Annotated in this window: 50 protein-coding genes, 1 other RNA gene and 4 pseudogenes (1 of these 55 running past the window's edge); 32 read left to right on the top strand and 23 right to left on the bottom strand. The window is 44.5% G+C overall.

Going from position 1 to position 57,671, the window contains the following annotated elements:
- Window positions 1–291, top strand: the end of a protein-coding gene (locus N5P32_RS08575; RefSeq protein WP_265728670.1) for a TRAP transporter large permease. Its footprint begins 978 nt before the window's first position; the window shows 291 of its 1,269 coding nt (coding positions 979–1,269); its start codon lies off the left edge, out of view; it ends in the stop codon at window positions 289–291.
- A 91-nt stretch (window positions 292–382) separates the two neighbouring features.
- Here N5P32_RS08575 and N5P32_RS08570 read toward each other — a convergent pair whose 3' ends face one another.
- Window positions 383–862, bottom strand: coding sequence for a peroxiredoxin (locus N5P32_RS08570; RefSeq protein ID WP_265728669.1), 480 nt, complete (start codon window positions 860–862; stop codon window positions 383–385).
- A gap of 62 nt (window positions 863–924) precedes the next feature.
- The gene (locus tag N5P32_RS08565) at window positions 925–2,901 is read right to left on the bottom strand and encodes a methyl-accepting chemotaxis protein (protein WP_265728668.1); all 1,977 of its coding nucleotides are present in this window, start codon (window positions 2,899–2,901) and stop codon (window positions 925–927) included.
- 252 nt (window positions 2,902–3,153) lie between these two features.
- Here N5P32_RS08565 and N5P32_RS08560 point away from each other — a divergent pair, with 252 nt between their 5' ends.
- The 4 genes from N5P32_RS08560 (at window position 3,154) to N5P32_RS08550 (ending at window position 5,739) form a co-directional block, all read left to right on the top strand.
- A complete protein-coding gene (locus tag N5P32_RS08560) occupies window positions 3,154–4,566 on the top strand; it encodes an aminotransferase-like domain-containing protein (RefSeq protein ID WP_265728667.1) in 1,413 nt (470 codons plus the stop codon).
- Window positions 4,567–4,778: 212 nt separating this feature from the next.
- Entirely contained in the window at window positions 4,779–5,189 is a 411-nt protein-coding gene (locus N5P32_RS08555; protein ID WP_265728666.1) for an energy transducer TonB, read from the top strand.
- A 36-nt stretch (window positions 5,190–5,225) separates the two neighbouring features.
- The gene (locus N5P32_RS18020; protein ID WP_322783849.1) at window positions 5,226–5,399 is read left to right on the top strand and encodes a DUF501 domain-containing protein; all 174 of its coding nucleotides are present in this window, start codon (window positions 5,226–5,228) and stop codon (window positions 5,397–5,399) included.
- Window positions 5,359–5,739 carry a DUF501 domain-containing protein gene (locus tag N5P32_RS08550; protein WP_322783848.1) on the top strand — a complete coding sequence of 127 codons (381 nt, stop codon included), beginning with the start codon at window positions 5,359–5,361 and terminating at the stop codon, window positions 5,737–5,739. Before N5P32_RS18020 ends, N5P32_RS08550 begins: the two co-directional genes overlap by 41 nt.
- 108 nt (window positions 5,740–5,847) lie before the next feature.
- On the opposite strand, the gene N5P32_RS08545 is transcribed toward N5P32_RS08550, so the two are convergent.
- Window positions 5,848–6,138: a hypothetical protein gene (locus N5P32_RS08545; protein ID WP_265728665.1), complete on the bottom strand. Its 291-nt coding sequence runs from the start codon at window positions 6,136–6,138 to the stop codon at window positions 5,848–5,850.
- Between the two features lie 92 nt (window positions 6,139–6,230).
- Window positions 6,231–7,715, bottom strand: coding sequence for a glycerol kinase GlpK (gene glpK, locus N5P32_RS08540; protein WP_265728664.1), 1,485 nt, complete (start codon window positions 7,713–7,715; stop codon window positions 6,231–6,233).
- A 170-nt stretch (window positions 7,716–7,885) separates the two neighbouring features.
- On the opposite strand from glpK, the gene N5P32_RS08535 reads away from it, so the two are divergent.
- The 3 genes from N5P32_RS08535 to N5P32_RS08525 all read left to right on the top strand — a co-directional run bounded on the left by N5P32_RS08535 (window position 7,886) and on the right by N5P32_RS08525 (window position 11,236).
- Window positions 7,886–8,656: a DeoR/GlpR family transcriptional regulator gene (locus N5P32_RS08535; RefSeq protein ID WP_265728663.1), complete on the top strand. Its 771-nt coding sequence runs from the start codon at window positions 7,886–7,888 to the stop codon at window positions 8,654–8,656.
- A gap of 184 nt (window positions 8,657–8,840) precedes the next feature.
- Complete coding sequence (glpD, locus tag N5P32_RS08530) at window positions 8,841–10,340, top strand: glycerol-3-phosphate dehydrogenase (RefSeq protein ID WP_265728662.1); 1,500 nt, start codon at window positions 8,841–8,843, stop codon at window positions 10,338–10,340.
- 125 nt (window positions 10,341–10,465) lie between these two features.
- Window positions 10,466–11,236, top strand: a complete 771-nt coding sequence (locus tag N5P32_RS08525) for a TSUP family transporter (RefSeq protein ID WP_265728661.1) — start codon at window positions 10,466–10,468, stop codon at window positions 11,234–11,236.
- Here the strand turns inward: N5P32_RS08525 and gcvA are convergent, their stop codons facing one another.
- The 4 genes from gcvA to N5P32_RS08505 all read right to left on the bottom strand — a co-directional run bounded on the left by gcvA (window position 11,237) and on the right by N5P32_RS08505 (window position 15,283).
- Window positions 11,237–12,175: a transcriptional regulator GcvA gene (gcvA, locus tag N5P32_RS08520; RefSeq protein ID WP_265728660.1), complete on the bottom strand. Its 939-nt coding sequence runs from the start codon at window positions 12,173–12,175 to the stop codon at window positions 11,237–11,239.
- Between the two features lie 550 nt (window positions 12,176–12,725).
- Entirely contained in the window at window positions 12,726–14,099 is a 1,374-nt protein-coding gene (locus N5P32_RS08515) for a glyceraldehyde-3-phosphate dehydrogenase (RefSeq protein WP_265728659.1), read from the bottom strand.
- A gap of 281 nt (window positions 14,100–14,380) precedes the next feature.
- On the bottom strand, window positions 14,381–14,692 hold the full coding sequence (locus N5P32_RS08510) for a DUF3392 family protein (RefSeq protein ID WP_265728658.1): 312 nt from the start codon (window positions 14,690–14,692) through the stop codon (window positions 14,381–14,383).
- 33 nt (window positions 14,693–14,725) lie between these two features.
- Entirely contained in the window at window positions 14,726–15,283 is a 558-nt protein-coding gene (locus N5P32_RS08505) for a uridine kinase (protein ID WP_265728657.1), read from the bottom strand.
- Between the two features lie 128 nt (window positions 15,284–15,411).
- Between N5P32_RS08505 and N5P32_RS08500 the strand changes: the two genes are divergently transcribed.
- Window positions 15,412–16,023 carry a uridine kinase family protein gene (locus N5P32_RS08500; RefSeq protein WP_265728656.1) on the top strand — a complete coding sequence of 204 codons (612 nt, stop codon included), beginning with the start codon at window positions 15,412–15,414 and terminating at the stop codon, window positions 16,021–16,023.
- A 39-nt stretch (window positions 16,024–16,062) separates the two neighbouring features.
- On the opposite strand, the gene dnaJ is transcribed toward N5P32_RS08500, so the two are convergent.
- The 3 genes from dnaJ to grpE form a co-directional block, all read right to left on the bottom strand.
- The gene (dnaJ, locus tag N5P32_RS08495; protein WP_265728655.1) at window positions 16,063–17,193 is read right to left on the bottom strand and encodes a molecular chaperone DnaJ; all 1,131 of its coding nucleotides are present in this window, start codon (window positions 17,191–17,193) and stop codon (window positions 16,063–16,065) included.
- Between the two features lie 196 nt (window positions 17,194–17,389).
- On the bottom strand, window positions 17,390–19,303 hold the full coding sequence (dnaK, locus tag N5P32_RS08490) for a molecular chaperone DnaK (protein ID WP_265728654.1): 1,914 nt from the start codon (window positions 19,301–19,303) through the stop codon (window positions 17,390–17,392).
- A 102-nt stretch (window positions 19,304–19,405) separates the two neighbouring features.
- The gene (gene grpE, locus N5P32_RS08485) at window positions 19,406–19,984 is read right to left on the bottom strand and encodes a nucleotide exchange factor GrpE (RefSeq protein ID WP_265728653.1); all 579 of its coding nucleotides are present in this window, start codon (window positions 19,982–19,984) and stop codon (window positions 19,406–19,408) included.
- A 185-nt stretch (window positions 19,985–20,169) separates the two neighbouring features.
- Between grpE and recN the strand changes: the two genes are divergently transcribed.
- A complete protein-coding gene (recN, locus tag N5P32_RS08480; RefSeq protein ID WP_265728652.1) occupies window positions 20,170–21,840 on the top strand; it encodes a DNA repair protein RecN in 1,671 nt (556 codons plus the stop codon).
- Between the two features lie 77 nt (window positions 21,841–21,917).
- Here the strand turns inward: recN and fur are convergent, their stop codons facing one another.
- Window positions 21,918–22,328 (bottom strand): ferric iron uptake transcriptional regulator, encoded by a 411-nt coding sequence (gene fur, locus N5P32_RS08475; RefSeq protein WP_265728651.1) that lies wholly within the window; start codon window positions 22,326–22,328, stop codon window positions 21,918–21,920.
- Window positions 22,329–22,397: 69 nt separating this feature from the next.
- Between fur and N5P32_RS08470 the strand changes: the two genes are divergently transcribed.
- Entirely contained in the window at window positions 22,398–22,715 is a 318-nt protein-coding gene (locus tag N5P32_RS08470; protein ID WP_265728650.1) for an outer membrane protein assembly factor BamE, read from the top strand.
- On the opposite strand, the gene N5P32_RS08465 is transcribed toward N5P32_RS08470, so the two are convergent.
- From N5P32_RS08465 to N5P32_RS18215, 4 genes are read right to left on the bottom strand one after another with little or no spacing between them, the layout of a single operon-like run.
- Window positions 22,712–22,990, bottom strand: coding sequence for an RnfH family protein (locus N5P32_RS08465; RefSeq protein WP_265728679.1), 279 nt, complete (start codon window positions 22,988–22,990; stop codon window positions 22,712–22,714). The genes N5P32_RS08470 and N5P32_RS08465 overlap by 4 nt on opposite strands.
- Window position 22,991: 1 nt before the next feature.
- The gene (locus tag N5P32_RS08460; protein ID WP_265728649.1) at window positions 22,992–23,423 is read right to left on the bottom strand and encodes a type II toxin-antitoxin system RatA family toxin; all 432 of its coding nucleotides are present in this window, start codon (window positions 23,421–23,423) and stop codon (window positions 22,992–22,994) included.
- 1 nt (window position 23,424) lies between these two features.
- The gene (locus tag N5P32_RS08455) at window positions 23,425–24,597 is read right to left on the bottom strand and encodes a sodium-dependent transporter (protein WP_409371093.1); all 1,173 of its coding nucleotides are present in this window, start codon (window positions 24,595–24,597) and stop codon (window positions 23,425–23,427) included.
- Window positions 24,551–24,784, bottom strand: a complete 234-nt coding sequence (locus N5P32_RS18215; RefSeq protein WP_409371090.1) for a hypothetical protein — start codon at window positions 24,782–24,784, stop codon at window positions 24,551–24,553. Before N5P32_RS18215 ends, N5P32_RS08455 begins: the two co-directional genes overlap by 47 nt.
- Before the next feature lie 181 nt (window positions 24,785–24,965).
- Here N5P32_RS18215 and smpB point away from each other — a divergent pair, with 181 nt between their 5' ends.
- The 14 genes and pseudogenes from smpB to N5P32_RS08380 all read left to right on the top strand — a co-directional run bounded on the left by smpB (window position 24,966) and on the right by N5P32_RS08380 (window position 38,006).
- Complete coding sequence (smpB, locus tag N5P32_RS08445) at window positions 24,966–25,445, top strand: SsrA-binding protein SmpB (protein WP_265728647.1); 480 nt, start codon at window positions 24,966–24,968, stop codon at window positions 25,443–25,445.
- Between the two features lie 111 nt (window positions 25,446–25,556).
- Window positions 25,557–25,916, top strand: a transfer-messenger RNA (tmRNA) gene (gene ssrA, locus N5P32_RS08440).
- 388 nt (window positions 25,917–26,304) lie between these two features.
- Window positions 26,305–27,129, top strand: coding sequence for a hypothetical protein (locus N5P32_RS08435; RefSeq protein ID WP_265728646.1), 825 nt, complete (start codon window positions 26,305–26,307; stop codon window positions 27,127–27,129).
- Window positions 27,129–27,785, top strand: coding sequence for a tyrosine-type recombinase/integrase (locus tag N5P32_RS08430; RefSeq protein ID WP_265728645.1), 657 nt, complete (start codon window positions 27,129–27,131; stop codon window positions 27,783–27,785). Before N5P32_RS08435 ends, N5P32_RS08430 begins: the two co-directional genes overlap by 1 nt.
- 1,268 nt (window positions 27,786–29,053) lie before the next feature.
- Window positions 29,054–29,701 (top strand): putative periplasmic lipoprotein, encoded by a 648-nt coding sequence (locus N5P32_RS08425; protein ID WP_265728644.1) that lies wholly within the window; start codon window positions 29,054–29,056, stop codon window positions 29,699–29,701.
- Between the two features lie 236 nt (window positions 29,702–29,937).
- Window positions 29,938–30,549, top strand: coding sequence for a Yip1 family protein (locus tag N5P32_RS08420; RefSeq protein ID WP_265728643.1), 612 nt, complete (start codon window positions 29,938–29,940; stop codon window positions 30,547–30,549).
- A gap of 220 nt (window positions 30,550–30,769) precedes the next feature.
- A pseudogene (locus tag N5P32_RS18210) lies at window positions 30,770–31,432 on the top strand (methyl-accepting chemotaxis protein); the annotation flags it as partial.
- Window positions 31,412–31,858 carry a CZB domain-containing protein gene (locus tag N5P32_RS18205; protein ID WP_409371092.1) on the top strand — a complete coding sequence of 149 codons (447 nt, stop codon included), beginning with the start codon at window positions 31,412–31,414 and terminating at the stop codon, window positions 31,856–31,858. The pseudogene N5P32_RS18210 and the gene N5P32_RS18205, both read left to right, overlap by 21 nt.
- Before the next feature lie 345 nt (window positions 31,859–32,203).
- Window positions 32,204–34,999, top strand: a pseudogene (locus tag N5P32_RS08405) (monovalent cation/H+ antiporter subunit A).
- Entirely contained in the window at window positions 34,999–35,376 is a 378-nt protein-coding gene (locus N5P32_RS08400; RefSeq protein ID WP_265728642.1) for a Na+/H+ antiporter subunit C, read from the top strand. Before N5P32_RS08405 ends, N5P32_RS08400 begins: the two are co-directional and overlap by 1 nt.
- On the top strand, window positions 35,364–36,875 hold the full coding sequence (locus tag N5P32_RS08395; RefSeq protein ID WP_265728641.1) for a monovalent cation/H+ antiporter subunit D: 1,512 nt from the start codon (window positions 35,364–35,366) through the stop codon (window positions 36,873–36,875). The genes N5P32_RS08400 and N5P32_RS08395 overlap by 13 nt, the downstream gene beginning before the upstream one ends.
- Window positions 36,872–37,357 (top strand): Na+/H+ antiporter subunit E, encoded by a 486-nt coding sequence (locus N5P32_RS08390; protein WP_265728640.1) that lies wholly within the window; start codon window positions 36,872–36,874, stop codon window positions 37,355–37,357. The genes N5P32_RS08395 and N5P32_RS08390 overlap by 4 nt, the downstream gene beginning before the upstream one ends.
- On the top strand, window positions 37,351–37,620 hold the full coding sequence (locus N5P32_RS08385; RefSeq protein WP_265728639.1) for a K+/H+ antiporter subunit F: 270 nt from the start codon (window positions 37,351–37,353) through the stop codon (window positions 37,618–37,620). The genes N5P32_RS08390 and N5P32_RS08385 overlap by 7 nt, the downstream gene beginning before the upstream one ends.
- Before the next feature lie 8 nt (window positions 37,621–37,628).
- Window positions 37,629–38,006 (top strand): Na+/H+ antiporter subunit G, encoded by a 378-nt coding sequence (locus tag N5P32_RS08380; RefSeq protein WP_265728638.1) that lies wholly within the window; start codon window positions 37,629–37,631, stop codon window positions 38,004–38,006.
- Here N5P32_RS08380 and N5P32_RS18200 read toward each other — a convergent pair.
- The 3 genes and pseudogenes from N5P32_RS18200 to N5P32_RS08365 all read right to left on the bottom strand — a co-directional run bounded on the left by N5P32_RS18200 (window position 37,981) and on the right by N5P32_RS08365 (window position 43,321).
- Window positions 37,981–39,225 (bottom strand): putative bifunctional diguanylate cyclase/phosphodiesterase, encoded by a 1,245-nt coding sequence (locus N5P32_RS18200; protein ID WP_409371091.1) that lies wholly within the window; start codon window positions 39,223–39,225, stop codon window positions 37,981–37,983. The genes N5P32_RS08380 and N5P32_RS18200 overlap by 26 nt on opposite strands.
- Before the next feature lie 114 nt (window positions 39,226–39,339).
- Window positions 39,340–40,985, bottom strand: a pseudogene (amt, locus tag N5P32_RS08370) (ammonium transporter); the annotation flags it as partial.
- Window positions 40,986–41,293: 308 nt separating this feature from the next.
- Window positions 41,294–43,321, bottom strand: a complete 2,028-nt coding sequence (locus N5P32_RS08365) for a hypothetical protein (RefSeq protein ID WP_265728637.1) — start codon at window positions 43,319–43,321, stop codon at window positions 41,294–41,296.
- A gap of 377 nt (window positions 43,322–43,698) precedes the next feature.
- Between N5P32_RS08365 and N5P32_RS08360 the strand changes: the two genes are divergently transcribed.
- Entirely contained in the window at window positions 43,699–43,992 is a 294-nt protein-coding gene (locus tag N5P32_RS08360; protein ID WP_265728636.1) for a hypothetical protein, read from the top strand.
- A 35-nt stretch (window positions 43,993–44,027) separates the two neighbouring features.
- Here the strand turns inward: N5P32_RS08360 and N5P32_RS08355 are convergent, their stop codons facing one another.
- Window positions 44,028–45,545, bottom strand: a complete 1,518-nt coding sequence (locus tag N5P32_RS08355) for a Ppx/GppA phosphatase family protein (protein ID WP_265728635.1) — start codon at window positions 45,543–45,545, stop codon at window positions 44,028–44,030.
- A 530-nt stretch (window positions 45,546–46,075) separates the two neighbouring features.
- On the opposite strand from N5P32_RS08355, the gene rho reads away from it, so the two are divergent.
- Window positions 46,076–47,341, top strand: a complete 1,266-nt coding sequence (gene rho, locus N5P32_RS08350) for a transcription termination factor Rho (RefSeq protein ID WP_110576109.1) — start codon at window positions 46,076–46,078, stop codon at window positions 47,339–47,341.
- A gap of 147 nt (window positions 47,342–47,488) precedes the next feature.
- On the top strand, window positions 47,489–48,217 hold the full coding sequence (locus tag N5P32_RS08345) for an NAD(P)H-flavin reductase (RefSeq protein ID WP_265728634.1): 729 nt from the start codon (window positions 47,489–47,491) through the stop codon (window positions 48,215–48,217).
- A gap of 61 nt (window positions 48,218–48,278) precedes the next feature.
- On the opposite strand, the gene N5P32_RS08340 is transcribed toward N5P32_RS08345, so the two are convergent.
- Both N5P32_RS08340 and mqo read right to left on the bottom strand, forming a co-directional pair.
- Window positions 48,279–48,548 carry a hypothetical protein gene (locus N5P32_RS08340; RefSeq protein WP_265728633.1) on the bottom strand — a complete coding sequence of 90 codons (270 nt, stop codon included), beginning with the start codon at window positions 48,546–48,548 and terminating at the stop codon, window positions 48,279–48,281.
- A gap of 92 nt (window positions 48,549–48,640) precedes the next feature.
- Window positions 48,641–50,143 (bottom strand): malate dehydrogenase (quinone), encoded by a 1,503-nt coding sequence (mqo, locus tag N5P32_RS08335; RefSeq protein ID WP_265728677.1) that lies wholly within the window; start codon window positions 50,141–50,143, stop codon window positions 48,641–48,643.
- Window positions 50,144–50,531: 388 nt separating this feature from the next.
- On the opposite strand from mqo, the gene N5P32_RS08330 reads away from it, so the two are divergent.
- Entirely contained in the window at window positions 50,532–50,939 is a 408-nt protein-coding gene (locus tag N5P32_RS08330) for a CBS domain-containing protein (protein ID WP_265728632.1), read from the top strand.
- Here N5P32_RS08330 and hslO read toward each other — a convergent pair.
- Window positions 50,936–51,811: an Hsp33 family molecular chaperone HslO gene (gene hslO / locus N5P32_RS08325; protein ID WP_265728631.1), complete on the bottom strand. Its 876-nt coding sequence runs from the start codon at window positions 51,809–51,811 to the stop codon at window positions 50,936–50,938. The two genes, N5P32_RS08330 and hslO, sit on opposite strands and share 4 nt — an antisense overlap.
- 252 nt (window positions 51,812–52,063) lie before the next feature.
- Between hslO and N5P32_RS18195 the strand changes: the two are divergent.
- The 3 genes and pseudogenes from N5P32_RS18195 to ppk1 all read left to right on the top strand — a co-directional run bounded on the left by N5P32_RS18195 (window position 52,064) and on the right by ppk1 (window position 57,537).
- A pseudogene (locus N5P32_RS18195) lies at window positions 52,064–54,007 on the top strand (ATP-binding cassette domain-containing protein).
- A gap of 170 nt (window positions 54,008–54,177) precedes the next feature.
- Window positions 54,178–55,167 (top strand): porphobilinogen synthase, encoded by a 990-nt coding sequence (gene hemB, locus N5P32_RS08315; protein WP_265728630.1) that lies wholly within the window; start codon window positions 54,178–54,180, stop codon window positions 55,165–55,167.
- 150 nt (window positions 55,168–55,317) lie between these two features.
- The gene (gene ppk1, locus N5P32_RS08310) at window positions 55,318–57,537 is read left to right on the top strand and encodes a polyphosphate kinase 1 (protein ID WP_265728629.1); all 2,220 of its coding nucleotides are present in this window, start codon (window positions 55,318–55,320) and stop codon (window positions 57,535–57,537) included.
- Window positions 57,538–57,671 lie beyond the last annotated feature (134 nt).

Raw genomic sequence — 57,671 nt, 5'->3', positions numbered from 1 at the left:
GAAGGGATCGCTGCCATGTTGATCTTATTGCCGATCCTTCATCCTATTGCGATGAGCCTTGGCATTGATCCGGTGCACTTTGGTATTGTGGTTATTTTCAACCTAATGATTGGTTTGGTGACACCACCTATGGGGATTTGTTTGTTCGTATCCAACTCGATTGCCAATGTTGGCATCGCGGCCATTTCTAAGCAAATCATGCCACTCTTTTTAGTAGAGCTTGCGGTTTTGATCTTAATTACCTTTGTACCAAGTACGGTCACTTTCTTGCCGACCTTATTTGGTTATTAACACCACACCATGTCAAAACAATCGGTTGAACTGTACTAGACAAAAAAACGACGCCAAGTGCGTCGTTTTTTTTAGGCCCTGTAAAAAAATTTTATAGCTGAGACAATACGTATTCCGCAGAGCTGACTTTGTATTCGCCCGGCTCGTCCAACCAAAGTTGCTGAACAATACCGTTAGTTACCAACATGGCATATCGACGGCTACGGATGCCCATTTTGGCAGCAGAAATATCCAACTCTAACCCCATTGAACACGTAAACTCGGCCAAGCCATCAGCTGCCATCACTAGGTTTTCGGCATTATTTGCCTTGTCCCACGCGTTCATGACGAACACGTCATTCACAGAAAGACAGACAATGTCGTCTATTCCTTTTTCTTTCAAAGCATCAAAATGCACCACAAAACCAGGTAAATGACTGGCACTGCACGTCGGCGTGAAAGCCCCAGGAACGGCGAACATCAGCACCGTTTTCCCTGCAAAAAATTCAGTAACATCGACAGTCTCTGGTCCTTCTTCCCCCATGACTTGAAACGTACCATGGGGCAACATATCACCAACAAGAATCGACATAGACAATATCTCCTGAGAATTAAGTTGCACTCATAGTAACGCAACCCAAGTTAGAAAAACCATCAAACAATCTTAAATTGACTAAGTAACTGCTTCTGGTGAGACGCTAATTTTGACAAACCTTCGCTGTCTTTCTCACTTTGGTCAGACCCCAACGCAGCCTGTTCCGACATTTCAGATATTTCGAAAACATTTTGCTTAATTTCTTGCGCTACCGCTGATTGTTCTTCTGCAGCCGTTGCTATCTGTGTACTCAGGTCTCGGATTTCCGCCATGCTGTTTTGCAGCTCGACCAAAGACAAGCCAACAACGCGCGCCTCTTCCGCGCTGGAAGTGGCACTTTGTCTGCTCACCTCCATACTTCCCACCGTTTTTGTCACGCCTTGTTGCAACTGCACAATGACATGTTGAATCTCTTCTGTAGAACTGTGAGTTCTCGTCGCCAGAGTACGTACTTCGTCTGCCACTACCGCAAAACCACGACCTTGCTCACCCGCTCGCGCCGCTTCTATCGCAGCATTTAGTGCCAACAAATTCGTTTGTTCAGCGATGTCCTGAATCACGTCCAGAATACGATCGATGCTTTTCGAATGCTCGTCCAGCTGATTTACCACCACTGTTGAGGCTTCAATTTGCTCTAGCAATTGCTCAATTTTGTGAATGTTCGCGTCCATTTGTTCACGGTTTTCACTTGCTCGTTGATCAACAGACTGAATCTGATGCAAAATCACTTCCGAGCTTTTCGCTACTTGATCAACGGTTGACACCATTTCCGACATCGAAGACGCAACTTCTGTGGTTCTTTCATTTTGCGCGGCCATTAGTCGCTTAGAATCGCTGGCCAAACGCACATTACTCCCCGCGGAAGCGGCCACTTTATTGGAAGCCTGATCGATTTCTGACATCACGGTTTGCAGCTTAGTAACTAGGTCATTGACCCAATTAGACAGTTCTCCAAACTCATCCTTGGTTTTTACAGCACTTCGTTGAGTGAAATCCCCATCCGCAATTTTACCCAATACAGACATCACTTCTTTTAGCGGCTGTCGAATACTACGACTCACCCAAAGCGCCACCAACACCGCTATGATAATAGAAACCACCAGCACCACTTCAATAATAAGAGTCGACAAATCCGCCGCATCGCTGGCTTCTTTTTTCGCCTTTACCCCCATTAATGAAGCTTCAGACAACAACTCTTGTACCGATGTGGTCACACTGGCCATACTGCCAGACAGTTCTTTGGCCAGTACTTCAGACTCCTGTAAAAGACGGGTGTTTTCATATTGCTTCGCGACCACACCATCATCTGACACAACACTGTTTTCAATTTCGCTGACCAAATCATTGATATTGTCGTCGTTCACATAAGACTGCTTGTCTTTTAAGCTCGTAATAATGGACGCCATGCTGTCACGAAGGTCCTGCATCTTTTCCAAGCTACGCACATCAAAGTAATCATTTACTGACACTTGTAGGCTTTCGACTTGGCTGTGCATATAGGAAGCCGCAAACTGAATTTCTGACGTATCACCGTCGGTGACTAATATGCCCAAGTCTTCCGCGGCAAAAGTAATGGCGTCTTTTAAATCCAGCTTTTCATCCGGCACCATCGCCTGAAGCTCTAACATGGTTTTGTGGTTAGAAAAGGCCACATCGGTGTAATTAAAAAAGCGTCCCACTTCATCGTTTATTCGGCTTAACGCTTGGCTCATCTCTGGTAGCCCCTGCAGCTGCACAGACAACTGATTCGAGACATCATCAAACTCTTGTTTATAGTTCAAAAAACGACCGGACAATTCTTCTAAGGCATCGGGGGACTTACTTAACAAATACTGCAATACCGACGCATTCGCCAAGCTCAAATCTTCTTTTAACGCGGTACTGGTAGACGAGATAGTGGCGACCTTCCCAGTGACCACGTTTAACCTGTCCTCAATTTTGTTGATGCCCACAAATCCGGATGCAGCAATCATCAACAAAAGCAGTAACAAAACACCAAAGCCAAATAAAATTCTTTGGATGACGGACAACGACATAATCGACCTCTACATTAACATCTGCTTCACATTTATCATGCGCCTACTCTAGACACCCACTCTTTTTCTATACCTGACCAATGATACAGGAATACCATAACATTTTACTTACGATTAAGAACGCCCCAGAAACGTCCGATTACTCAAAAAACCGCCCCATCCACGCCAACAGTCGTCCAGTCACATAGATTTCATTCACCCTTGCGATCTGATAAATTAGCCTTTCTTTCTTCTGAAACTGACTCGCACCTTATGGAACTCCCTCTCTACGAAAAAATCGCCAACCTGATTGAACAACAAATTCAGGAAGGTATTTTTTTACCAGGCTCCAAAATCCCATCGGTTCGCAAATCCAGCAAACAAATGGAAGTCAGTGTTGCCACGGTTCTGCAAGCTTACAGCTTATTAGAGGACAGAGGCGCCATCAAAGCACGCCCACAAAAAGGCTACTTTGTTCAAGAGCATCGGCTACAACCTTCTGACCCTGCAAAAATTGCACCGACTCAGAACGACGGCACCATACATACTTTATTGCGCCGCTTGCTGCACGCCTCGCAAAATAACGACATCATTCAATTTGGGGCGGCCATTCCCAAAAGCCAATTCCTTCCCATCAGACAACTACAACGCTCCGTAGGCCGTTTAATGCGCCTAGAACCTGAGATATGTGCCGCTTACGAATTTACCCCCGGTTCATTGAGTTTGCGTCGCCAAATTGCGATTCGCATGCTAGACAATGGCTGCCAACTGCAACCCGACGACATCACCATTACCCTTGGTTGCCAAAACGCCCTCATGCTGTCGCTGCAAGCCGTTGCCAAAGCCGGCGACACCATTGCCATCGAAAGCCCTGCTTATCACGGAGTTTTGCAAGTCATAGAAGTATTGAACTTGAAAGCGGTAGAAATCCCCTGCTGTACAGAAACCGGTATTAACCTAGACCTGTTAGAAGAGGCGGCAGAAGAGTGGGACATAAAAGCCTGCATCGTCACTCCCAATAATCAAAACCCCATTGGGGCAACCTTAAATTATCAAGCCAGAAAACGGCTCATTAAACAGTCCGTGACCTTTGGCTTCACCTTGATTGAAGACGATGTGTACGGCGAGCTTAGCTACAAAGACAAACGTGAACGCTCATTAAAAGCGGACGACACGCACAATACTGTGATCTATTGCAGCTCCTTCTCAAAAAGCATCGCCCCGGGATTTCGAATTGGCTGGGTTGTGGGCGGGCCTTTTCAGGCAAAAATAGAACATTATGCCTACGTTCAATCTTTAGCCATTCCTACCTTAACTCAAACAGCGATCGCCAATTTCCTCGAGAATGGCGCTTACGACCGACACTTACGAAAAACAAGACAAACGTACCAAGACAACCTCGCGCGATGCCAAGCACTGATCGCTGAGCATTTCCCATTAGGGACCACCACTTCACAGCCGAAAGGGGGTTTTTTGCTGTGGGTCACTTTACCCGGCACGGTAAATGCAATGACATTACATGCTCAGGCGCTTGAGAAAAACATTGGATTCTTACCCGGCCTAGCATTCAGCTTAACAGCACAATTTAACCATCATTTCAGGTTAAATTACGCCCTAATCTGGGACAATAAAACAGACGCTGCACTAAAAGAATTAGGCAAACTTTGCCAACAGCTAGTAAGCTGACCAAAGTGAATGATACATATGAGACAACCCCAGACAGAGTGCTGGATACGGGGCGATCTCATATATAAGTAAAAGTTATGTTTTTGCTCTAACACATCTTAAAATTCATCTGTACAGACAGAGCAAAAAGCGTACAATTCGCATTCTTTTTTAAACACTCTGCCTCCTTGGCCGATAACATAAATATCTGAAACAGTAGCTGGCTTGTTGCGATGGAATTTGTTGCACATCCGAGAGACCTTCCTTTAGACATTACGCTAATTGAAGATCAACCCTTTCCTCCAATGAACGAAGAAAGAGTTGGGTTTGTCGGTATCACATATGTTGCCCTTCGTCCGTTTGATAATGGACGATCTGTAAGAATTACATTGGAAGAGATTGACCCAAATTTTTGCGTCTCTGGCCGTGTAGCGTGGTGCAACAAAGAAGACGACGGCTACCACATTGCCATCGAATTTCCGACCAAGGAAGAGTGCTACTGCGTTCGCATGATCGAGCAGCTTTCTCAGATAGAACATTATCGACGCCAAGCAAAAGTCCAAGGGCGACGACTCAATTACAATGAAGCCGCCGCAGAGTGGATTCAGAAATTCGCCGCAAGCTTTCCTGCGTTTACTATTTAATTCTTCCGCCAAGAAGACACAACTCAATAAGACATTATGACCACTCTTTCTCAGCATGATATTGATATCATCACGGCCCAACTTGGGCGCACGCCTAGCGGCATCAGCGCCATCGCGCACTACTCGCCCAATGGCATTCCTCAAGTATTAGAAATGGAAACTTGGGTATTTGAACAACCTTTCCCAACGCCTCTACTGGCTGTCCAGTAAAGCCATCGACAAAGCATTGGCAAAAATCGAAAGCCAAGGTGTCGTAAAAGAACTAGAACAACGCATAAAAGAAGATGAAACACTCAGAGAAGCACACCATGCGTCACACCGTGACTACATTGCTAGACGCTGGGAAGTAATGAGTGATGAACACAAAGCGATCATAGAAGAAAAAGGCTTTAAGCCTTTATTTGATAAACTGGGGATCGGTGGCATAGCCAACTGGGACCAAGTTCGTTGCCTTCACATGCAATACGCTCACCATCTGGCAGGCAACAACGTCATTGGTCGTATCTTAGATAAAGAATATGGCATGAAAGCCATCGCTGACGCCGAGTAAAGACGGCAGTCCAAAAGATGGATGCCGCGAAACACGGACAAAAATAAAGGGGGAGTGATTCAGCGTCACTCCCCCTTTATTTTTCAATCGCTAAATGCGCTAGAACATCTACTTCAAGCTTTTCAAGATCGCTCTTAGCTCTTCCGCAGAAGACGCTTTTGGCAATACTTCACGAATGCGATTGAACGCAGCCTGAGCCACAGCCGCTCGCTGTGCGTATGTCGTCAACGCACCGCCCGTCCAACCTGCCAATTTCACCATCTCATTTTTGAAATTGTTGCCACCGACACCATGTCCGCCTAGCTTCATTAATGCATCTTCAATTTCTAAATAGCTTGGTCGCTCCCCACCAAACTTCATAAAATCGTCTTGTTGTACTTCGGCAAACTGTTTTGACATTCTCTAAACCCTTTATAAAAAGATATCCTTGGTTAAAGTTAGCCATATTTGACTGTTCGTACAAGCCAAAGCATGTATCAAATCGTAAAAACTTATTCTCGGGTTCGCACCCGATCAACTGCTTTTTGCCAACCTTGATACAACTTATCCCCCGTACCTTTTTCCATGGTTGGCTCAAAACTCTTATCCGCCTTCCACAATGCCTCAATATCCTCCAATGAATCATAAAGCCCCACACGCAGCCCAGCCAAAAAGGCAGCGCCTAATGCGGTTGTTTCAGTCACACAAGGACGTTCAACCGTAATTTCCAATAAGTCACTAAGGAATTGCACCATTACATCGTTAATCACCATGCCGCCATCAACGCGCAAAGAGCTGAAGGTTGCGCCATCTTGTGCCATCGCACCAACCAAGTCTCGGGTTTGATAACAAACCGAACGCAGCCCCGCGCTGACGATATCGGATACGCTGGTATCGCGCGTTAAGCCTATCATGGCACCACGCGCATCCGGATCCCAATAGGGTGCGCCCAACCCCGTAAACGCCGGCACCAAATACACGGAATCGTCGTTAAGAGCTTGCTTGGCAAGGCTTTGAGTTTCCTTTGCATCCGAAAATAGCTTCAATCCATCACGCAGCCATTGAATCGCCGCGCCCGCGACAAAAATACTGCCTTCAAGTGCATAGGTGACCTGTCCATTTAAGCGATACCCTACTGTCGTCAGCAATTTATGTTCCGAATGAATGGCACTGTCACCCGTGTTCAGAATCATGAAGCAACCTGTTCCGTAGGTACTTTTCACCATACCGGGAGTAAAACAGGCTTGCCCAATCAAAGCCGCTTGCTGATCGCCCGCAATACCATTAACAGGGATCTCAGCACCCAACCAACTCGCGTCAATCACACCAAAATCCGCACTGCAATCCATGACTTCAGGGAATAAAACATCCCCTATACCAAGCAACTCGATTAGCTCTGCATCCCATTCTTGAGTGTGTATATTGAACGCCATTGTTCGAGCTGCATTAGTCGCATCGGTTTTGTGTGATTTGCCATTCGTTAAACGCCACAGCAAAAAACTGTCCACCGTACCAAATGCCAAACGACCTGCTTGCGCTTTTTCACGAGCGCCTTCCACATTGTCTAATATCCAACGGATTTTCGTCGCCGAAAAATAGGGATCTATCAACAAGCCGGTTTTTTCTTGAACTTTGACCCCCAAACCTTGATCGCTTAACGATTGGCAAAAACCACTGGTACGTCGGTCTTGCCATACAATGGCGTTATAAACCGGTTTCCCCGTCTCCGTATCCCATAGAATCGTAGTTTCACGCTGATTGGTGATGCCGATGGTTGCTATCGCTTGGGCATCGATCCCTGTATCCTTGAGAACAGACTGACAGACAGCTAAAGTAGATGACCAGATGTCTTCAGGGTCGTGTTCCACCCAACCGTCATCGGGAAATATCTGTGGGAACTCTTGCTGAGACTGGCCGACTCGCGCGCCTTTTTCATCGAATAAAATAGCCCGAGAACTAGTGGTGCCTTGATCAATAGCAAGAATATAATGGGTCATGGTGAATTCTCTTTGAAATCACAGTCACTCAAGAATAAGCGACTTAATTGTTGTTTTGTTTTTTGAACATGAATATTCAAATACGAATATTCTCTATTAAAAACCAATGCACACTCTTTTAGCAAGTCTCGTTTAACAAGTAATGTCTTTTACCAGGAGAAGAAAACAACATGGGACAGCTATCTCGCCAAGACAATATTGTCGCCATAGTAAAAGAAAAAGGGTATGTCACCATCGATGAGCTGGCGAGCCAATTTTCTGTGACGCCACAAACCATCCGCCGCGACATCAATGAATTGGCAAAGGCCGACCAGATACGTCGCCACCATGGCGGAGCAAGTTATGACTCCAGCACAACCAACGTCGCCTACGCCACTCGACAAATTTTACAGCTGCCAGCGAAGGAGCAAATAGCTCAACGCATTGCCGCTGAAATCCCGAATCACGCCTCACTATTCATTAACATTGGCACGACCACAGAAACCGTTGCACGCGCATTATTGAACCACCAAGGCTTACAGGTCATCACCAACAACCTCAATGTTGCCGCGATCTTAAGCGGAAAAGAAGACTTTACGGTAATCATTGCTGGCGGCACCGTTCGCTCGCGAGACGGCGGCGTCATGGGTGAAGCAACCATTGATTTCATCAACCAATTTCGAGTTGATTTCGGGATCATTGGCATCAGCGGCATAGACCCAAATGACGGTTCGTTACTGGATTACGACTATCAAGAAGTACGTGTCGCACAAAGCATCATCAACAATTCACGTACGGTTTTCCTTGCAGCGGACAGCGCAAAATTTGGCCGCAATGCAGTGGTTAGACTGGGTAACATTACTCAAGTCGATCGAATCTTCACAGATGAGCAACCCCCTAAAGCCATCATAAAACTCATGAAGGAACACAAAGTTCGCTTAGAACTCTGCTCGCCCAAGTAACCCTTGGGCGCAGAAATCGCGTATATTTTATACGCATAACACCCTCCTCCCCCAATGAAATAAGATCAAATATTCACCAAAACTTCACAAAGCCGTATTGTCATGAGCACAATAGAGGTTTAATATCGAAAACGAATGTTCACTTTCGAACATGTAAATTCGTTTTTTAACCGTGAGGCTTTGCATGAATCACTCCCATTTTGACCTATTTGTTGTTGGTGGCGGCATTAACGGCACAGGAATCGCAGCAGACGCAGCAGGAAGAGGCTTGAATGTTGGCCTATGTGAAATGGGAGATTTGGCACACGCAACGTCCTCCTCCAGCAGCAAGTTGATTCACGGTGGACTGCGCTACCTTGAACATTACGAATTTCGCTTGGTGAAAGAAGCGCTAACAGAACGAGAAGTGCTACTCAAAGTCGCTCCCCACCTTGTCACACCGATGCGCTTTCAAATGCCACACAGACCGCATTTGCGCCCAGCCTGGCTGATCCGCATCGGTTTATTTTTGTACGATAACCTAGGCAAGCGCGAAACGCTCTTAGGCTCAAAAGGCGTGAAATATGGCGCAGACAGCCCACTAAAAGACGACATCAAACAAGGTTTCGAATACTCAGATTGCTGGGTTGATGATGCTCGCTTGGTCGTAACCAATGCATTAAGCGCACAACAAAATGGCACGTCTATTTTTGCCAGAACACGCTGCATTTCTGCAAAACGCTTTGATAATCAATGGCACATTCAACTGGAAGACCAAACCACAAACGAAACCCTAGACATCACGGCAAAAGCGTTAGTGAACGCAGCCGGTCCATGGGTGTCTTCATTTATTGAAACAAAACTAGAACAGAAAGCCCCTTATGGCATTCGAATGATCAAAGGCAGTCATATTGTGGTACCTAAACTGTACCAACATTCAAACGCTTTCATCATGCAAAACACCGACAAACGCATTGTGTTTGCTATTCCCTATCGTGAGCATTACACCTTATTGGGCACCACTGATGTGGAGTACAAAGGCAACCCAAATGACGTTGCGATTTCGGAAGACGAAACACAGTACATATTAAAAGTGGCCAATGATCATTTCAAAAAGACACTGTCGCCAGCCGATGTGGTTTGGAGCTATTCCGGTGTTCGCCCACTTTTAGAAGACGAATCATCTGACCCATCTGCCGTCACTCGTGATTACACATTACACCTTGATGACCAAAACCAACACGCACCTTTATTGAGTATTTTTGGCGGCAAGATAACGACTTATCGAAAACTTGCGCTTTCTGCAATGACAAAACTCGCCCCTTATTTTGATAAACTTGGGGGTGAGTGGACGCACAGCAAACCGCTACCAGGTGGCGATTTAGGTATGCCGCTGGACGCGTTTTCAATGAAGTTACAAAAAGACTACCCCTTTATTGGCGCTCAGCTTGCTCGCCGTTTTGCGAACAGCTACGGCACACTGACTCATACCTTGCTAAATAAGGCCAACACCGAAAGCGATCTTGGCCAGCATTTTGGCAATCAACTGTTTCAAGTGGAGGTCGACTATTTGATCAACCACGAATGGGCGCGTACCGCAGAAGACGTATTATGGCGTCGCACCAAGCTTGGACTTGAGTTTACACCAGAGCAAGCCAGCGCTCTTGACGAGTACATAACCAGCCAAGTTAACGCTGTACACTAGCCTTTCAACTTTTTAAGAAAAGACCGAAAGCCTATCTAGATGATTGTCTAGATAGGCTTTTTTTGCTCTACTACCAAGTCATCGATCACTAAAACCACTCTGCCTGCCGGATAGGAAAAGCACTAATGGACTTTGTATTTTTTGATATCTCTTTGTGGGTGTATCTCGCACTATTTGGCGCGGCTTTTTTGGCGGGCGCGATCGATGCGATCGCCGGTGGCGGTGGGCTCATCACGGTACCAGTATTATTGGCCGCGGGTCTGTCACCAGCAGAAGCTCTAGCGACCAACAAATTGCAAGGCTGCGCCGGAACTGTCTCGGCGTCCTATCATTTTATTAAGAAAGGCCAAGTCAGGTTGTCGGACATGTGGCTACCCATTGCAATGACCGCCTTCGGTGCCGTTTGCGGCACATTACTGGTGTCCTATTTGGACAGTAGCTTATTGCTAAAAGCCGTCCCTATCATCCTGATTGCTGTCGCTATCTTCTTTTTCTTTCTGCCCAAAGTTCAGCCTTACATTGCCAGTAAATTCTCACTGACTCATGTGCAATTTGCGGTCATCATTGGCACCAGCATAGGCTTTTATGATGGGTTAATTGGCCCCGGGACAGGCGCTTTTTTCTCAACGGCGTATTTGTGTTTGATGGGATTAACCGTGGTATCCGCCACAGCTCACACCAAAGTGCTGAATGCCACCAGCAACTTATCGTCTTTGGCTATGTTTGCGTTTAGCGGTCACCTTATTTGGGCATTAGGCATCGTAATGGGCATTGGCCAATGGTTTGGCGCACAAATTGGGTCTCGTCTTGTCATCACCAAAGGCGCAACATTGATTCGTCCAATGGTGATCATTATGTGCTTAGCTATTTCCATAAAACTGATAATGGACAACTGATTAGTTAAGTTGGTCGGGTGTTGTCAGCGCATCTTCTGGGGAATAGTGACAACACTCACTGACCAGCCAACTAAGTAACTGCTGAACTGGCTCCCGCTGACGCTGCATTTCAGGGCAAACAAACAAGTATGCGTGCCCTTCATCCAGCGCTTGTTCAAAAGGCCGCATTAATCGCCCTTGCTGAATATCATCCATGACCAAAGGCGTTCTTCCCAATGCCACCCCTTGGCCTGCAATGGCAGCCTGAACAGCCAAATCTCCGCGATTAAAGCTTATCCCCCGAGATGCCTTTATCCCTTTAGTATTCGCCAGCAGCAACCATTTTTCCCACTCTGCATACGGACTTGAAAAGCGCCACTCTGAATCGTCATTCAACAAAGGAACTTGAGCCAGTTGGCTAGGCTCACACAAATCACGTTGCTTCGCAAACGCTGGGCTGCAAACAGGAAAAACTTGATCCTTCATCAGAGGAACAATATAACCCTTTGAACTATGCACATGGCTGTGCACGATCGCCACATCGATTCGATCCCGCTGGAAATTGACTTCTCTGTCATTCGCCTGAATGCGTAATTGCAAATCTGGATACGCTTCTTGCAAACTCCCTAACCTAGGGATCAACCATTTTGTTGCGAACGACGGCATCACTGACACCGTCAAAATATTAGAGGTTTCTTCTTCTTGTAGCTCTAAGATCAGGTCACTTATTTCAGTAAAGCTATGATTTAGCTGCACCGCCAGTCGCACACCTGCCACCGTCAACTCAAGCCGTCGATGGTAGCGAACAAACAGCGTCACGCCCAACCGCTCTTCTAACTGACGGATTTGCTGACTGACGGCACCTTGCGTTAAATGCATCTCTTGCGCGGCTTTAGTAAAACTTAAATGACGCGCGGCTATCGCAAATGTGCCCAGACCAGCCAATGGAATAGATTTCATACAATCACCAAGGTAAGACGACCTCAGCTACTGCAAGATCGTAAAGAAATACATTTTCAGAAATACAATTAAAGTAACAAAAATCAATTCGGCGGATATTGATATAAAAAAGACGCGATAAGTCGCTATTTTCAGCAAAACCAGCAAAATTGATTAAAAAACAAACTCAGTAAAAAATACAGAAGCCAAAGCCTGCTTATTTTGCATTAATTCAACTAATCCAACAAATCAATTTATATCGTTTGTCATCATGACTTAAAAAGCTAGAATACCTTCATCTCTTAGGTTGAACAGCGACCTAATATTTACCGATACAGCCCTAACTGTATCGCCTCTAAATTATGTCCCACAGCATAATTTAGGCGAGTTTCACCATTCCCCACAGGATGATGTAATTCACAACTGCTAGTTACTTTTGTTGAAGCCGGACCTTTGTCCGGCTTTTTTTTGCGCAAAAAATACAACCAATGATGGTGACAAAAAATGGCCAAAAAAAACGGCGACCTAAAGGCCGCCGTTGAATAACACATTAAATGTGTCCGGTCATTTCTTAAGCTGCTTCGTTCTCAAGCAACTCAACATTCGTAAAATTTGCTTGGGCTAGCTTCTCCATCAAGCGCACAACCTGACAGCTGTACCCGTATTCGTTATCGTACCAAACGTACAAAGTCGCTTGATTGCCACGAACCTTGGTGGACAAGGAATCCAAAATGCCCGCTTGCTGAGAGCCAATAAAGTCAGAACTTACTGCGTCCGCTTCTTCACTGAAACCAATTTGTCCCGTCAATTCAACGCTGTTAGACGCCGCTTTCAACAATTCATTGATGGCTTCAACCGATGTTGCCGACTTCAAATTCAGACTCAATACAGCGATCGATACGTTAATCACAGGTACACGAATCGCACTGCCGCTCAACTTGCCTTCTAATGAAGGAATCGCTTTAGAAACCGCTTTCGCTGCGCCCGTTTCTGTCATAACCATGTTCATGCCAGCAGCACGACCACGGCGGTCACCTTTATGGATGTTATCGATTAAGTTCTGGTCATTGGTGTAAGCATGAACAGTCTCAACATGACCCGACTCAATGCCATACTGTTTTTCCAGTACAGACAAGATAGGAGTAATGGCATTGGTAGTACATGACGCAGCAGAAACAATGCGATCGGCATCAGTTACGTCACCATCGTTAACGCCAAACACGATGTTTTTCATTTCTTTGCCAGGAGCCGTCAGAACAACACGCTCGATACCAGGACGGTTCAAATGAACACTCAAACCATCGTGATCGCGCCAGCGGCCTGTGTTATCAACCAACAATGCGTTATTGATACCGTATGCTTGATAATCAACCTCAGCAGGGTCAGAGGCGTAAATCACTTTGACAGTCAAACCGTTAATGATAAGAGACTGATTTTTTTCGTCGACTTTTACCAAGCCTTCGTAAGTGCCATGAACAGAGTCGTATTTCAATAAGCTAGCGCGCTTAGCAAGATCGTTGTCGCATGCTTTACGCACAACAATCGCTGCCAATGCCATACCTGGAGTCGTGTGCCCAAGAGTACACATACGACGAGCCAATAGTCGCCCGATACGCCCAAAGCCATACAGCACAACAGGTGTTTCAGAACCATCGCTCGATTGGTTTGCCAATACAGACGCCACATCGGCTTCAGCGATCAATTCTTCTAACTCAACAACGGTATGAGACACGCCGCTTGCTAATACTTGCTCCAACACTTGATAGACTTGAACAAGATCTAATTCAGGATGCTGGTCAAACGCAGCCATCAGACCAGTAACAGAATCCGCCATTAAGGTGTTGCCTGCTAACTGAACTTTTACCGCTTTTTCACGACCAAGTTTACCCAAAAGAGGAATCATAGATTCTGCTTGTGAAAGTGCCTGTAACCAAGTGCTTGTCATTTTCTGCCCCCGAAAAAAGACTTTGTAATATCAATATGGGCGCAGTCTAACGGCAGAATAAGGCAAAAACAAATTGTAAGAAGACTACAAAAAACCTTTAAAAACGGGACTTTAGGGTGTTTTTTTATAGAAATAACGAAATAACGCGGAAGGTCTAGAAACTTTACTACATAATGCGCCGTTTTCGCCAAGCATTGCCACTTACGACACCATTATGTTGTAATTTCGCAACAGAAACTGACAGGAAATTTCATGAATTATTTTACAAATGCCGCTTTCTTTCAGCCAAAACACCTAAAATACAAAAACAAGAAAGGATAAAAGCAGGCCGATAGATCAGAATCTATATGAGTAATTCCCCAGTACACCAAAGGCTGACTCCACAAAGTTAAGAGACCATACCCGAAAGTACACATCAAAATGAACGCCACCACTCGGGCAATAAACACCCAAGAAGACATTAAATTTTTCAAAAAGCCATTCACCTTATCGCCATACACAACCAAACAAGTGGCAACCAACGCTAAGGAAATGTCTTGTAAGTGCGGCTGAATAAAATACGCCAAACGCAAATTAAGGTCTAAAATAATCATATACAACTAACTACATAAAAAACGAGACAAACACTACTTCTGACGAGACAAGGCTTCCACATCAATTTGCCCAGAACGCGTTGCCACTTTAGGCTGTTCATCCACATACAAGATAGAAACATCGTACGTCGTATTACGAAAATCAATGGAGGTGCCATCACTAAAGTGCCACTTTGAACGCCCAAGGCCATTGTTTAAAAAACCTTCCGTTGGAGCGCCGTATTTTTTCCCCAACAACGTCCCCAAATTCTTACGCTTTTCGTTACTTTCAACGACACCAGACAATAAGACTTGGCGAACATAACCAGAACGATTCGAATAAATGGTAGCATTCGTCACACCCAAAATTCCTTCAGGCCCCAAACTGTAAGTCATCACACCTTGTTTGTAAGACGGATAACTACTCAGCCCCATTGTATTTAGCCGGCTTTCTAATTGAGACAGACTCAAATCATTCAACGGCAAACCAAACAACTCAGCCACCGTCGAAAATGTCGAACTTTCCTTATTGTCCGCTGTTGCAGCCATCGCCTCACCGTAGGATAAAGCAAGTGCGAAGACAATCAACATTGAGGCCACTTTACTGAGCATTTAATCTTCCCTATTACTGTCTCTCGATTCAGTTTGGCGAGCAAAAAACACCAAACCTGATGTATAATACAACACCATAAGCCCCTTCAATTCAAGGCGCTCCAACACTTTATTTACTGAGGTAACCCATGGCACTTGTAATCGGCATTACAGGCGTTTCTGGCAGCGGAAAAAGCCGTCTGTGTTCTCTTTTAGCAGAAGACCAAGGCGACAAGATTACCGTTCTGTGTCAAGACAGCTTCTATAATGGATGCGGCAGCATAGACCCAGACGTTTATAATTTTGACGATCTAAGCTCGCTTGACCTAGAAAGCATCACGCTTGCGATCCATAACTGCAAAAACCGCCAGCAGCCAAATGAAATCCCCGTTTACGATCACTCTCAACATAAGCGTGTTGGTTATCGTAATCTAGAGCCCACTCATGTGGTTCTGGTTGAAGGGCACATGATGTTCCAAGACCCAGGCATTCGCGACGCTGTGGACTACCTACTGTATGTTGATACCGACATGGACATCGCTATCGTAAGACGCTTGAAGCGAGACATTGCAGAGCGCGGACGCGATGTGAATGAAGTGACCAGCCGCTACATGCGCCATGTCCGTCAAGCATCGCTGAAGACCATCGACATTCGCAGCAAATCGGATTTCATTATTCCAAACAACAAAAGTTTTACCAATGCCGCTAACTTACTACGCAGCTACATTGACTACTTATTAAAAGAAAAAGGCGCTAAATAAGCGCCTTTTTTACTTGAAGCAGCTATCGCTCAAACACGTTTATTTCTTAATATCATCGAAAAAACGTTTCACACCATCAAACCAACTTTTTTGCTTAGGAGAGTGATCGGTTCCTTCTCCCATGCTTTCTGCCAGTTCCGTGAATAACTCTTTTTGACGTGACGTTAAGTTCACCGGCGTTTCTACCACAACCTTACAAATCAAGTCACCAACTGGACCTCCGCGCACAGGTTTTACCCCTTTATTGCGCAAACGGAACAACTTACCAGACTGACATTCAGCCGTGACTTTTAGACGCACACGCCCGTCCAATGTCGGCACATCGATTTCCCCGCCCAATGCGGCGGTAGTGAAACTGATGGGCACTTCACAATACAAGTTAGCGCCATCGCGCTCGAAGATATTGTGAGGCTTAACAGAAACCTGAACAAACAGATCACCCGCTGGACCGCCATGTGTTCCCGCTTCGCCCTCACCTGACAAACGAATACGGTCGCCCGTATCGACACCAGCTGGGATCTTAACGTTAAGCGTTTTATATTCTTGAATACGACCTTGGCCATGACAGTCGTTACAAGGGTCGCTGATCACCTGACCGGCACCGTGACACTCTGGACACGCCTGCTGCACAGAAAAGAAACCTTGTGACATGCGAACTTGACCAGCACCACCACAGGTGCCACAAGTTTTCGGCGTCGATCCTTTTTTCGCACCAGAACCGTCACACGTTTTACAACCAACGAGTGTCGGAATGCGAATTTTTTCTTCACAACCCCAAACCGCTTGCTCAAGATCCAGCTCTAACGTGTATCGTAAATCCGAACCACGACGAGTACGGCTCTGTCCGCCGCCACCTCCGCCGCCAAAAATATCACCGAACACATCGCCGAAAATATCGCTAAAGCCACCTGCTCCCGCGCCGCCACCAAAGCCGCCCGCTTGACCATTAACGCCTTCATGACCAAAGCGATCATAAGCAGAACGTTTTTCGTCAGAAGACAAAACTTCATACGCCTCGGCAAGTTCTTTGAACTTATCCAGCGCTTCTGGGTTGTCTGGGTTTTTATCGGGATGGTACTTATTCGCTAAAGAACGATAAGCTTTTTTAATGTCTTTCTTATCCGCGCCTTTGGCCACCCCAAGAACGTCGTAATAGTCTCTTTTGCTCATCGCAGGCATTCCTGAATTGAAAAGTCTGAATTTAAAAATATTCTGTATCTAAGATAGTCTGAGCGGAAAAGCGTCAAGGGAAAGATATGCCACTGCGTGCTCATCAATCATAGATAGTGTAAACAGCAAAGCACGGTTCAAAACCGTGCTTGCCATAAACGACCCTGTTAATCAGGGCAAAATAAGGGGTTAACGCTTATTTTTTGTCGTCTTTTACTTCTTCGAATTCTGCGTCAACCGCATCATCCTGAGATTTAGCTTGCTCACCTTCAGCAGGTTGAGCACCGGCTTCAGCTTCTGCGTACATCTTCTGAGCCAAAGAACCAGACGCTTGAGTCAACGCATTGGTTTTCTCTTCGATCTTCTCTTTGTCGTTAGACGTTAATGCTTCTTCAAGCTCAGTAATCGCTGTTTCAATCGCTTCTTTTTCTTCCGCTGTTGCTTTGTCACCAGCGTCAGTCAATGTTTTGCGTGTTGCGTGGATCATGCCGTCAGCTGTGTTGCGAGCTTGAACAAGCTCTTCAAACTTACGGTCTTCTTCCGCATTCGCTTCTGCGTCTTGAACCATTTTTTCAACTTCTTCATCGCTTAGACCAGAAGAAGATTTAATCACGATAGACTGCTCTTTACCGGTTGCTTTGTCTTTCGCAGAAATGCTCAAGATACCGTTGGCATCGATGTCAAAACTTACTTCGATTTGAGGCACACCACGTGGAGCAGGTGGAATGTCAGCCAAGTCAAAACGACCTAGAGATTTGTTTTGAGACGCTTGCTTACGCTCACCTTGCAATGCGTGGATAGTTACCGCATTTTGATTGTCTTCCGCTGTAGAGAATGTCTGAGATTTCTTAGTCGGAATCGTCGTGTTTTTCTCGATCAACGCCGTCATCACACCCCCCATTGTCTCGATACCTAGAGACAGAGGTGTAACGTCAAGAAGAAGAACGTCTTTCACATCACCAGACAATACCGCACCTTGGATAGACGCACCGATGGCAACCGCTTCGTCAGGGTTCACGTCTTTACGTGGCTCTTTACCGAAGAATTCTGTTACTTTCGCTTGCACCAATGGCATACGAGTCTGACCACCAACCAAGATAACTTCGTCGATATCAGAAGCAGAAAGATCCGCATCTTTCAGAGCTTGACGGCAAGGCTCAAGAGACTTCAACACGAGCTCTTCAACCAAAGACTCCAACTTAGAACGTGTCAATTTTACGTTCAAGTGTTTAGGGCCAGTCGCATCAGCCGTGATGTAAGGCAAGTTAACTTCTGTTTGAGAAGAAGAAGACAACTCAACTTTCGCTTTTTCACCCGCTTCTTTCAAACGCTGTAGCGCAAGAGGATCGTTGTGCAGATCGATACCAGATGTTTTCTTAAACTCTGCCGCTAGGTATTCGATAACGCGCATGTCGAAATCTTCACCACCTAGGAAAGTATCACCGTTTGTAGACAATACTTCGAATTGCTTCTCGCCATCTACGTCAGCGATTTCGATGATAGAAATATCGAATGTACCACCACCAAGGTCATAAACCGCGATAGTAGAGTCGCCAGAGCTCTTGTCTAGGCCGTAAGCCAAAGCCGCCGCTGTTGGCTCGTTGATGATACGTTTCACTTCTAGGCCAGCGATTTTACCCGCATCTTTTGTTGCTTGACGCTGAGAGTCATTGAAGTAAGCAGGCACGGTGATAACCGCTTCAGTGACTTTCTCACCTAGGTAGTCTTCTGCTGTTTTCTTCATTTTCTTAAGAACTTCAGCTGAAATTTGTGGTGGCGCTTTCTTGTCGCCTTTCACTTCTACCCACGCATCGCCATTGTCTGCAGAGATGATTTTGTAAGGCACCATAGAGATGTCTTTTTGAACCACGTCGTCTTTGAACTTACGACCGATCAAACGCTTAACAGCGAACAAAGTGTTTGTTGGGTTAGTAACCGCCTGACGCTTAGCAGACTGACCAACCAATACTTCGCCGTCTTCAGAGAAGGCAACGATAGAAGGCGTCGTGCGATCGCCCTCTGCGTTTTCAATAACGCGCGCTTTCTCGCCATCTAGAACAGCAACACAAGAGTTCGTTGTACCTAAGTCAATACCAATGATTCTACCCATGGTTTGTATCTCCAATAAATTCGTTTGTTACAATGATAATTCTGTATTTGGGTACGCTTAAAAGTATTTCAAGCGTCCAGTGTCAAAAAAATGACAGTATTTTTAAGCGGCGCTTGAAACCACGACCATTGCTGGGCGCAAAAGGCGGCCGTTAATGGTGTAACCCTTCTGCACAACATCCATAACAGTGTTGGCTTCTAGCTCTGGGTTCGGCACCATAGTGATCGCTTGGTGTAATTCTGGGTTGAATGGTTCGCCATGTGGATCAACCACTTTAACCTCAAAACGCGCCAGTGTTTCTAGCAAATCTTTCAGCGTCAATTCGACACCTTCACGCACAGGATCAGATTCACCTGTGTCTGGCGCAGAGGCCAAGGCACGTTCAAGATTGTCTGCAACGTTCACAATGGATTTAGCAAACTTTTCTAAACCAAACTTGTGCGCTTTTTCAACATCTTGTTCAGCACGACGACGAACATTTTGTGCGTCAGCATGTGCACGAAGCGCCGCTTCTTTATACTGAGCGACTTCTTCCAGCGCTTTTGCAAGCTCTTCGTTTTCAGTAACTTCTTCCAAAACCTCTACTTCAGGTTCTAAAAGTTCTTCTACTGTTTCGTTCTGCGTCTCGCTGTTCAAAACTTGCTCCGCCTCTAGATTAGGATTTTTTTGCTGCTCACTCATTCTTCAACTCCAAATAACAGAAACAATTCTTTGTCTGTGCTGCTTATATGGGGACAGCTTTTGACCTTTCAACACTATGGCCGCATAAATTTTATGGGAATTAAATTTATGCCTGCTACTTGTCAAAAAACAACCAAGTACTGTATAAATAACCATATAAATCTATTCTCTAATTGGAGCACTCTATGCTGACAAGCATCGCTATTTCCAACTTCGCCATTGTTGAATCCCTAGAGCTGGAGTTCAAACAAGGCATGACTGTGATCTCTGGTGAAACAGGGGCGGGCAAATCCATTATGGTGGACGCCTTATCGCTTTGTTTAGGGGATAGAACTGACGCCGCCGTTGTTCGACACGGCGAGAAAAAAGCCGACATCAGCGCCAGTTTCGACATACAGCACTACCCGCATGTTTATAAGTGGCTTGAAGAACGCGATCTAGAACAAGATCAACACTGCATTTTACGCCGCGTTATCAGCAAAGAGGGTCGCTCCAAAGCCTACATCAATGGCCGTCCATGCACACTTAGCGACTTAAAAGAGGCCGGCAGTCAACTGGTCGACATTCACGGCCAACACGAACACCAATCGCTACTCAAGAAGAACGCACAACGCCAGCAGCTTGACGAATACGGCCAATTGACCGAGTTGAGCAAAAAAGTCAGCCAGCAATACACCACATGGCGACAGCTCAAAGAAGAGTTGTCCGCGATGCAAAACCGCTCATCTGAACAAGACGCCAAAGTTCAACTGCTGTCTTACCAAGCACAAGAACTTCAACAATTGGATCTAAAAGAAGGCGAAATCGAAGAACTAGAAAACGAGCAAGCCTTTTTGTCCAACATTGCCGACTCACAATTCAAAGCCTATCAAGCCAGTGGCATTTTGATCGACAGCGACGAAGGCAATGTATGCTCTTTATTGCATCAAGCCATTAACAGCGCCAGCCAGATTCGTCCGGCCACCAAAGAACTGGAAAACGCATTAGAAATGATGAATGTCGCATTAATCCAAGCCCAAGAAGCCGCGGACAGCCTGCACCATTATCAAGACACATTAGAGCAAAATCCTGAACGCCTTGGCGACATAGAGATGCGTTTATCTGACATTTACGATACCGCTCGCAAACACAGAACCCTGCCCGAAGGATTATTAGCGTTGCGAGAAAGCGTAGAAGCAGAGCTAAACAGCCTGCAAGGCAGCGAAGAAAGCCTAGAGTCATTAAAGGAAAAAGAAGAGCTGGCTTATGAAAAACTCACCGCACTAGCCACCACGCTGACAGAAAAGCGCATTGTCGCCAAAGACGACCTTGCCCAAAAAGTTGAAGAGCAAATACATGGTCTGGGCATGCCACATGCTCGCTTTTATATTCAATGCCAACCACTCAATCAAGTCACAGCCAATGGCTTTGAGGACATTGAATACATGATCGCGTCCAACCCAGGCCAGCCAGCGCAACCACTGCGCAAAGTGGCTTCTGGCGGTGAATTGTCTCGTATTAGTTTAGGCATTCAGGTCGTTACCGCACACACGTCGATTATTCCGACACTGGTGTTTGACGAAGTAGACGTAGGCATCAGCGGTGGTATCGCGGAAGTCGTTGGCCGTATGCTGCGCTCCGTTGGCAAACGCGGCCAAGTATTTTGCGTAACTCACTTGGCGCAAGTCGCCGCGCAAGGCAACCAGCATTTACGAGTCAGTAAACTGGTCGAGAACCAAGCCACGTCCTCCAAAGTCGAACAACTCAAGGATCAAGACCGCGCCCAAGAAATCGCACGACTACTTGGTGGCTTAGAGCTCACCGAACAAACGCTAGCCCATGCCAGAGAAATGTTGGGCAACGTGCAACTTCAATAACCCCCACAAAAAAAGGTCTAAATGACAACATTTAGACCTTTCTGTTTAACACTTACACTACTTTACGACCCTAAGGTTTATTTTTTCTTAGGGCGCACGTAAATAATCAAACTGTGATCTTCAATTTCAAAACCATGCTCTTCGGCAATTTCATGCTGACGCTTCTCGATAATCGGATCGACAAACTCAATCACCTTACCCGTGTCTAAGCAGATCATGTGATCATGGTGATCACCTTTCGCCAACTCAAACACCGCCGTGCCTGCTTCAAAATGGTGACGCTGAACAAGATCGGCGCTTTCAAATTGCGTCAACACGCGATACACCGTCGCCAAGCCAACATCTTCCCCTTGATCCAACAAGGTGCGATACACATCATCCGCACTCATGTGACGGTCGCCCGCACTTTCAAGAATTTGTAAAATTTTCACGCGTGGTAGGGTAACTTTCAGTCCCGCTTTCTTTAGCTCTTGATTTTCGCTAGTCATGAGTCATTCTCTATTCGATCTTGTTGATAATTACTTTATCATTAGCATATCAGACTAAGGATAATACAAATGAAAAAAACAGTTTTAATACTATGCGCAGCACTGTCATTGGGTGCTTGCAGTTTATTTCCGCCTCCTTATAAGGTTCCGGTCTCACAAGGAAACCAAATAACGAAGGATCAGCTTTCACAGTTACAAATTGGCATGTCCGAGTCTCAGGTTACGTATCTATTGGGAAACCCCATGTTAAGAGACACCTTCAAGCCAAATGAATGGCACTACTTGTACACATCTCTGTATACGGCACCAGACGCCAAAAAAAGCGATGTCGACGATCTAGTACTCATTTTTAACAACGGCGTTTTAACCGAAATCAAAAACAATTAACCATTCTTTGCTGCACGGTTGGCTCTAGCCTGTTTAGGGTCAACCTTCAGCTCGCGATACAGCTCTACTCGCTCGCCTTCTTTTAATGCCTGCTCTTCGGCATTTCGTACCGCTTTACCAAAAATGCCAACTTTTACCGTTTCTACATCTACGTCCGGAAAAAAAGCATTGATATTAGAACGTCTTACCGCGTCTCGAACGCTACAACCTTCTTCCACCTCTAAAGCAATAATTTTTTGCTTTTCAGGTAAAGCATACGCCACTTCCACTCTCATACTACTCACCGTATACCACTTTCGCACGTTTGCTAAAAGAATCCACCATGGTATTTGCAATTTGGCTAAAGACACCACCAAAAGCAAACTTCAACATGCCACTCAGCTCAAACTGAATACTCAACATAATTTTACAACTTGTTGGCGACAACTCTGTGAATGTCCAAACACCATGCAAACTTTTAAATGGCCCTTTTACCAAGGTCATCTCAATTTTATTGCACGCCTGTAAATAATTTTTGGTGGTAAAAGACTGTCGAACAGGCCCTTTACCAACCTCCAAAGACGCCACGATCTCCGTAGGCGTTTTTGAAATTAATGTAGAACTCATACAACCGGGTAAAAACTCAGGGTAACCATCTATGTCGTTAACCAAAGCAAACATCTGTTCACAACTGTAATTCACATGTGCGAACCGCTCTATATGACTCAAACTACGCTCCTATCCAACCCGCAAAAGTAATCACAATCATTGCGGGAATACTGATGTATTTCAACGTCTTATACCACCACTGAAAATGAGTAACCTGCTTTGTAATCATCTCATTCTGCAACATAGAATGAGGAATAAACCACGCCACCAAAATAGACAAAGAAATTGCGCCAACTGGCAGTAAAATCAAAGACGTAAATTCATCCAACAATTCAAAAAAGTTTAGCCCAAACAAAAGCTTGCTGTCCCAATGGTTAAACGACAACAATACCGCAATCCCCACAAACCAAACTGCGATCCCCATCAATAGCGCAGCTTTCAAGCGGGCGATATAAAATTTTTCATGCAGCCAAGCAACAAACAGCTCCAACATAGAAATCGCCGACGTTAACGCCGCCACCACAAGCAACAAGAAGAACACGCCGGCAAAAAATTGACCGCCGGGTAAGCCGCCAAAGATAATGGGTAAGGACACAAACGTCAGGCTTGGCCCCGCTTCGACATCAATCTGGAACGAAAATGCCAATGGAAAAATCACCAACCCAGCAAGAATCGCCACCAACAAATCCACGCCTACGACAATACTGCAAGCACGGGCGATGGACATTCGCTTACTCATGTACGCACCGTAAGCAAACATGGCGCCCATGCCAACGCTCAAGCTAAACAACGCCAATCCAACTGCCGACAGCACCACATCAAACGTGATGTCTTTCCAAGACCAGCGGAACATAAAATCCAACGCCTGATTCATGTCACCAATCATCATGGAATAACAAGCCAGCAACAACAAAGTCACAACCAGAACCGGCAGAAGAATACGCACCACAGCAGACAAACCACGGGTCACCGACTGCCCCACCGTCAACACCACCAAAGCCATAAACACCGAATGCCACAATAACATCTCTGTCGGGGTCGCCAACAAAGTATCAAACATATTCGAAGCACCAGCTTGCGTGATACCTGCAAAATCGCCAGAAACAGCCCGATCTAAATACCCCAAAGACCAACCCGCAATAACACTGTAAAAAGTCAGAATTAAAAAGCCCGTCACACCCGCTAACCAAGGCACAAACACCCACGCCGAATGCACTATCCGACGTTCGCTTAAATCGTTCACCGTATCAATAGGGTTTGAACGCACCGTACGACCTAAAGCCACTTCGGCCATCAACACAGGTAATCCAACCAACAACAAGCACAAGCAATACACCAACAAAAAAGGCACCGCCGCCATTTTGGCCAAGCACATAAGGGAACTTCCAAATATTCCCTAATCCGACCGCCGATCCGCTAGCTGCAAAAATAAATATCCACGGACTGGACCAGATACCTTGTAAACATCGACTTTCCGGCATAAATTTAGGCTCTAAATACACAACAAGTGTTTAAGGATAGGAATAAAACGCACACGTGGCCAACACATCCGCGATACCTAACCAGACAAATTAATCAACAAGTACGAATTTTCTAACATTCAGGCGCATACCTCAAGAAAAGCATAGGTTTTTGCCTCTATCGACCGTATAATTTCTAACTATGAGTAAAGCAAAGAAAAAATCCAGCAGCACGGGCACAATCGCGCTTAATAAACGTGCAAAATACGACTACTTTGTCGACCAGAAGTTCGAAGCCGGTTTGGTTTTATCTGGTTGGGAAGTAAAAAGTCTGCGTGAAGGCAAAGCCCAACTAGTCGACTCCTTCGTGATTATCCACCAAAACGAAGCGTGGCTTGTTGGCGCGCGTATCACACCATTACTAAGTGCCTCAACGCACGTAGTATGTGAACCGCTACGCCAGCGTAAACTCTTACTTAACCGCAAAGAACTTGATCGCATCATCCAAGTTACCGAGCAAAAAGGCAAAACCTGTGCGGCCATGGCTTTGTACTGGAAAGGCAACAAAATCAAATGCGAAGTGGCCTTAGTAACCGGTAAAAAAGAACACGACAAACGGGATACCGAACGTGATCGCGACTGGTCAAGAGACAAAGAACGATTAATGAAACACAGTGCTTAGCATGCGACCCATAGACTATGCTGAATAGTGTATGAATATGAACAGATTAAGCATTTCAGCGTTATCTCTAGCGTAAGCACATTGTTTGCGATAGACTAGCGCTACCTTTTTGGGGGCGACATGGTTTCGACGTCGGTTACAAACCCAAAGGTGCATGTCGAGAGTGATGCGTGATCTCGTAAATCCCCCGCATCAATTTAATAGTCGCAAACGACGAAAACTACGCTTTAGCAGCCTAAACCGCTGCTAGTGTGCTGCCCTCAGGTTGCTTGTAGCCAGAGACTCTGCAGTATCATAAATTACGAGATGCTAACTGATGCCCCGCCTAGGGATAAGGTTATAAGATTAAGTAGGCTCGCCATTAACACCCTGTCCTTCGGGCGGTTCGTGGTCAAATAATAGAAGTGACTATGCATGTAGAGCCGATGGCAGCGGACTGACGGACGGGGGTTCGACCCCCCGCCTCCACCAATTAAAGGCTTGATTTTAAAAGGGTTTGCACTTTTTAAATGAAGTCGACACACAAACGACACACTGTTTGTAAGTCATATAAAAAACCACCTTCGGGTGGTTTTTTATTGTCTAAAATTTATGACCATCGAAGCATCCTGAAAAAATCATTCACTCAACAACCCCTCCTTCCTGTCACATTATCAAAAATAGCGACTCACACAGAGAAAACCTTTACACTTTTCAAAATTGCTCACCAGTGAGAGCAAAAACAAATGAACGGTTTGGTTGCGATAACCTCAGACAACAAAAACTACAGCGACATTGTCATCGCGTCTTTCAACCTCAACACACTAAAGATCATAGGCCGCATTATATGGTCTGGTCATCCTATGATTTAGGAGTATACATGGAAATCAATCTTCTAAAAAAAGCGAAAGGTCTTACCCAAAAGTTTGTTCTTTGGATAAGTCCATCAAAAAATGAAACAAAATCATTCGCCAGAAAAGTAACTATTTTTTATTTCGTTTCATTAACTTCATTATGTATTTTACTTTTACCATTTTTAACGCTACCAAACTCCTACAATGAACTTGGAGATTTTTTGGCTGGTGTATTTAGCCCAGTTGCATTTTTTTGGTTAATAATAGGTTACTTAATGCAACACAATGAATTAGAAATCAATAGAAACAGCTTGAATCAGCAAGTAAATGAATTCAAAAAGAGTGTAAAAATAGCCGAAAGAAATTTTAAAAGAGAGGTTAAAAAACATCAGCACGACTTAGAAACTACATATTTCAAATCACAGCCAATTTTTGAAATATCAGATAGAGAAATAAGAGTATTTAACGAAAATAACCATATAAAAATATACATAAAATGCCATATAAATAAATGCTTCAATCTTCAAGTTTTTGAAGAAGACAGAAGCAAAGGCGCTAAATCAGCACTAATCCCAATTATAGAAACAGGAAAACCATATGAAATTGAAATCTATGTAACTCCTAAAAACCTAGCAGATCTCTGCAAGGAAACAATCCATGAAATTCTAGAAATTGAGAAAAAAGAGCCTGATCTAATTCATATAAACGCCAAGTCATATCTCCTTACTTACACAGATGAACTAGGAATAAAAAGACGTCTAAAACTTCACTTAGGAGTTGATATTAAAGGTGAGAATCACACTATAACTGCTGACATAGAAAACTACAGCCGAAAGATAAGCGTTTTTTAATGGCTATTAAAAAGGTAAGTTCAGGCTATGAAGTGCGTTTCCGTGTGGCTGGTCGTGTTAGCCGCTCATATCTAAAGACATTCCCAACTAAAGGCGAGTGGGAGCGCTTTATGCGCTACACCATTGCCCAGCATGAAACCCAAGCCGATAAAAGACCGTGGTTAGGAAAGCCCAAAGACATGCGCCGCCTTTCTGAATTGATGGGGCTATGGGAAACGTTAATCTGTAAAGTATACATAGCACCGAGCGTACATTGGAGGAGAGCCGAGGGGCTGACCGTCCAAAGAGTGAGAAATAACCAAGCTACCTTTACTGGCACAAAAAGCGGCAAAAATAGAAGCGTACCGATCAAACCAGAACTGTTTGAAGAAATCCACGAGCACGCGAAATTAACCAGAGGGAATAACATCTTTACAGGTTCCATTTCCAGCTTTAGGCGCGCCCTAAAAAGAACATCAATCGAACTACCCAAAGGCCAAGCCGCCCACTTTCTAAGGCATACATTCGCAAGTCATTTCATGATGAACGGCGGTAATATATTGACCTTACAAAAGGTACTCGGCCATAGTGACATAAAAATGACCATGCGATACTCACACCTATCGCCCGACTTCCTAGAAGAAGCCACACGGTTAAACCCACTTTCAAATATGTAGGATTATTTATGGAAGAGAATGGAGTATTTACAACATTAGTAACCATAAACATTGGAGTGTTAGCACTTATTTCAACATTCTTATTAGCCACACACTTTTTTTATAATGACAAAAAAACAACACTGTAATAAATATTAAAAAAAGTATAAATAAAATAATAAATACAAAAACACAGGTTGATAAATTCAGAAAAAGAGACAAGGTAAGTTTTGAAGAATTAAAAAAACTATTAGATAAAACTATAGATGGATGCGAGACAGACAAAAACACCAAAAGTACAGCAGATCTCATATTTGAAACATATGAAGAAATTTATTTTTTCTTAATATACCAAGATTATATAAACGAAAATATATTATTCAAAAAAAAACCGAGTGATCTACAAGAGATAATCTCAAATATAGAGCAACTAGAATTCTATATAAAAACAGTATCAAACAGCAAAGTTTTTAGTGACATAATTAATACTCTTGAACATTATAAAAAAAATGCCATTTTAGAAATAAGAGACTATATTTCATTAGAAATAGAAAAAGCTCTTGACAGAAAAAATAGTTTTGAAAATACAATTGATTTGGTTTACGAATACAACTCTCTTACTCAACACGAAAGAGAAACTCGCCCAAAAAAAATATTTTACCTTCTAATCAGCATGCCAATCATCTTCGGAATCATTGCCCCACTATTCTCCATAAGCATATTCCCTTACAACACTTATATAGAAGGCTTTAAATACGACCTATCTAAAGCAGTAGCCTTCGCGTTAACAATTTTATCCCTGTCCCCCTATGCAATTATAGTAAGTTCATATAAAAAGTTTTTCACATTACGACACACCACCGACACACAGGGCAACTGAAAAGGGCCTAAAAAACTGTACAAACATACAGTATATGTATCCTTATAAATCAATAACTTACTGATTTTAAAGGTGTTTTATATAGGGTTCGAATCACCCCATCTCCACCAATCAAGCGCTTGATTTTGAAAGAATTTGCACTTTTTAAATGAAGTCGACAGACAAACGACACACTGTTTGTAAGTCATATAAAAAACCACCTTCGGGTGGTTTTTTATTGTCTCCTCCCCTTCAACCGACTCTCTCGCCCACCAGCTAACCAAAACGCCTTCCATAGTTGCGCCTTTTAACAGTAAGGTTTTTGAAAAACGCGTGTAAGACGAATGACATGACTCGGTTTTGTGGATAATTTGTGCTTTGATATCGTTCTGATATTTGTTGTGTTTGGTACGCCATGGAGTTCGGGGTTATGAAGTTTTTCTCTTTTTTGGTGCTGTTTTCAGTGTTTCTCGCGGGCTGTTCATCTAATGTGAAGCTGTCGGGCCATAATGTTAGTAATGTGGACACCACTGTCGATATCGATAAATCGGCCAGCATTACTGTGGTTCCGGATAAGGATGGTGATCAGTTGACCAACAAGCGCTACATTGCCAATGTTATGAACGCGCTGAAAGAGCGTGGGTTTAGCAATGTGTCCGATTCCACCAGCAATCCCGACTATCGTTTAGCGATTAACTTTACTTCGGAAGAAATCACCGAAACGAAGAAAGTGCCTATTTTTAATAATGAACGGAATACTCCTTATACCGTTTGCCATAGAAACCCAACTACGAACGCAAGAACCTGCTACACGCGCTACCGCCATTTTATGGAACCTATCGTGAAAGGCTACGACAAGGTAGAAACACCCACTAACCTTTATACTTTTCAATATAAGCTAACGGATAAAGCGGGCAATCTTATTCTGGATTCAAGCAACACTGTGATGCATGAGGAGTGTTCAAAATGGAAGATGTTCGAGTTTTTGGCAAAAGACGCCATTTTACGAGCCAACTTTAACGACCCAGTCGACAAACCTTACACGGTGGAAATGACAGAAGACTATAGTTGCCAATAACACTATTTGAAACAACAGCCTAGACGCCATATTGCATTCTTGGCTGTTGTTTTCCCCTCTCTGTTTACAACCAATTCGTCTGAACAGCAAAACACTTATAAAAAAACGTTATCACCTTTTCCCTCTCTTTTCCCGTATCCATCTATACTGTGTATAAGCCACTATTGTTTGGGCGTGGCTGTATCAGGACTTTTTCCACAACCAATATGCGCACTTTGTGCAGCAAGGGGGAATCCATGATCAATCATGTTTGGGGTCTTATTCATCATCCAGATCAAGAATGGCGAGAAATTAACAAGGAGCATGAGTCGGTCAGTCATTTGTACTTTCATCATGTTTTATGGATGGCGACCATTCCTGTTGTCAGTACTTTTATTGGGACGACGCAATTCGGCTGGACACTAGGCGGTGAAGAAGCCATAAAAGTGTCTTTAATGGATGGTTTGGGGTTGGGTGTTTTGTTCTATGCACTGATTTTAGTTGCGGTCTCGGCGGTCGGTAGCCTTATTCATTGGATGGCACGAAATTTCGAAAACCGTCCACCCCGCCAAGAGTGCATTGTGTTTGCAGGCTACATAGCAACGCCGATGTTTCTGAGTGGGTTATTTGCTATTTACCCTATTATTTGGCTGTGTTTATTGGCGTGCGTAATGGGTGTCGCGTACACGGGCTACCTTCTATACAAAGGAACCCCTAGTTTCTTAGGAATCAGTCATAAACAGGGCTTTATTCTTTCAAGCACGACATTAGGTATTGGGGTTTTGGTGTTAGAGGCGCTACTGGCTGCGGTGGTTCTTTTATGGAGCTTAGGGTCGGAGCACAGTATTGTCTGGCGTTTCTTCCAATAGCAAACTTTGTCATCACCTTCAGGAGCACCCTAGAAATGCCGCTCATTTGCTTTGAGCGGCATTTTATTTAGGTAAAACAATACACTTTTTACAGTTCGTTACCATTTTACAACAAACTCATGGCCCTTAATTTGATTACCCTCACGGGCAAGCCATGCTTTATTCGATACACTGTCCGTTCAATTATTGAGCTTTTTCAATATCTGGATTGGACCCCTTTATGTTTTTTAACTCTCAATTAAAACAACAAGCAAAAAAACTGACTCTGCAATTAGAAAGCGAACGCGCTAGCCATCAGCAAGCCATGCAAACGCTCCAAGCGAAGCTCGATGCCGTCACGGAAGAATTGCATGCATCGAGACATCATTCAGGCGACAGTTTAGAGCTAATTCGTTATCAATTGCGCGGTGGAGAGATGCTCAACTCAATCCGCTTTGGCTTAGCAGACAGCGCAGAAAGCCTCATCGAAGAACGGGTAGCCTTAGCTAAACTGGATGATATTTTCGACGAAACACGTGTTGCTTTAACTCGATTGAGCGAACGCGCCAGCCTAATCAACGAGCAGGCCAATGACAGCATGGGCGCTGCCAATGTGCTTGATAAAACAGCAAATGGCATTAGTCAGCTCGTTTCAAGCATTCAAGAGATTTCCTCGCAAACCAATTTACTCGCATTAAATGCGGCAATAGAAGCCGCTAGAGCAGGCTCTGCTGGACGCGGCTTTGCCGTGGTTGCCGACGAAGTTCGTAACCTCGCAGGAAAAACCCACAGCGCAAGCGAACAAGTTGAAACGCTCGTAAAGCAAGTGATATTGCAGACGGATCAAATCAAAAGCATGGTGAATAATAACCAAGTCAGTGCGATGGACATTTCCTCATCTTCGGTTCAAATTGACCAAGTTGTGGACGATGTCATCTCTCGCTCTAATCACATGCAACGAGTAATCAGCCTAGCGGCTACTCACTCTTTTTTGAACACAGTAAAGTTGGATCATGCCGTTTGGAAAAATGATGTTTACAATCGCATCGATAAGAAAAAATTCGATGAGGAGGTCAATTTACATACCGAGTGTCGTTTAGGTAAATGGTATTACGAAGGGTATGGCAGCCGCCACTTCCAAAAATCCAACAGTTTCAAAGCCATAGAAGTGCCACACAAAACCGTTCATGAGTCTGGACGGGCAGCACTCAAAGCAGCTAAAGAAGGTGACACCCACGCTATGCTCGCCCAATTAGATAAAATGGAAGTAGCAAGTTTGCAAGTTGTCGTACACATTGAAAGCCTTATGGAAGAAGTGAAACACCACTAACGCCATAGACTTCAACCATTCACCCACGACTGAAATCGCCAAAGAACCACACTGGGGGTGATTTCAGTCGCTTTGTGTTGCGCCTTACTTCGCGGAACTTTTCCGATACTCTACGTTCTTAGCTTCTGACTAATTCGTACACCAAGCAGCGTTTTTTTCTGATGATTACGGTTTTAGGCTATTGATTAAATTAGTAAAAGGCTATGCTTATTACGTTCTGCCTTGTTAGCTTGCCTTGAAGCGAAAACTAACACACTACACAAAGAGACCGATTGTTAGGATAACAACCATGCTCGCACTGTTCGTTGAGATAATACTATCGTTTACTAGAAAGGAGTGTTGCCCTTGAGTTCCCTGATTTGGCTCCCTTTTCTTCCACTGCTAGGCACATTAATTCCCCATATCACGGCTCGATTCAGCCGGACGGCATGTGCATTCATGACCGCGGCCTTGCCTGCCCTTACTTTGTTTTTGGTCTTATCCCATGCCGGTGATATTTTTCAAGGAGAGCGTTTTCAAGCCGCTGTCCCTTGGATCCCCGCAATCGGACTTGAGCTCGCCTTTCGTTTAGATGGTCTGGCATTACTGTTTGCCATTCTCATTCTGGGCATCGGCTTATTGGTTATTCTTTACGCGCGCTATTATCTTTCGGCTCAGGATTCCATCGGGAAGTTTTATGCGTATCTGATGCTGTTTATGTTTGCCATGCTTGGCGTGGTGCTGTCTGACAATTTAATCCAGCTGTGGTTTTTTTGGGAACTGACCAGCATAAGCTCCTTTTTGCTAATCAGCTTCTGGGGGCACAAAACAGACGCCAGAAAAGGCGCTCGTATGGCGCTTACTATTACCGGAGCCGGTGGTTTGGCCTTGTTAGCTGGCTTGCTTATTTTAGGCAATACCGTGGGCAGCTTTAGCCTACAAGATGTGCTTGATAGTGGCGACCTCATAAAAGCCAGTGCAAATTATCCTATTATTGTGGTGCTTGTGTTATTGGGTGCGTTTACAAAATCAGCGCAATTTCCTTTCCATTTCTGGCTACCCAATGCCATGGCGGCACCAACCCCCGTCAGCGCTTACTTACATTCTGCCACTATGGTAAAAGCCGGTATATTCTTGATGGCGCGTTTTTATCCGGCTTTAGCCAATACCGATCTGTGGTTTTTGATCGTGAGCTTGACTGGTTTGGCGACGTTCTTGGTGGGCGCTTATATCGCACTGTTCCAACACGACTTAAAAGGCCTTTTAGCCAACTCAACCATCAGTCATTTAGGGCTTATCACCTTGCTACTCGGTATGGGAACAGACCTTGCCGCGGTGGCCGCCATTTTCCACATTATTAATCACGCAACCTTTAAAGCGTCGTTGTTTATGGCGGCAGGCATTATTGACCACGAGTCTGGCTCTCGCGATATGCGTCAGTTAAATGGCCTATGGAAATACATGCCCTATACAGCCACATTGGCGATGGTTGCATCGGCGTCGATGGCGGGGGTTCCATTGATGAACGGTTTCTTGTCGAAGGAGATGTTCTTCACAGAAACCCTGCACCAAGCTTCTCTTGGCTCTCTCTTGGTTTATTCCAGTATTGGCAACGCTGGGCGGAGTCTTTGCCGTCGCTTATTCCACCCGTTTCATCCATGATGTGTTCTTTAATGGTGAGCCCATTAACTTGCCGAAAACACCGCATGAGCCGCCTCGTTATATGCGAGTTCCGGTGGAAATATTAGTGGGTCTTTGTTTGCTGGTTGGTATTTTCCCAAGCTTGGTTGTAGGCGATCTATTATTTGCAGCGGCGGGTGCGACGTTAAATGGTCCAGCACCTACCTACAGTCTTGCCATTTGGCATGGCTTTAACTTCCCTCTGTTGATGAGTGTGATTGCTTTGATTGGTGGTCTTTATATGTACCACAACCGCTCACATTTGTTTAAGTTCCAGGCGCAATTTCCTACCAGCGACCCTAAAATGGTGTTTGAAGGCGTCATTCAATACTTGGTCAACAAAGCCAGCCGCATCATCAGTATGACGGAGAACGGATCATTACAGCGCTATATCTTCTGTGTGCTGGCGTTGTCAGTCGTTATGACCGCGTCATCATTAATGAAGTTGAATACAACGGCTGGACAGCGTCCAGAAATCCCACTTGATGCGTTGTCGATTACGTGTGCAATATTGTTGTGTATCTCAGCGTTAGCGACGGTGATATGGCATAGACGGCGCGTCGTTGCGCTGTTGACCTTGTCGGTTGTGGGCTTAATTGTGTCATTGGCCTTTGCGCAATTCTCCGCGCCAGATTTAGCGCTGACTCAATTGTCTGTTGAAGTTGTAACGGTCATTTTGTTGATTTTGGCTTTGTTCTTCTTACCGCAGAAAACACCGAAAGAGTCGTCTCCACGACGCGTGGTGCGTGATCTTGGATTGGCGTCTCTGATCGGGGTGTCATTGGCACTATTTGCTACGCCCTAATGACTCGCCCATTGGACACCATTTCGACTTTCTTTACCGAGAACAGCAAAACAGGTGGTGGTGGCACCAACATTGTGAACGTCATTCTGGTGGATTTTCGGGGATTCGATACCTTAGGAGAAATTACGGTATTGGGCATCGCCGCGCTGGGGATCTATAAACTCATCGCACGCATGCGTCTTTACATGCCGTCCAGTGACGATAATGGCTTGGCATGGTCTGAGGATCGTCACCCTATTTTGTTAGCGGTGATTTCGCAGAGCTTGCTGCCTTTGGCGCTGTTAGTATCGGCGTATATTTTCTTGCGTGGCCACAACATGCCAGGCGGTGGCTTTATCGCCGGACTTATTACCTCGGTTGCCATCATTCAACAATATGTAGCCCATGGTGTTGAATGGATAAAAACACGCATCAAGTTGGACTACCAAATCATGATCGGATCGGGCATTGGTATTGCCACCCTAAGCGGTTTAGGAAGCTGGGTCTTTGGCCACACTTTCTTGTCTTCTTGGTTCGATTATTTCTATTTGCCCGTGATTGGGAAATTCGAATTAGCCAGCGCCATGGTATTTGATCTTGGCGTTTACCTGACGGTAGTCGGAGCAACCATGTTGATTCTTGCCAATCTTGGTCAATTAACCACCAGCGAGCGCCCGATTCAGAAGGAGCATGATTAATGGAAGGTTTATACGCATTCTGCGTTGGTTTATTAACCGCTTGCGGCATTTTTCTCGCATTGCGAGGCCGTAGCTTTTCTGTCGTTATTGGATTAACGCTGCTGTCTTATGCGGTCAATTTATTTTTGTTTGCTAGCGGAAGACTCAAGCTCAATGCCGCAGCGGTATTGGGTGAATCTGAACAATACAGTGACCCGCTGCCTCAGGCTTTGGTACTAACCGCCATCGTAATTGGTTTTGCGATGACGGCATTCGCGGTTATTCTTGCGATGCGCGCTCGTGCCGATTTAGGCAATGATCATGTTGATGGCACGCTGCCCGTCTCACCCGCTGACACGGCTCAACAGTCAGGAGGAAACCGTAAATGCAACACCTGAGCATTTTTCCCATTCTGATTCCTTTGTTATTTGGGGCAATCATGTTGTTGCCGCCCATCTCACGAGATATCAATTCCCAGCGTATTGCGTCGGTTGTGGGCACGTTGTTTCTGCTCATCTCTTCCGCTGTTTTGCTGTACACGGTCAATTCAGAAGGCGTTCAACTTTACGCACTGGGTGGGTGGCAAGCGCCGTTTGGTATTGCCCTTGTTGCCGATAAAGTATCCAGTTTGATGGTATTACTGACCGCCTTTTTGGCATTCGCGGTCATGCTTTACGCGGTAGCAGGACAAGACAAAGGCGGTGCCTATTTCCATCCTTTGTTTATGTTCCAAATTATGGGTATAAACGGCGCGTTTTTAACGGGCGACATTTTCAATTTATTCGTCTTTTTCGAAGTATTACTGATCGCTTCTTACGCTTTGCTAATCCATGCCGGTGGTAAACAAAAAACACAAGCCACCATGCATTACGTCATTCTCAACCTTGTTGGATCGAGCTTATTTCTATTTGGGCTGGGGATTTTATACGGTACGTTAGGCACATTAAACATGGCTGACATGGCGATAAAAGTCGGCCAACTAGAAGGCGAAACAGCGACATTGGCGAAAACAGGGGCGCTGTTACTATTGGTGGTTTTTGGCCTAAAAGCCGCCATGCTGCCAATGCACTTCTGGTTACCAAAAACCTACGCGAGTGCTACCGCTCCCGTTGCGGCTTTGTTTGCCATTATGACCAAAGTGGGTGTGTACAGTATTTTCAGAGTCTACACCGTCCTTTTTGGAGAACACGCTGGTGAATTGGCCAATATTGCAACGCCATGGCTGTGGCCTTTGGCCTTACTCACTATCACTATTGGTGCCATTGGCGTCTTTGCCAGCCCAAGCATTAAAACCTTGAGCGCGAATTTGGTCATTGTGTCCAGTGGTAGCTTGCTCGCTTGTGCAGCGATAAACTCCGAAGAGGCAACCTCTGCGGCGCTTTATTATATGGTACACAGTACATTGGCATCCGCGGCGTTGTTTTTAATTGCCGATATCATGGCGAGACAGCGTGGCAAGGCGGAAGATCGATTTGTGCGCTCTCGCCCCTTTGTACAGCCTAAATTATTAGGGTTTGCGTTTGCCATTTCGGCTTTGGCTTTGGTGGGTATGCCACCCCTTTCTGGTTTTGTTGGTAAAATCATGATTTTGCAAGCAACCCAATCCAGTACTCAAACCATGTGGGTATGGCCATTAATTCTACTTGGCAGCCTTGCCGCTCTGATCACATTTTCACGAGCTGGAACAACGCTATTTTGGCGACACAATGGCACGGCTGCGGCGGAAGCCGAGCCCGCTAAGAAACTGGAAATAGCAGGGGTCGCATTGCTGCTTTTGGCGTCTCCAGTGTTGGTTATCTTTGGCGGTGACATGACAACGTTTACGCAACAAGCGGCCAGTTATTTGCACGACATTCACGCCTCTGCTTATCAACTTTTACCTGGAGCGGCCCAATGATGTTATTCCCTATGCCTTTCCACAGCGTGCTGCTTTTTGTCGTGTGGTTACTGTTAAATAACTCTGTCAGTGCGGGCCACATGGTTCTCGCGGCTTTTTTTGCGATCACAATTCCTTGGCTCGTCTCAGGCATGCGCGATGAGCATCCAAAGATACTCAAACCTTGGTTGGCCATTCGCTACGTGCTGATGGTAATGAAAGACATCGTGACAGCCAATGTGGAAGTCGCCTTGTTGATTGTTGGTCCAATTAAAAAGCTACAGCCAGGGTTTGTTGCTGTTCCGATTAATATCAGCTCAGATTTAGGCATTACTATTTTGGCCAGTACCGTGTCACTAACACCAGGCACCGTTAGTGCTGAGGTCTCAAAAGACAAAGCCTGGTTGTATATTCACGCGTTGCATTTGGATAACGAAGTCGAACTGATTGAATCCATTAAGCAGCGTTACGAAGCGCCTATTAAGGAGATTTTTGGATGCTAAGTTGGACAATTCTCATTGTCGCAGTGTGTATTTGTGCGGCATTAATCTTAAATTTGTGGCGATTAATGAAAGGCCCAACCGTATCTGATCGGATTCTGGCATTAGATACCATGTACATTAATGCGATCGCACTCATTTTGTTGTACGGAATTTATGTAAAAAGTGCACTGTATTTTGAAGCGGCGGTGTTGATCGCCATGCTGGGCTTCGTTAGCACGGCGGCTTTATGTAAATATTTACTTCGCGGCGACATCATCGAATAGGATTTATCATGCCTTTTTATCTAGAAATTATAATTTGTGTCTCGCTGTTGATTGGTGGCGTATTCTTGCTGATTGGCTCTTATGGTTTGGTTCGATTGCCAGACCTATATATGAGGCTACATAGCCCAACAAAAGCTTCCACACTTGGCATTACTGGGGTATTGCTGGCATCGATGATTTTCCAAAGCCATTTGAAAGGTTTTTTATCGATTCAAGAGCTGTTGATTACCTTGTTTCTTTTGATCACTGCGCCTGTGGCAGCCAACATGATTGCGAAAACAGCACTGCATCAGCGGACGCAGCCGGTGGAAAAAACCAAAAACCCAGAATTGATCGACATCGTTAGAGATCGCGAGTCACCTAAGCAATCTCAGCACGAGGAATAAGCAATTTCGCTACTAACGGGCTCTTCATGGGTTTATGGAAGAAGTAGCCTTGAAAAATCTCACATCCTAAAGACTTCAGCATGTTCACTTGCGGAGCGGTTTCTACGCCCTCCGCGACAATCAACAATTCCAAACTGCGTGCCAGATAAATAATCGTTTCGCAGATTTTTGCGTCTTCCGTATGAGAGTCGCACTCCTCCACAAACGACTGATCAATCTTTAAAATATCCAAAGGCAAACGCTTCAAGTAGCTTAATGAAGAGTAACCTGTTCCAAAGTCATCGACCGATATTTTTATGTTCAATGCTTTCAGTTCTGCCATCACATCGATGCAACGCTGAATATCTTGAAGCAATACCCCTTCGGTAATCTCAATTTCTAGATAGCGACCTTCAATACCGTAGTGCGATAACCTCTCAGAAATATAACTCACCAACGCATCCGAGACCAAATGCCGCCCGGATAAATTAACCGCAACAGGAACTATTGATAAATTCTGATCTCGCCACGCCTTGAGTTGCATTAAAGCTTGGTCAATGACCCATTCGTCTATTTTTATGATCAAGTCTGACTCTTCGGCAATGGGAATAAAATCCGCAGGAGGAACCAAGCCTTTCACAGGATGATTCCAACGAATTAGCACTTCTAACCCTAATATGTTGTCCTTTTCCATCTGCACTTTCGGCTGGTAAACCAAATAGAATTGTTCCGAAGCCAATGCGTCATTCACTTCTTTCTCAAAACTAAATTTTTTCGTCACGGCGTTGGTCATATTGGGGGTAAAGAATTGCGCATTATCTCGTCCTTTTTCTTTTGCCCAATACATCGCTATATCCGCTTGCTGAATCAGCTTATCCGCATCCAATACTTGCTCACCACTTCGCGCAATCCCAATACTGGTTGGAATCGTAAAGTACTGATCATTTAACTGAACCGGAACACGCATGATTTCGAGTATTTTCTCAGCGTGCTCAGACATTCGAGTGTCACTGACGCTGTGCGTCATCATCAAGACAAATTCATCCCCCCAACGAGCAATAACATCTCGTGAATCGGAGACAGCGGTTAGCCGTCTAGCCACCTCACACAACAGTTCATCACCTGCTTTATGCCCTAATGTGTCGTTGATGATTTTAAAGTTGTCCAAATCCAAAAACAGCAAACCAACGGATGTTTTTTGGCGGCTTGCAAACAGTAGCGCACTCACCAGTGAATCCATTAAATAGGTTCGATTATACAAACTGGTCAATGGATCGCTGTAAGCCAGAAACTTCAAACGTTGCTGCAACTTGGCGTGCCGCGTCATATCCCTAATATGAAGTGTGTACTCACTTTCTTGCAATGTCTTGGTATTTGCTTTGGTAATGGCTATTTCAGCAGGAAAATGGTGATTAGGACCACGCTGTAAACGAAAAGGGTTTCGTCTGTTTAAAATAAGCCCATTCGATGAAGAAAACCCCGAATTTAAGCTATCAAAAATTTTAATCCGGTCTTCTTCCAATACAAACAATCCAATAAAGCTTTTACCTTGAACTTGGGTCTTTAAACACCCAAACGTGCGCTCTGCGGCAGGGTTAAACTCCATAACAGAACCAAAACGGTTGATCGTAACAATACAATCCATAGAAGAATTCAAAATGGCCGATTTGCGCATCTCACTTTCTTGAAAACGCATCAATGCATCGTCACGCTGAGCAATTTCCGAGTTAACACGATCTATGACTTGATTGTACTTTCGCGCAATTTGCCCGACTTCTGTAAATGGCTCTTCAGGAACCGACTTGGAAAAGTCCGCGTTATTTTGCTGGTACTGCATGGAGGTCAACAAATCAAACAGCTCTGTAGTCGCTCTGTGCTCGGCCACATTCAAGCCTTGCTCTTCTTGCTCCTTAGTGGCTCGCAATGGCATATAGCGATTTAACAGCCACATGCCAGCGTAACCAACAATAAAGCAGTAAGCTCCAATAACCACAATGCCAAGCGCTTGCGTCCAAAGCTGTTCGGTAAAGCTCAAACCGTTTCCTATTTTGTCCGGCTGGCCAAACAACGCCACACTTAACGTTCCCCACATACCAGCAAATAAATGTGCGGGCACCACATCCAAAGCATCATCAAGACGCCAACGCTCCATAAATAGGCTGCCGTAATACACCACTACACCAGACACGCTTCCAATAACGACAGACGCAGCAGGCGAAACAACATGACAGGACGCGGTAATACCCACCAAACCGGCAATGGTGCCATTCAGCACAAAACCCACTTCCACATAACCGTCTCTAAAATAATTAATACCGGCCGCGATTAATCCCCCCACGCCGCCGAAATAAAGGTGTTCAAAATGATCATTGGCACATCGCTCGTCAATGCCAAAGTACTGCCGCCATTAAAACCAATCCAACCAAACCAAATTAACAAGGTCCCCAGAGCGGACAGCGGTAAATTGTTCCCCGGTGGTAAACGTATACCTTCCTCAAAACGCCCTAATCGAGGGCCAATAATAATGACCGCGGCCAAAGCAACCCAGCCACCCACCGAGTGCACCACGGTCGATCCTGCAAAATCAATAAAGCCAAGGTTTTCAAGCCAGCCACTTGGCCCTACTGAAGGGTATATACCGGACCATGCCCAATGCCCCACAACAGGGTAAATAATGGCACTTAATAATACGGTGATCGCCAGATAACCAATAAAAGTCATGCGTTCAGCTACGGCACCCGAGGTCAAGGTTGCCGCGGTGCCACAAAACATCATCTGAAAAAGAAAGAAACTGATTTCCCAAGGAGAGTGCTGGTCATCAAATAAGAAGTCACTGCTGCCAAACACACCAGCAACCGAATCCCCAAACATGATGCCAAAGCCAAACAACCAAAAAAGAGTGGTTGAGATAATAAAGTCGGATATGTTTTTTGCCGCGACGTTAATGCTGTTTTTACTGCGAATGCGGCCACTTTCTAAGCACAAAAAGCCAGCCTGCATCATAAACACCAATGCGGAGGCGACTAACAACCAATAGAATTCCGTCATATACACCCTAAATAGTAGAAATCGCACCAAAAAGATTCACGCAACATAACGAAGCGCCTAAAATGCACGCTGCATAAAAGCTCAAGTCTCAGAGTTCGACACTTGCCATCGCCACAAGGCCCTGTTTTTTATCATTCAATTGTTAAGCCAACTATTGGCAACTGGCCTCATCAGCATGCAATAAAAACAAAAAAGCCACTTAACAATGTATTAAGTGGCTGTTATTGCATAATGAATCATGCGGTCAAACGATCCGAAAATTAACCGTTTAAGGTAAGAACATTGGTCTTACTAATACGATGACGGTAAATCTCACGAAGATACTTAATTGCGTTTTTCACATTATTAATATCCAAACGGATATCATTAATAGACACAAAGCGTTGATTATTATCGATTAATTCACGGTATTTTTTCTCGTACATCGGCTTAATCGCGTACCAGTTAGTGTCTAAGATTTTTGCTGGATTCTCGTATGTCGTAAAAAACTTATCGACCAACGAATCATCAAACTCATCATCTTGAATCATCTGGATAATGGCTTTATCGATTTCGTCTGTGTAACGGTAATCATCACGAGCAAAACAGCGCTTCATGTAAGCCACCATAAGCGTTAAGAAGTCATCACTTAGGCATGGGCTTTTTGCGATCAATGTCGTTAATGACAAGTTTGCTGACGCACCAATAACCAAAGCATAGCGTTTCAACGTTGTATTAGGGCACAAACGGTTAAGATGCATTTTCAAACGATTCAATGCAGTAAACGACAGTTTGTAATCTCGCGGCAAAGAAATAATGGACACAATCGAAGAACAGTTTTTAAAGAAATGCAGGTGATTTAGTTCACTCGCATCGTAACCGCTCTTACGATAATTTTTGATCGCCTCACGATATCGATCTGATTCAACGGGCAATACACTCACCCCTTCAATCGCCGATGTGTCGTTATTAAAATGTGGCAACTCAATAGATCGACAGAACAAATCATCAATGTCGACTGTATCTTGGTGCGTCCCTTCACTCACAACACTTTCAGCGTAAGCAACCGCTACAGGACCAGCCAAACTCATAAACAAATCGTTGGCATCCAAACGGATGGTTTCAGCAATATCAATGCCGGCACGACGGAAATAGTCTTCATCGTAATCCGTTGTTACTGCTTGAGCGGTCAAAATATTAAAGATTTGTTGGGAAATATACTGGTTAGCGTATTTTTCCATCGTATTCACATCAATGTTATCAGCATCACCGCCATCTTCTTCTTCCGCATAACGCATAATGTCATTGGAAATCAACATCATGGAGTTCCACGGGCGGATGCGCTCCATCACATCTGCTGGTACTTCATCGTCTTCACGCTCTTCGTTGTAAGAGAAGTTCCACTCTTCTGAAATGTACTTCGTCAGTAAGCGGCCAGCATTAATGTGTAAGGCTTCTGAGATTTCAACATTTTTGCCAGAAATATTAGGCAAAATACAAATACCGGACGTGAAAATAGGTTCAAACACGAAACTATGGCGCTTGTCCGCCATTTGACTCTGATCAGAGCGGTAATCGAAGGTCTTACTCAAGTACGAGAACTGCTGAGCTAAACCAAATTCAGACGCCATACCAGAGCCCGTACCACCGCCTGCACTGAAGATATAAAAATACAGACGCGACTGATTTGCTTTAATGCCACAGGAGTCCACTAAATAAGAATGCATGTTCTTCCAGTGCTCATTGCGGAAAGTCGTTGCGTCTTTATTCAAAATTATTTTTGCAAGATACTGCCCTAAAATAGGCGCGTTACCCGCACCACCAGCATGAACTTCTGACAAGTCCATTATCTGCAACTTTTTGTATTCTTCTAAAAACTTCGTTCTACCTTCTTGGTTTGAAAAACGAATTCGCCCTTCAATGTCTTTATCCAAATCACCAAGTAAAACGATTGGTTCAATGAGAAAAACAGGCTTAAAGCCGTCTTTTCCTTCGATCGGAAGGTGTTTACGAATCCAACGCATTGGTCGGAACTCTCTTTCACTGTCTAAGATTTCTTGGCTTTCTACTTCTCGCATGTAGTTGGCTCTTGCATCGTAAACAAGCGATGCAACATCTAACGCGATATTTGATCCACAACGACCTAACCCAATTAGGCACACAGAGGGAAACACTTGATCATTAGTATTCTCTTCATCCGCCAATTGCGGGTGAATTCGATTACGAACAACATCCAGATTTTCTAAGATCTGCTCTAAGTTTGTCTCAGTAAAATAAAGGTGTTCTATTGGAAGATTTTCTTGGCTCATGCGGCATCCTTTTTGAAGCTAATAACTTACAACAGACAAATATTCACACCATTAACCAAAAAAGCTTGTTATTAAGCGGAAAGTTTACCCGTTAAATGCTCTACGTAATTCGTTGTCTTGTTAGTAGACATTGTGCAAACAATATCATCCTTAATATGGCAATGACACTAATATGCGATAGGTAGGTTTAAATTAACGTCAAAATAATCCGGACAGAGACGGCAAGAACCCCGATACACAGCGAACACGCTACGTCTTACTCGCATTCAAAGGAAGTGATTCGATTTAATGCGGTAAAAAAACGAATTTCTTTCTATTAAGATCATTTTTTGTACTACAATTTAAAAGATTTAAGATGATTTTTATAGGTGAGAGTTGTGTCCATTTCGTCGGTATCAAACAACCTTTTGTACATGCCTAGCTTTCCGTCTCAGGCAGATACAGACGTTCGCCCTGATTCAACTCGACAACAAGACCCTGTTCAATTGTCCGATAGAGCAAAACAAATGCTTTCAGCTCAGCGCCAGCCAACAGAGACGGACGAGTTAAACAAAGAAGAAGGCAAAGAATCTGTCCAGATTTCGTCCAGTATAGGTCGACTTTCTAGGGTGACTGGGTTGCAGCGAGAAGAGGTTGCGGCCTTGTATCGATCAATCGATAAATTAACCTAACCCCTTCTTCACCTATCGCTATTGACTGAACGCCATTAACTGAAGGTTAAATTATATTGTTCCGACACCAAGGAATCGGCTTCACGTTGTAAATTCGCTAGAGTTAATGGTCGGCTATCAAGCCACCCAGGCAAAAACTCAGCATGAAGGGTTTTGTTGTCCGCTTTTAAGGTAAAGATAGGCATATCGCCCTCTTTTCTGTCGTGGTGCAATAATATAGACAGCCTTAATAAAATAGACAGACGATCCAAATCCTGCTGGTCGCTCTTCGTGAAACGGTAATCCAAGGATTGCGAAAATTTTCGACGATGGCGCAATATCAAGTTTGCCAAAGCCTGTTGTTCCTGCTGCGAAAATCCAGGCATATCTGATTCGCTGATAATATATGCGCCGTGCTTATGGTATCGGCTATGAGAAATTCCAGCCCCAACCTCATGAAGCAAGCCAGCCCAACGTAGCAAATCTTCACTAGAGATGCTGTTTAGATTCCAATCTTCTTTTACCTGAGCCAAAGCAGACAAGGCGGTATGGGTCACTAATTTCGCTTGTTCTGTGTCGATATGATACTGGTTCAGCATGTAGTTAACGGTACGTTCACGAATATCAGTTTCAGCGTAACGCCCCATGATATCGTATAGAACGCCTTCCCTCAGCGCGCCGTTCGAGAAATCCATTTGTTTAATATCAAAGCATTCAAAGACCGCCGTCAATATGGCAATACCAGCAGCAAAAGTACTTTTACGCTCTGGCTTCAGTCCCACTAAATCAATGTTATCTGCATGACCAGCCGCAAATAATGCTTTCTGTATTTGCTTCAACGTTTTTAGAGTAATGCCTTTTTTACTCCAATTGTTCTCCTTGACTATATTAAAGGCCGCTTTGATCGTTCCAGACGAACCAATCGCCACATCCCATGTTTCATCAAGATAATCGTCTTGTATGCTCAATAGCTCCAATCGAGCGGCTGTCACCGCTTTTTGGAAGTTCGACTTATTGATCACGCCATCATCAAAGAATCGCTGTTTAAAGCTCACACACCCCATGTGAAGGCTTTCTGTCAGGATTGGCTCCAGTTGTTTGCCAATAATGAATTCTGTACTGCCACCACCGATGTCAACAACCAGTCGTTTGGCATCACCATGATCCATGGTTCGAGCGACACCCACATAAATCAATCGCGCCTCTTCCCGACCGGCAATAATTTCAACAGGGTGACTCATGATGTCCATGGCTTTGCCAATGAAATCATAGCGATTTTTCGCCACTCTTAATGCGTTGGTGCCCACTACACGAACAGAGCCTGGCGGCATGTCTTCGATAACCTGGGCAAACTGCGCCAAACAATCTAAGCCGCGTTGCTGTGACTCGTCGTCTAATCGACCATTCACTAAACCTGCGGCCAACTGAACCTTGTCGCCAAACTCTCCAGTAATACGTAATTGTCCATGTGTAACCTGAGCGACAACCATGTGGAAACTGTTCGACCCTAAATCAATGGCCGCAATTTTTTCAAACGGAAAGTCATGAGATTGTTGCAAAAAGAGTGATTGCATTCAGAAAGCCTTACGTTACAGAAGTCTTATTTAGAACAAGAGTATATCAGTTACTTGATGCTGTCATTGCCAACAAGCGGCCAAAAACAACATCAGATTAGATGAATTTTTTATAAAATTTTATCCGTTTTCTCGAAATGCAAGGGTTTAAAGCCATAAGAACGCCAAAAAAGCGAAGTAGATACGGAGAAACACCTTGCTTTGATCAAAAAATTACCAGAAAGTGTTTTTTTACTGAGTTTGACTATAGACCTCGCCTTTAAGTCGAACTATAGTATGGATGGTCTTAATTGCGATGTTTATACAAACATGCGCCATTAAGATCCCAATCAAATTGTTTCGCGCTGTATTGGCTTTGCCCTATCCGGGCTACTTTAAACCAGAACAACTATCTAACCATCTTGTTTTGTGTTTATGGGTGCCGAGTAGCTGATACATTGTTAGATACTTCCAGACACAAATTATTGTTATTTATTGATTAACTCTAATTCCGTCATTTTTCCTCAAATGAGCTAATACAAAACCCGTTTATGAACCTTACCGACTTAAAACAGAAATCAGTACACGAACTTTTAGACATCGCAGCAGAAATGGGCCTAGACAACATGGCTCGTTCACGTAAACAAGATGTTATTTTCTCAATCTTAAAGCGACATGCAAAAGGTGGAGAGGACATTTACGGCGACGGTATCTTAGAGATTCTTCAAGATGGCTTTGGCTTCCTTCGTTCACCGGACAGCTCATACTTAGCTGGCCCTGACGATATTTATGTATCTCCAAGCCAAATTAGACGATTTAACCTTCGTACTGGTGACACGATTGCCGGTAAGATTCGACCACCGAAAGATGGCGAACGCTACTTTGCTTTATTAAAAGTCAATGAAATCAACTTTGATAAACCAGAAAGTGTGCGTAACAAGATTCTTTTTGAAAACTTAACACCGTTGTTCCCAGATGAGCGCCTATTAATGGAAGCGGGTAATGGCTCGACTGAAGACGTAACATCTCGAATCATCGACCTTGTTGCTCCAATGGGTAAAGGTCAACGCGCCTTGGTGGTTTCTCCACCAAAAGCGGGTAAAACCTTCATGCTGCAAAACATCGCGAATGCGATCACTCGCAACAATCCAGAATGTCATTTGATCGTTTTATTGATCGATGAACGTCCTGAAGAAGTTACAGAAATGTCTCGTACCGTTCGCGGTGAAGTGGTCGCTTCTACATTTGACGAGCCACCTGCACGACACGTTCAAGTTGCCGAAATGGTCATCGAGAAAGCAAAACGTCTTGTAGAACACAAACGTGACGTGGTCATTTTGTTGGATTCCATTACTCGTTTGGCTCGAGCCTACAACACCGTCATTCCATCTTCCGGTAAAGTACTAACGGGTGGTGTCGATGCAAATGCTTTAGAACGTCCAAAACGCTTCTTTGGTGCAGCTCGTAACATTGAAGAAGGTGGCAGTTTAACCATCATCGCCACAGCGCTTGTTGATACAGGCTCGAAAATGGACGAAGTTATCTTTGAAGAATTTAAAGGTACTGGTAACTCTGAATTGCACTTAGACCGTAAGATCGCTGAAAAACGTACGTTCCCTGCGATTAATATTCGTCGCTCTGGCACTCGTCGTGAAGACCTTTTAACATCAGAAGATGAATTACAACGTATGTGGATTCTTCGTAAGCTGTTGAATCCTATGGAAGATGTTGCTGCGACAGAATTCCTTATCGATCGCCTGAAAGTCACTCAAACGAACGACGAGTTCTTTGAATCAATGAAAGGCAAAAACAAGTAAGTAGACTTTTTGCAGTAATAAAGTCTGCTATCAAAAACCACTTTCCGAAGTGGTTTTTTTTTACTTACACAATAAACATGATGCATTATCAACGTCTGCTCGCTTTCCGTATTCAAGGTAAGGGCAACCTATATTGGAGTAGTTTAAATGAAAGAGATTACCGCGACGGTAAACGCTGTCGAATTAATGAACCAAAATGTTTACCGCATTACCTTAAAAGTAGAAGACTTTACTTTTGAAGCGGGTCAATACTTAATGATTATGCTGCCCACAGGCGAACAAGTTCCTTACTCTATCGGCAGCGCACCGCATGAATTACCTACTTTAACCCTGTACGTGCTGGTTTCAGATCCTAGCTCACTGGCCAACAAAGTCGTTGAACACATTAAATCAAGCGACTCAATTACCATCAAAGCACCAGGTGGTGACTGCCATATTGCTAACGGTGTTTTAGAGACTGCCCCCGATAATATTTTATTGATCGCTGGCGGAACCGGATTTGCCCAAATTAAAAGTGTATTCAGCCATTTGGTGGAGCAGAACTTTACTGGGAACGTTTCCTTTTATTGGGGATTAAGAACCCCTATGGATGTTTTTGCTCAAGACTGGCTGGAAGAAGCACATAAATACACGCCTTTTTCACTGGATGTGATTGTCAATGACAGCAACGATGAGTGGCACGGCCGAAGCGGTTGGTTGTATGAAGCGGTTTTGGCAGACCATCCTGATCTAAGTAAAAGTGCGGCGTTTATCAGTGGCTCTGTCGGTATGGTATATGGAACACTGGATCAGCTGGAAGCAAAAGGGCTCAGCAAAGAGCGGTGTTTTTCTGATGTTTTTGCTTATGCGCCACACCCAGACAAACCAAAACTGTAAACAAAAAAAGAGGCAACACGTGTTGTCTCTTTTTTATCTACGGACGGTAATCGTAGAAAAATTACGCCGCAGTACGAACTGTGTCCCACAATGCTGTAATATTCTCTTGGTCTGCATCGGTAACGCCTTCTGCCACCAGCGTTTCTTGCAGGATACCCGTAAAAGCAGCGTCAAATTCGCTCTGCCCTTCACCTTCAACACTACTATGCAGCCCTAATAGACCCAGTAAATATGCACAGTAAAATAGCTGATCACCTTCTTCAGCGTGGTGCTCCATATCTCGTAATGTGTCACACAATTGGTCTGCGCGCTCTGCAAAAGTCATCGTCATATTCCATCTCACCATGTTCGTTTTTTATCGCCTGCAATACAAAAAAGCTGGGGAGTGCCCAGCTTTTTTACGCTCATTACTTGCGAAGTAGATTAAGGTTTTAGCTTTAAGGTTTCTAGCGTTTTAGCACGAATAGAAAGAAGCAAGTCTGTATTGTCTACCAATGATTCACCGTAGGACGGAACCATTTCTTTCATTTTAGATTGCCAATCAGCCGACTTAACACGCTCAACAAAACAGCGCTCTAGAATACCAATCATAGTATTCACCGTCGTTGATGCTCCAGGAGAAGCGCCTAGCAATGCCGCAAGAGAACCGTCTTCTGTCGTAATGGCTTCAGTACCAAACTCCAGTTTGCCGCCCGTTTTATCGTCTTTCTTGATAATTTGAACGCGCTGTCCAGCGTAAGCCAACTCCCAATCTTCGTCTTTTGCATCAGGGAAAAATTGACGCAATGAATTACAACGATCTTTATGAGATTGCATCACTTCACTGATCAAATAACGAGTCAGATCCATGTTGTTTTTACCAACGCTTAACATGGGTTTAATGTTGTCAAAGCGCACACTCTTCGGTAAATCAAAGAACGACCCTGTTTTCAAAAACTTGGTCGTAAAACCAGCAAAAGGACCAAATAAGATGGCTTTTTTGCCATCAATAATCCGAGTGTCTAAATGCGGTACAGACATAGGCGGCGCACCAATAGGCGCAGCACCATACACTTTAGCAAAGTGCTGTTCTACCAATTCAGGTTTCTCACACACTAGCCACTGACCACTAACAGGGAATCCACCAAAACCTTTCCCTTCCTTAACTTCTGCTTTTTGCAGCAAAGGCAACGCCCCGCCACCGGCGCCTAAAAAGACAAATTTTGCGTCAACCGTTGTACGAGCGCCATTTTGTTCAAGTGTGACATCCCATCGACCATCCGCACGTTTCTGCAGATCTTTTACTTCGCAGTTCAATTCTAGATCGAAGTTTTCTAGGGCTTCTAAATGCTTGCTCATATTACGAGCAATGGCACCAAAGTTGACATCAGCACCGTGTTCCACTCGTGTCGCTGCAAGAGGCTCACTGTCATCACGATTGTTCATAACAAGAGGCATCCACTCCTGCATTTTTTCACGATCTTCTGTGTATTGCATTTCTTTAAAAGCAGGATGCGAACTCATTGCGTCATAACGTGCTTTTAACATTTTGACGTTGCGCTCACCCCAAACAAAACTTTGATGAGGCACACGATGGATAAATTCTTGTGGCGCAGGCATCAGACCTTGTTCGACTAGGTAAGACCAAAATTGAAGGCTAATTTCAAAAGCCGCGTTGATATTCACCGCTTTATCAATGTTAACGGAGCCATCAGCATTTTCAGACGTGTAGTTTAACTCGCAGTATGCGGCATGGCCTGTACCAGCATTGTTCCAGCCATCTGTACTTTCTTTTGCAACGCTTCCTAAACGCTCGACCATCAACATGGTCATGCTAGGATCCAATTGCTTTAGTAACACTCCTAGGGTGGTGCTCATAGCACCTCCCCCGACTAGTAAAACGTCTACAGAATTTGAGGTCATATGATTTCGCCGTGTCATAGCCAATTGTGAATTTGAGAGTGGCGGAGAAATTAGGCTTTTGGCCAACAGCAGATATGTCGAATCCACTGTCTGCTTCTCCACTCCCCTCTTCAGAACGCCTTTGCTCGTATGCTGAAGTTAACAAACTAACAGCGGTTAAGGGATTCTGAGCAGGTGTGATTTGATTATACGGATTTTGAAAAACAATGTCTTGAGACCTTAGTATAAGAATGTAGATATATCCACATTTCAACACTCATGATTCCAGACATTTTATTGACTTTAGCGACAAGAAGGACGATGTTAGCAACATTAATAAAAAACATGCTTCGATTATGCTGCTATATTGAATTAAAAATATTCAATATAAATATACTAAATCCTCTCCATTTAGATACTGAGGAGTATGACGATGAAAGCACAAGATATCATGGTAAAAAATGTCATCTGTGTGGACATGGATGAACGCTTACCGGTTGTGAAAAACCTCATGCAGAGCAACGGCTTTCACCACCTTCCTGTCACCGAAAAGGGCAAATTGGTTGGTATCATATCAGACAGAGATTTACTGCGCTTGATTAGCCCTTTTATTGACAGTGTTTCTGAGCAAGCCAGAGACTTAGACACGCTTAATCGAGCCGCACATCAAGTCATGACACGCCAACCCATTACAGTAAAAGCAGACACGCCAGTGGAGGACATTGTTGCTTGGCTAAAACGAGTAGACATTTCCTGCTTACCCGTCACCGACAACGAAGAACATGTCATTGGCATCATATCGTGGCGCGATCTAGTCAATCACGCCACGTTTAAAGATTAGTGGGTTTGTGCTTGGTCGCCCAATAAACCCACAAAATCGCTTTCTGTGAACTCATATTTTTCAGCACAGAACTGACAATCTACCTTGATGCTGCCTTGTTCAATTAAAAGCTCACGAATTTCTTCTGTTCCAAGGGACATCACAGCATCCAACGTACGCTGGCGGGAACAAGAGCAACCAAACTGCATTGTCTTGATGTCATACAATCGCACTTCTTCTTCATGGTACAAGCGATGCAGCAGTTCACCCGTTTCAAGGCCCAGAAGTTCTTCTTCCTTCACGGTGGACGCCAAATGAGTTAAGCGCTCCCAGGCATCTTCATCGCCCTCTTTCGCTTGCTCTTCAGGTAAACGCTGTAAGAATAAACCACCGCATTGTGCACCATTCGCCGCCAGCCACACTCGGCTTGGCAATTGCTCAGATTGTGAGAAATATTGCTCAAGGCATTCACCCAACGTATCACCAACAATCTCAACAATGCCTTGATAGCGCTGTCCATTGCGAGGCTGAATCGTAATGGCTAAGTACCCACCTTCAAGCACCTCTTTTAACGAAATCACATCAGGAACGTCTTGAGATTCATCCCATTGCGCAATACCACGAAGATTTTGATGCTCATCGCATTCCGTCATCAAAGTCGATAAAAAACCATTACCTTTGGCTTGAATAGACAACACACCGTCTATTTTAACAATGTCTCGCAATAGCGCGATTGCTACAACAAACTCACCAAGGAGTTTTTCTAATGCCAGCGGATAGTCTTTACGCTTAATAATTTCTTGATAAGCATCATTTAATAACACACGTTCACCACGAACATTGCTGTTATCAAAAGAAAAACGCTGTATTTCATTTATGGTTGGATTATTCACAAAGCACACCTTGTCTGGCGCAAGCCTGACGTAAAAAGTTCAAATTAATAATCCCGCCATTTTACCCTTGAGCAACGCAATCATCCACTTTAAACAGTGATAACTGGGAATATGTACTGGGAATATGCACGCTTGCTATTTCGTTTACTTTGACAGCACTCTAAAATGTTCGCATTGTGCTTTCTATTGAAAAGACGATTAAAACGATCCACATCACTTCTCATTCATCGAGATAAGAGATTTCGAGTTTTTATGATCCAATTTACGGAAGTTAGTTTACAGCGCGGCACCCAATTTTTACTGGAAGAGGCTACGCTCACCATTTTTGAAGGCCAAAAAGTGGGACTTATCGGTGCCAATGGCGCTGGAAAATCGTCTTTATTTGCCATGATCAAAGGCGAACTACACGCCGACACTGGCGAAGTAATTTTACCAGGCCAACGTCGCATCGCCTTTATGGCCCAGGAAGTAGAAGAGACTCAACGCAGTGCGCTAGGCGTATTGTTTGGATGGCGATGATCGACTCAGAGACGCAGAAAGCCATATTGCCAAAGCACAAGCAAACAACGACGATCAGTGCCCATGCCCATTGGTTAGGAGAGTACGAAAACGCCCACGGTTATACGGCACAATCACCCGGGGAGACTCTACCGCGAAGGTCTAGGCTTCAAAATGGCAGACATGAAAAGACCAGTGTCAGATTTCTCAGGTGGTTGGCGCATTCGTCTAAACCTTGCCAAAGCCTTGATGTGTCCTTCCGACGTTCTCTTGCTTGACGAACCAACCAGCCATTTGGATTTGGATGCGGTTATGTGGCTGGAAAACTGGCTACGCCAATATCCGGGAACGCTGCTACTTATTTCCCATGACCGTGATTTTTTAGACGGTATCTGTAGTCATATTGTTCATCTTTATCAAAAACAGCTAGTGCTTTATAAAGGCAACACTATTCCGACTACGAGCGCCAACGCGCGGAACATCTAGCGCAACAACAAGCCAACTATGAGAAACAACAAGAGAAACGCGCGCATTTACAACAATATGTGGACCGCTTCCGGTATAAAGCAGACAAGGCCAAAACAAGCAACAAAGCCGTCTGAAAATGCTTGAGAAAATGGAAATTATTGGTCCAGCTCCATATTGACTCGCAATTTGAATTTTCGATTCCACAGCGGCCGAAAAAACATCTCAACTGTTGGTCAATTTATCGGAAGCTGACCTAGGTTATACGTCTGAATCTGGCGCTAAAACCGTTCAGCTTGGCAAGACCAACCTCGCCCTTCGTGATGGACAACGCACTGGCCTGCTTGGTCCAAACGGCGCCGAGCAGACCGGACTCTAATCAAATCCATTGTTGGCGAAATAGGTGTATTGGCGGGCGATCGAATCTTGGGAGAGAATCTAAAAATCGGTTACTTTCTCCACAGCACCAACTCCAAGCGCCCTCGATTTAGACGCTTCGCCATTGCTCCATATCCAACGCCTCACTCCCAAAATACTTGAAAGTGACATTCGTCGTTATCTTGGTGGTTTTGGCTTTATTGGTGATGACGCACTTCGTCCCGTCAAAGGCTTTTCTGGAGGAGAAAAAAGCCCGTCTTGCCTTATCGTTAATCTCTTGGACAAAACCAAACTTATTGGTGCTTGATGAGCCAACCAACCACTTGGACATTGAAATGCGTCAGGCCTTAACCGAGGCCTTACTAAGAGTTTCCTGGCTCAATCTTATTGGTGTCTCACGATCGCCATTTATTGAACAGCACCGTTGATGAGTTTTACCTTGTCGCTGACAACAAAATCCAAGCCTTCGACGGTGATCTGCCCACTTATCATGCATGGTTGCAAGCAAGACAAGCCACGGCGGCGCAGCTAGAAAAAGGCGAACAAGCTGGGGATAAAATCGACAAAGTGGACCGCAAAGAAGAGCGCCGCAAAGCCGCTGAAATGCGAGAAAAATTACGCCCTCTTCGTAAACAAATTGAAAAACACGAAAAAGCCGTTCAAACAGCGCAAGAGCATCTTGATCGAATTTCTGAGGACATGGCGGACTCAAGCCTTTATGAAGCGGACCAAAGGGACAAGCTACAAAAACTCCTAAGCGAAGAAGCCAAGTGGAAAAAAGCCCAAGCAGAAAGTGAAGAAGCGTGGTTTGAAGCACAAGAGCAACTCGAAGAAGCGGAAGCGCTATTGTTGTGAAATTAACCAACCTTATTGGGTGACTTCGCTAAAAAAGAGAGAATAAACAAAGACTAAGTGCTATTAATCTGTAAAGTTTTGCTCTAACACAACGCTTTTACAAAGGCACTGTCTTAATATTGTAACAATACTAAAGTACATTCATACACAGCGAAAAGGAGAGATATTGGATGACATTTCCATACACTCGTATGCGCCGAATGCGTAAAAATGATTTTTCTCGCCGCCTGATGCGCGAGCATCGCCTAACTGCAGACGACTTAATCTACCCCATGTTTATTATCGAAGGCCAAAATGTGCGCGAAGCCATTCCTTCAATGCCAAACATTGAGCGCCTATCCATCGACTTACTACTTTTAGAAGCAAAAGAACTGGTCGAATTGGGTATTCCAACGATTGCATTATTTCCTGTCATCGAAAGCGACAAAAAGTCATTGCTCGCCGAAGAAGCTTACAACCCAAATGGATTGGTACAACGGGCCGTTCGCGCGCTAAAAGCTGACTTCCCTGAACTTGGCGTATTAACAGATGTGGCGCTGGATCCTTATACCACCCACGGCCAAGATGGCATCATTGACGATAGCGGTTACGTTTTAAACGACATCACCGTTGACACGCTTGTCAAGCAAGCCTTATCCCATGCGCAAGCTGGCGCTGATGTTGTTGCACCATCAGACATGATGGATGGGCGCATTGGTGAAATACGCGATGAACTGGAAGCCGAAGGTTTTATTAACACCTTAATCATGGCCTACGCCGCCAAATACGCCTCTGCGTATTACGGCCCTTTCCGTGATGCAATTGGATCAAGTGGCAACCTTGGTAAAGGCAATAAATTTACCTACCAAATCGACCCGGCCAATTCTAACGAAGCCATTCGCGAAGTGATGCTCGACATAGAAGAAGGCGCCGACATGGTCATGGTAAAACCCGGTATGCCTTACATAGACATTGTACGTCGAGTTAAAACTGAGCTTGAAGTGCCAACTTTCGCATATCAAGTAAGCGGTGAATACGCCATGCACATGGCCGCTTTTCAAAACGGTTGGCTAGATAAAAACACAGTAATGATGGAATCACTACTGGCATTCAAACGCGCTGGTGCAGATGGCATCCTTACCTATTTCGCAAAAGATGCAGCACGCCTGCTAAAAAGTTAACAATTCAACCTTTTAGTGAAATAAGTACATTGAATCGGTGACCAGCAGGCTGCGTTGGTGTAATTTGTTAGTATATGCCTACATTTGTAGGCAAAAGGAACAAGCATACCAACAACACTATAAAATGGTATTTAGAGAGAATATAAGCACATGTCTGAGCAGTCGGTGAACGAAATAGATAAAAAAGAATCCACGCCTAGCGTCCCTCTGGAGCTGGACGCTGAATTGGTATTGGAACCCATTCCGGAACAACCTCAAGACCCTAACAAAATAGCAATTGAGGAGCGTCTCCCAGAAGAAATTGATCTGGCGGATCCAGAACTCTATTTCAACCGCGAGCTGAGTCACCTCCAATTTAACGCTCGAGTGCTTGAGCAGGCCATGGACGAAAACCACCCTATCCTAAACAGATTAATGTTTTTGTGCATTTTTAGCTCTAACATGGATGAATTTTTTGAAATCCGTGTCGCGGGTCTAAAAAGCCAATTGGAATACAGCCGTGAAAAAAATGGCCCCGATGGGATGCACCCCAAGAAAGTACTCGGTCTAATTAGCGAACATGCTCACAAGCTAGTACGTCGCCAATACCGAATTCTCAACGATATTATTTTGCCTAAGCTAGCAACAGAAAACGTTAAGTTTATTCGTCGTACTGTTTGGAACGAAAAACAAGCCGCTTGGGTGAAACGATACTTCCGCGATAACGTATTGCCTATTATCAGCCCAATTGGCCTTGACCCAGCTCACCCATTTCCTCGACTGGCAAACAAAACCTTCAACTTCGTAGTCGAATTAGAAGGTCGTGATGCTTTTGGACGTGAAAACGGCTTAGCCATTGTGCCTGCACCAAGTTCATTACCCCGCTTGGTAAAATTACCTGATGACGTCTGCGAAGGTGGAGACAATCTGGTCTTTCTGTCTTCTATTATCCACGCTCATGCGGATCAATTATTCCCTGGCATGACGGTCAAAGGGTGTTTCCAATTCCGGCTTACTCGTAACGCTGACTTAGAAGTAGATTCAGACGACATCGGCGTCGATTTGGCAGGCGCGCTACGTACAGAACTACAAAGTCGCCATTACGGCAGTTCAGTACGTTTAGAAATCGCAGAAAACTGCCCTCTCCATATTGTCGACTCTCTGTTAAAACAGTTTGATCTAGAGCAACAAGATCTATACCGCATTGACGGCCCTGTTAACCTCAGTCGTCTTATGGCAGTCCTTGAGCTCGTTGATCGTCCTGACCTGATGTACCCTCCTTTTTCTCCAGGGCTGCCACGCAAACTGGCCAGCTCTGGCGGCTTATTTGAGGCGATTCATCAACGCGACTATCTACTCATGCACCCGTTTGAAAGCTTTTCACCTGTCATTGATTTATTAAGCGAAGCAGCCAAAGACCCCAATGTGGTTGCTATCCGTCAAACTCTTTATCGAACAGGTTCACGCTCACCAATTGCCAACGCATTGGTGGAAGCCGCTCGAAACGGCAAAGAAGTTACTGTAGTCATCGAATTGCGTGCTCGCTTCGACGAGGCTGAGAACTTAGCGCTTGCAAGCCGCTTACAAGACGCAGGTGCAATTGTGGTTTATGGTGTTGTTCGACATAAAACCCACGCGAAAATGATTCTAATCGTCCGTCGTGAAGGTGCTGACTTAACTCGCTATGTTCACTTAGGCACAGGCAACTATCACGCAGGTAACGCTCGTCTTTACACAGACTATAGTTTCATGACATGTGATAAAGAGATTGGTGACGATGTTCATCGTGTCTTCCAGCAACTAACGGGAATGAGTAAAGAGTTAAAGGTGAAAAAGCTATTGCACGCCCCTTTTACTCTTCGCGACCGCTTATTGGAAATGATCAACAGAGAGGCAGAAAATGCGCTAAGAGGCGAACCCTCTCGAATCATCATAAAAGTAAACTCACTGACAGAGCAGAGGCTGGTTCAATCGCTTTATAAAGCTTCTCAAGCTGGTGTAAAAATCGACCTGATTGTTCGAGGCATTTGTACGTTACGACCTGGTATTAAAGGCATATCTTCTAATATTAGAGTAAGAAGCATCATAGGACGTTTCCTAGAACATACCCGCGTCTACTACTTCTACAACAACCGAAACCCTCAAGTGTATTTATCTAGTGCTGACGGCATGGATCGTAACCTCAATAACCGTATTGAAGTCGCCTTTCCTCTTCAAGATTATAAACAGACTCGCCGAGTGAAAAAGGAACTAGAGTATTACCTAACAGATAATACGCAAAGCTGGATTTTACAAAGCGATGGCTCATATCAGCTATCCAAGCCAAGAAAAGGCGAATACCGTAGCGCTCAACGGGCGCTATTAAGTGAACTAGCAGACAACACACGATAAATAGTTACTTTTAAACATAAGCTCAGCATTAGCTGGGCTTTTTTTGTGTATAAAATTAGGAGTTATCCTCAGAATATTCCAATAAAAACAAAATAGAGTCGGAGTAAGTAAAACGAAGGAAAAATAAATATTCG

This window comes from Marinomonas pontica, from assembly GCF_026191375.1.
In the GTDB taxonomy this organism is placed as follows: domain Bacteria; phylum Pseudomonadota; class Gammaproteobacteria; order Pseudomonadales; family Marinomonadaceae; genus Marinomonas; species Marinomonas pontica.
Note: the sequence above shows the minus strand (reverse complement) of the source record. Positions and strands in the feature narration are given on the sequence as shown.

Coding starts and splice junctions, on each gene's coding strand:
- N5P32_RS08570 (WP_265728669.1), bottom strand. CDS start 862: ATGTCGATTCTTGTTGGTGATATGTTGCCCCATGGTACGTTTCAAGTC.
- N5P32_RS08390 (WP_265728640.1), top strand. CDS start 36,872: ATGATGTTATTCCCTATGCCTTTCCACAGCGTGCTGCTTTTTGTCGTG.
- glpD (WP_265728662.1), top strand. CDS start 8,841: ATGAATCACTCCCATTTTGACCTATTTGTTGTTGGTGGCGGCATTAAC.
- glpK (WP_265728664.1), bottom strand. CDS start 7,715: ATGACCCATTATATTCTTGCTATTGATCAAGGCACCACTAGTTCTCGG.
- N5P32_RS08330 (WP_265728632.1), top strand. CDS start 50,532: ATGAAAGCACAAGATATCATGGTAAAAAATGTCATCTGTGTGGACATG.
- N5P32_RS08565 (WP_265728668.1), bottom strand. CDS start 2,901: ATGTCGTTGTCCGTCATCCAAAGAATTTTATTTGGCTTTGGTGTTTTG.
- N5P32_RS08500 (WP_265728656.1), top strand. CDS start 15,412: ATGGCACTTGTAATCGGCATTACAGGCGTTTCTGGCAGCGGAAAAAGC.
- N5P32_RS08525 (WP_265728661.1), top strand. CDS start 10,466: ATGGACTTTGTATTTTTTGATATCTCTTTGTGGGTGTATCTCGCACTA.
- dnaK (WP_265728654.1), bottom strand. CDS start 19,303: ATGGGTAGAATCATTGGTATTGACTTAGGTACAACGAACTCTTGTGTT.
- gcvA (WP_265728660.1), bottom strand. CDS start 12,175: ATGAAATCTATTCCATTGGCTGGTCTGGGCACATTTGCGATAGCCGCG.
- N5P32_RS08505 (WP_265728657.1), bottom strand. CDS start 15,283: ATGCTCAGTAAAGTGGCCTCAATGTTGATTGTCTTCGCACTTGCTTTA.
- fur (WP_265728651.1), bottom strand. CDS start 22,328: ATGACTAGCGAAAATCAAGAGCTAAAGAAAGCGGGACTGAAAGTTACC.
- N5P32_RS08340 (WP_265728633.1), bottom strand. CDS start 48,548: ATGACGATGACTTTTGCAGAGCGCGCAGACCAATTGTGTGACACATTA.
- N5P32_RS08560 (WP_265728667.1), top strand. CDS start 3,154: ATGGAACTCCCTCTCTACGAAAAAATCGCCAACCTGATTGAACAACAA.
- N5P32_RS08385 (WP_265728639.1), top strand. CDS start 37,351: ATGCTAAGTTGGACAATTCTCATTGTCGCAGTGTGTATTTGTGCGGCA.
- N5P32_RS18205 (WP_409371092.1), top strand. CDS start 31,412: ATGGACATTTCCTCATCTTCGGTTCAAATTGACCAAGTTGTGGACGAT.
- grpE (WP_265728653.1), bottom strand. CDS start 19,984: ATGAGTGAGCAGCAAAAAAATCCTAATCTAGAGGCGGAGCAAGTTTTG.
- N5P32_RS08515 (WP_265728659.1), bottom strand. CDS start 14,099: ATGACAAGCACTTGGTTACAGGCACTTTCACAAGCAGAATCTATGATT.
- smpB (WP_265728647.1), top strand. CDS start 24,966: ATGAGTAAAGCAAAGAAAAAATCCAGCAGCACGGGCACAATCGCGCTT.
- ppk1 (WP_265728629.1), top strand. CDS start 55,318: ATGTCTGAGCAGTCGGTGAACGAAATAGATAAAAAAGAATCCACGCCT.
- N5P32_RS08345 (WP_265728634.1), top strand. CDS start 47,489: ATGAAAGAGATTACCGCGACGGTAAACGCTGTCGAATTAATGAACCAA.
- N5P32_RS08470 (WP_265728650.1), top strand. CDS start 22,398: ATGAAAAAAACAGTTTTAATACTATGCGCAGCACTGTCATTGGGTGCT.
- N5P32_RS08465 (WP_265728679.1), bottom strand. CDS start 22,990: ATGAGAGTGGAAGTGGCGTATGCTTTACCTGAAAAGCAAAAAATTATT.
- N5P32_RS08425 (WP_265728644.1), top strand. CDS start 29,054: ATGAAGTTTTTCTCTTTTTTGGTGCTGTTTTCAGTGTTTCTCGCGGGC.
- N5P32_RS08365 (WP_265728637.1), bottom strand. CDS start 43,321: ATGAGCCAAGAAAATCTTCCAATAGAACACCTTTATTTTACTGAGACA.
- rho (WP_110576109.1), top strand. CDS start 46,076: ATGAACCTTACCGACTTAAAACAGAAATCAGTACACGAACTTTTAGAC.
- N5P32_RS08430 (WP_265728645.1), top strand. CDS start 27,129: ATGGCTATTAAAAAGGTAAGTTCAGGCTATGAAGTGCGTTTCCGTGTG.
- N5P32_RS08420 (WP_265728643.1), top strand. CDS start 29,938: ATGATCAATCATGTTTGGGGTCTTATTCATCATCCAGATCAAGAATGG.
- N5P32_RS08555 (WP_265728666.1), top strand. CDS start 4,779: ATGGAATTTGTTGCACATCCGAGAGACCTTCCTTTAGACATTACGCTA.
- N5P32_RS08395 (WP_265728641.1), top strand. CDS start 35,364: ATGCAACACCTGAGCATTTTTCCCATTCTGATTCCTTTGTTATTTGGG.
- N5P32_RS08435 (WP_265728646.1), top strand. CDS start 26,305: ATGGAAATCAATCTTCTAAAAAAAGCGAAAGGTCTTACCCAAAAGTTT.
- N5P32_RS08535 (WP_265728663.1), top strand. CDS start 7,886: ATGGGACAGCTATCTCGCCAAGACAATATTGTCGCCATAGTAAAAGAA.
- N5P32_RS18215 (WP_409371090.1), bottom strand. CDS start 24,784: ATGCCGGAAAGTCGATGTTTACAAGGTATCTGGTCCAGTCCGTGGATA.
- hemB (WP_265728630.1), top strand. CDS start 54,178: ATGACATTTCCATACACTCGTATGCGCCGAATGCGTAAAAATGATTTT.
- N5P32_RS08545 (WP_265728665.1), bottom strand. CDS start 6,138: ATGTCAAAACAGTTTGCCGAAGTACAACAAGACGATTTTATGAAGTTT.
- recN (WP_265728652.1), top strand. CDS start 20,170: ATGCTGACAAGCATCGCTATTTCCAACTTCGCCATTGTTGAATCCCTA.
- N5P32_RS18200 (WP_409371091.1), bottom strand. CDS start 39,225: ATGGATTCACTGGTGAGTGCGCTACTGTTTGCAAGCCGCCAAAAAACA.
- N5P32_RS18020 (WP_322783849.1), top strand. CDS start 5,226: ATGACCACTCTTTCTCAGCATGATATTGATATCATCACGGCCCAACTT.
- N5P32_RS08380 (WP_265728638.1), top strand. CDS start 37,629: ATGCCTTTTTATCTAGAAATTATAATTTGTGTCTCGCTGTTGATTGGT.
- dnaJ (WP_265728655.1), bottom strand. CDS start 17,193: ATGAGCAAAAGAGACTATTACGACGTTCTTGGGGTGGCCAAAGGCGCG.
- N5P32_RS08400 (WP_265728642.1), top strand. CDS start 34,999: ATGGAAGGTTTATACGCATTCTGCGTTGGTTTATTAACCGCTTGCGGC.
- N5P32_RS08510 (WP_265728658.1), bottom strand. CDS start 14,692: ATGATTATTTTAGACCTTAATTTGCGTTTGGCGTATTTTATTCAGCCG.
- N5P32_RS08455 (WP_409371093.1), bottom strand. CDS start 24,597: ATGGCCGAAGTGGCTTTAGGTCGTACGGTGCGTTCAAACCCTATTGAT.
- N5P32_RS08355 (WP_265728635.1), bottom strand. CDS start 45,545: ATGCAATCACTCTTTTTGCAACAATCTCATGACTTTCCGTTTGAAAAA.